The sequence below is a fragment of the Serratia sp. NCCP-200 genome (assembly GCF_059697885.1).
In genome coordinates this window covers 805,211-862,273 of record NZ_BAAKUJ010000002.1, presented here as the reverse complement: position 1 = coordinate 862,273, position 57,063 = coordinate 805,211, and the positions used below count along the sequence as shown (strand labels likewise).

Sequence of the window (57,063 nt, the reverse complement as noted above, 5' to 3'; positions counted from 1 at the left end):
ATCAGCGGCCGCGTGCTGCCGCTGGAATATCTGCAACAGGCCTGGCAGTTCACCCGTGAACACAAGCTGGCTCTGCACATTGACGGCGCGCGCATTTTCAACGCGGCGGTGGCACTTAACGTGCCGCTGAAAACCCTTGCCCAGTATTGCGACACCTTCACCATTTGTCTGTCGAAAGGCCTAGGTGCACCGGTCGGCTCCCTGCTATGCGGTAGCAAAGAGTTTATTCAACGTGGCAACCGCTGGCGTAAGATGACCGGTGGCGGAATGCGCCAGGCCGGTATTCTGGCGGCGGCCGGGCTCTATGCGCTGGAGCACAACGTCGAGCGGCTGAAAGAAGATCATGACAACGCCAAATGGCTCGAAGAACAGCTACGTGACATTGGCGTGGATATTGCCGAACCGGGCGCACAAACCAACGTGCTGTACCTGCGCCAATCCCCGGAGCTGGCGGCCAAGCTCGGCCCCTGGATGCGCGAACGTGGTGTGTTAATCAGCGTCGGGCCGTTAACCCGTATCCTGACGCATCTGAACGTTAGCCGCCAGGATCTGCAAAAAGTCGTCGATCTATGGCGGGAGTTCTTGCAGCAGCACGCTTGATTTTTTTGCAGTAACACCGGGAGGCCCTGCTTCCCAGTTCTCGCCAAACCCGTTATCTCAGCCTAGTTTCAAAACCTGAAGGGATATCATCAATGAGTCATAAATTGCGCCAGACGTTATTAGCTCTCACCCTCGCTAGCAGTGGAATGATGTTTACCTTGCCAGCCAGCGCCACCCCGGCACCGGCCCAACAGCAAACGCAGGCTCCCGGCTATTACCGCATGATGTTGGGTAACCTGGAGGTGACAGCGCTGTATGACGGTTATACCCACCTTGCAACCAAGCTGTTCCATGGTGTCAGCGAGCCGGATATGCAAAAGCTGTTCGCCCGCATGTTTACCGACAGCAAGTCAGGCATACAGACTGCGGTTAACGCTTTTCTGGTGAATACTGGTACGCATCTGGTTTTGGTAGATACCGGTACCTCGCAGTGTTTTGGACCAACCTTGGGGGCTATCAAAAACAACCTGCGCGCGGCAGGTTATCAGCCAGAGCAGGTTGATATGATATTGCTGACGCATCTGCACCCCGATCACGCCTGCGGCATCACCGATCAGGGCAAAGCCGCCTTCCCTAACGCTACTGTCTATGCCTCCAAGGCCGATGGCGATTATTGGCTGAGTAAAGAGATAGCGTCCAAAGCCCCGAAAGATGCGCAGCCGATGTTCAAAATGGCCCAGGACGCCGTGGCCCCTTATGCCGAACAGGGCAAGCTGAAATTGTACAGCCCTGGGGAGCAGTTACTTCCTGGATTGGAAGTGATAGCGACACCGGGCCATACGCCTGGGCATACCTCTTACCTGTTCAGCTCCGGCGGCCAGAAACTGCTGTTGTGGGGGGATATCGTCCACAGTCACTCTTTGCAGTTTGCCAAACCTGAAGTCGCGGTGGACTTTGACACGGACTCCAAACAGGCGATCGCTACCCGGCAGAAGGTGTTTGCCGATGCGGCTGAAAACAAGCTGTGGGTTGGCGGAGCACACTTACCTTTCCCTGGCCTGGGCCACGTACGCGTCGAAGGTAAAGGCTATGCGTGGGTGCCGGTTGAATATGCACCGGTGGTCGTTGGCGAGAAGAAACCTTAACGTAGATTGATGACAACGGGCGGCGCATGCGGCGCCCGTTTAATTACGCATAGTGCGGTAAGTCAAACCACCATCCGGCCGTAGAGCCAATAACCCACAGCCAGTATCAGCATCAGGTTCAGCACTACGCTGAGGATAAAATAGGTTTTGAACGGCTGTTTCTGCGTTTTATGACGGAACAGTCGTTGCCCGATAATGGCCCCTATCCAACCGCCCAGCACGCCAAACAGCAGCAGGGTGATTTCCGGCACCCGTTGCCAACTTTTGCAGGCGGCCAGCTTATCGGCTCCGTAGATCAGCAGGGTCAGCAAGTTTACCAGCAGCAACCACGTCCACAGCGGAGCGGGAAAACACAGGCTGCCAGCCAGAGCAATTAGCAGCAGCAAATAACACAGGGAATTGATTTTCATCGGGCATGGGCTCGTTGCTTGATCGCCGCGTAGTGTGAACCGCCCTCCGTGCAGATGCAACTATTGATACCCATACAAAAAGTGCATTTAGCCCGCTAATTTGGCATCCTGTCGTTTATGCTCACATTAACATCAATAATCTAAGGCAGCGCAATGACCTCCCAACGTATTCTGGTTCTTGGAGCCAGCGGTTATATTGGCCAACACCTGATCCCCCGTTTGACCGAGCAGGGCCACGAAATCACTGCCGCAGCACGCCGTATAGAATGGTTGGAAGAGCAAAACTGGCCGCACGTAAGCTGCCGCTACGTGGATGTCTATCGCCCAGAAACGCTAACGGCGGCGCTATGGCAGATCGATGCCGTTTACTACCTGATCCACGGTATGGGCGATGGCGACGATTTTATCGAAAAGGAGCGCCAGGCAGCGGAGAACCTGCGCGATGCCTTGCGAGGATCCAACGTTAAACAGGTTATTTTCCTTGGTGCACTGCAACCAGAGGGCAATAGCTCCCCCCACCTCATCGCCCGTAAACTGACCGGCGAAATCCTGCGCCAAAGCGGCATTCCCGTCACCGAATTGCGCGCCAGTATCGTGGTTGGCCCTGGGTCAGCCGCGTTCGAGATTATGCGCGATATGGTCTATAACCTGCCGATCCTGACGCCACCGCGTTGGGTGCGGTCAAAATCGTCCCCGGTCGCACTGGATAACCTGCTCACTTACCTGACCGAGCTACTGCAACATCCGGCGCAGGAAAACCGGATTTTTGACGTGGCCGGGCCGGAGTACATCAGTTACCAAACCCTGTTCGAGCGTTTTATCAAGATCAGCGGCAAAAAGCGCTGGCTGATCCCGGTGCCGCTGCCGACACGCTTTATCTCTGTATGGTTTATCAGCATGATCACCTCTGTGCCAACCTCGATTGCCAGCGCGCTCATTCAGGGGCTGAACCATGACTTACCTGCCGATGGCAAACCGCTGCAAGCCTTGATCCCACAGCCACTACAAACCTTTGATGAGGCCGTGAAGGAGACGCTACGCCGCGAAGACGAGGTGGTCGACTCTGCCGACTGGGGTTACGATCCTGAAGCCCGAGCCCGCTGGCGCCCCGGTTATGGCTTCTACCCCAAACATGCAGGCTGTGAGGTGGATACCCAGGCTTCCAGCGAAGCGCTATGGCACGTCGTGCAGCAGTTGGGCGGCAAAGAGGGATACTTCTACGCCAACATTCTGTGGCAAATCCGCGCCCGCATGGACGATATGATCGGCAACGGCGTCGTTTATGGCCGACCGCAGCGTGACACCCTGGAAATCGGCGATCTGGTCGATGGCTGGAAGGTGATCACCAAGAAGCCATTACGGCAGCTGGCATTGATGTTCGGGATGAAAGCTCCGGGGCTTGGTCGCCTGACCTTCAGCATCAAAGACCTGGGCGATCGCCGCCAACTCGATGTCCGCGCCTGGTGGCATCCTGCCGGTTTCAGCGGGCTGTTATACTGGTTTGTCATGATGCCCGCCCACCTGTTTATTTTCCGTGGCATGGCCAAACGGATTGCCCAATTGGCCGAAGAGTACGATAACCAGCGTCCTCATTAGTCGAATTCTCGATCAACCGCACAGTTTGCTGCTGCGGTTAGGTCCTTTCTCATTGCATAGCGCACAAAATCACGAAAGAATGGCACCTTATTTGCTGGGGCGCGCTAAAACGCCCTCAGCATCCTGATTTTTGGTGAGAACAGAGTGAGTTATGAAGGTATTGGTCACCGGTGCAACCAGTGGGTTAGGCCGTAACGCCGTTGAATATCTCCGCCGCCAAGGCATAAAAGTACGTGCCACCGGGCGCAATCAGGCCATGGGTTGCCTGCTGGAAAAAATGGGTGCCGAATTCATCCATGCCGATCTCACCAACCTGATCTCTTCACAGGCCAAAGCCATGCTGGCGGATGTCGACGTGCTGTGGCACTGCTCCGGTTTCACTTCCCCATGGGGCACGGAAGAAGCCTTCGAACTGGCCAACGTCCGCGCTACCCGCCGTTTGGGGGAATGGGCTGCGGCCTACGGTGTAGAACGGTTCATTCATATTTCTTCGCCGGCGATTTACTTTGATTATCACCATCACCGCAATGTGGATGAAGACTTCCGCCCGATTCGTTATGCCAACGAGTTTGCCCGCAGCAAGGCCGCCGGGGAACAGGTGGTGCAACAGTTGGCGCTGTCTAACCCGCAAACCCATTTCACCATCCTGCGGCCACAGGGGCTATTTGGCCCACACGACAAAATCATGCTGCCGCGCCTGCTGCATATGATCAAAAATTACGGTAGCCTGCTGTTACCGCGTGGCGGGGATGCATTGGTCGATATGACCTATCTGGATAATGCGGTACACGCCATGTGGCTGGCCACCATGAAGGAAGAGACTCCTTCTGGCCGGGCCTACAACATCTCCAACCAGCAGGCCTGCACGCTACGCACCGTGCTGCAACAGCTGATCGATGAGTTGGGCATGAAGTGCCGCATCCGCTCGGTGCCCTACCCGATGCTGGATATGATGGCACGTGGCATGGAAAAACTGGGCAGTAAAAGCGATAAAGAACCCGTGTTGACCCATTACAGCGTCGCCAAGCTCAATTTCGATCTGACGCTGAACACCACTCGCGCACAGCAGGAACTGGGTTATCAACCCGTGGTTTCGCTTGAGGAAGGCATTAGCCGTACCGCTCGCTGGTTGAAAGAGCACGGTAATCTGCACGGGCTATAGAACTACGCTCGTCTGGATAATCAATAGGGTATTACGTTAGCGCATAGCTCCGTATTTGCTTAGCAACGCCTCTATAATCGCCTCGCTTTCTGCATCTGGCTCACCGCGATAATCGCTGGGCCGGAAATGCATCTGAAATGCCGCTACCAAGTTCCGCTGCTGCTTGGCATCCCATGTAGGATCAACGCCATAGCCGTAGCGCGCCAGCTTTTCCAACAGTGATGCCATCGCCACCGGCTCATGCTTATCACGACCTGCCAAGTAACGTTCCACCTCCCGCTCTTCCGGCCAGGCACCAATACCTGCCTGCGCCAGCTGTTGCCATGGGAAGAGAGGGCCAGGATCCTGTTTGCGCTGCGGGGCGATATCGCTATGCCCTACCACGTCCGTCGGTTGCAGCGCGTAACGCTGCACAATATCGCGGCCAAGTTGGATCAGTAACGCAATTTGCTCTGGCGTATAAGGCTGCCAGTCTGTCTCCAGCAAGTTACGCGTAAAGCCCCGGTTGACGATCTCAATACCGATCGAGGTATCGTTCAAATTGGTACGCCCACGCCAGTTGCTGGCCCCGGCATGCCAGGCCCGCAGCGCTTCCGGTACCAGTTGATACGCCACCGGTTTGCCGCCCTGCTCTGAAGGATGCGCAGGCAACAAGTAATGGGCGCTGACGTGCTCGTCCGTCAGCGTTTTTAGCGATGAGTGAAAGTTTTCTGCGGTGTAATGCATCACCAGGAAACGGATACGCTGATCGGCCCCCGGAGCCTGATGCAGGGTTTCCAACTGATAGCTACCGTGATCCACCAATGTGCTGGTGGATTGCTGTTGGCACCCCGTCAAAACTGCAATGGCAGCGATCCACAACCACTTAACCAAAATACGCTCCTTCCTGCTGTGAAATTCCGCCATCAGGATATGACAGGATTTGGCGCAGTCGACTAACTTTCTGTTGCAATTCACAGCTTCCCTGCTCGGCATTTGCCATTTAACTTCCTTGTTATCGCACCGCACTGCCGCACATATTTGACCGTAGGGGCGTCGCATGCTGCGCCCGCTTAGCAGAATTGTGTGCCTGTCGGTAAATGTCAGCGGCTGACTTTTACCGCGGTGCCACTGACGCTGACCATCAGCATGGTGCTATCTTTACCCACGGTTTGATAATCGATATCGATGCCGACTACCGCGTTAGCCCCCAGTTCTTTGGCCTGCTCCTGCATCTCCTGAAAGGCCAGCTGACGTGCCTTGCGCAGCTCTTTCTCGTAGGCACCGGAACGGCCACCAACGATATCACGCACACCAGCAAAAAAATCGCGGAAAATATTGGCACCCAGAATCGCCTCGCCGGTGACAACGCCGCAATATTCGGTGATGGTAAACCCTTCCAGGGTGTGGGTAGTGGACAATTGCATCAAGAACTCCTTATAAAATCAAATCATTGCTGTGGTAGGACAGCTAATTTAAGCGGATGTTCTGTGGCACAATGGCACACAGCACCAATGCAAGGACCAAAAACGCCTTTATACTGTAGGCTAGTCCTGTGGTTTTCGGTCTTCATGGTTGAGAGACTTTTACATAAGGTTATGAGATGAAAACAAAAACACTTGCTGTTGTTTTACCCTTGGCCCTGTTCTTAAGCGCCTGTAGTACCGTCGAACCGGCCTTTAAGGATGTTGGCGTCCGCACTGGCGCCTGCGTGGACGGTGGCCCGGATACGGTAGCCCAGAAATTCTATGACCTGCGCATTCAGCAAGGCCCAAGCACCGCTCTGCCGGACAGCAGCCGTCTGGCACAGTTGCAGCCTTACCTGAGCCAGGTGCTGTATCAGGATCTGGTCAGTGCCGCTCAGCACCCTGGCAAACACACCATCACCGGCGATCTGTTCTCTGGCAATGCCCAGGGGCCAACCAGCGCATCGGTTGCCAGCGCTTCCACCATTCCTAACACCGATGCCAAAAACATCCCGCTGCGTGTACAGCTGACCCACCAGAAAGAGGGTGCCAACGCAATCAACTGGCAGGACGAAGTGCTGATGGTCCGTGAAGGCACCTGCTGGGTGGTTGACGACATCCGCTTCCTCAACATCCCGCCGCATGCCGCCAGCGGTACGCTGCGTCAGGTCCTTGAGAACCAGTAACACCAAAATGGCAACCGGGTGTATCACCTTCCCGGTTGCCAATTACCCCCTCATAAACGCTCAAAATTCCATCATCTTGAGAAAAATAGCTAGCTATCTCACAGAGTGCGCGACAAATCCGCCATTCAGCCAGCGCTCACGGTATCTTCTGCTATTATTTAGTCATTCTGCGACGTACTAATAAATTTTAACTCACAAAGATTGCATAAGTATTCTGTGGAAGTTACCATTCCCGGCATCAATGTCTATTCAATTTCAGCGCATGAGTATTCAACTAAAAGATATCAACTGCTTTTATGGCGCACATCAGGCGCTGTTTAACATTACACTGGATTGCCCTGCCGGCGAGACTCTGGTGCTGCTTGGTCCAAGCGGCGCGGGTAAGAGTTCACTGCTGCGGGTGCTTAACCTGCTGGAAATGCCACGCTCTGGCCACCTGCAAATCGCGGGCAATCAGTTCGACTTTAAACAGTCACCGGGGGAGAAATCCATCCGCGAACTGCGCCAAAATGTGGGCATGGTGTTTCAGCAGTACAATCTCTGGCCACATCTGACCGTGGTGCAAAACCTGATCGAAGCGCCCTGCCGCGTACTTGGCCTGACCAAGGCACAAGCGATGGCGCGTGCCGACAAGTTGCTGACCCGGTTACGCCTGACCGATTTTGCCGACCGTTTCCCACTGCATCTCTCCGGTGGCCAACAACAGCGCGTAGCCATTGCCCGTGCGCTGATGATGGAACCTCAGGTGCTGCTGTTCGATGAACCTACGGCCGCACTGGATCCGGAAATTACCGCGCAGATCGTCAGCATCATTCGCGAGTTGGCGGGCACCGGTATCACTCAGGTGATCGTCACCCATGAAGTTGAAGTCGCGCGTAAAACCGCCAGCCGCGTGGTGTATATGGAAAATGGCCATATCGTCGAACAGGGCGATGCCAGCCACTTTGCACAACCGCAAACCGTAGAGTTTGCCAATTACTTATCACACTAATAGCGATATTTGCTGTTCTCAGGGAGTTTGCGATGAAAAAACTACTAATCGCCGCCGTTCTGGCTGGCATCAGCGTTTCTGCCTCAGCAGCCGAAACTATCCGTTTCGCTACCGAAGCTTCCTACCCTCCGTTCGAATTCGTCGCGGCGGATAACAAGATCCAGGGCTTCGACGTCGATCTGGCCAACGCTCTGTGTAAAGAGATGCAGGCCGAGTGTACCTTTACTAACCAAGGCTTCGACAGCCTGATCCCAAGCCTGAAGTTCAAGCGTTTCGATGCCGTGATGGCCGGTATGGATATCACCCCTGAGCGCGAAAAGCAGGTGCTGTTCAGCAAACCTTACTACGATAACTCGGCCCTGTTTATTGCCGAGAAAGGCAAAGTGGCCGACGTGGCCGCGCTGAAAGGCAAACGCGTTGGCGTGCAAAACGGCACCACGCACCAGAAATTCCTGACCGATAAACACCCGGAAATCACCACCGTGGGCTACGACAGCTACCAGAATGCCATTCTGGATCTGAAAAATGGCCGTGTTGATGCGGTGTTCGGCGATACCGCCGTGGTTAACGAGTGGCTGAAAGAAAACGCTGCGCTGACCGCCGTGGGCGATAAAGTGACCGATAAAGACTACTTCGGTAGCGGTCTGGGCATTGCCATGCGCCTGCAAAATACCGAGCTGCAGGGCAAATTCAACGCCGCCCTGGATAAAATCAAGCAGGATGGGACTTACGAAACCATCTACAAAAAATGGTTCCAGCAGTAATCATCATCCATGAATGAAATCCAACCTTTAGCTAGCGCCGCCGGGATGACCGTCGGCCTTGCCGTTTGTGCCCTGGTCCTCGGCCTGATCCTGGCGATGCTGTTTGCCGTCTGGGAGTCATCCCGCTGGAAAGCGGTCAGTTGGCTCGGCACTGCCTGGGTGACCCTGCTGCGCGGCTTGCCAGAAATTCTGGTGGTGCTGTTTATCTACTTCGGCTCTTCACAGCTGCTGATGATGCTGTCCGACGGCTTCGTCCTGAACTTAGGCCTGTTCCAGTTACCGGTGCAGCTGTCCATCGACAATTTCGAAGTCAGCCCGTTCCTGTGCGGCGTTATCGCCCTGGCCCTGCTCTATTCTGCCTACGCGTCGCAAACACTGCGTGGGGCACTGAAAGCAGTGCCACTGGGCCAGTGGGAATCCGGCCAGGCTCTGGGGCTAAGCAAGACGGCTATCTTCTTCCGCTTGATCATGCCGCAAATGTGGCGTCACGCGCTGCCGGGGCTGGGCAACCAGTGGCTGGTACTGCTGAAAGATACCGCGCTGGTGTCGTTGATCAGCGTTAACGATTTGATGTTGCAGACCAAAAGCATTGCTACCCGCACCCAGGAGCCGTTTACCTGGTATGTGATTGCGGCAGCAATCTATTTGGTTATCACCCTGCTGAGCCAGTACATCCTTAAACGGATCGAGCTGCGCACCACACGTTTTGAGCGGGGGCCAGCCTGATGCTTGAGTTCATCCCCGAAATCCTCAAAGGCTTGCATACCAGCCTGTCGCTGACGATCGTCGCACTGATTGTTGCCTTGCTGATGTCGCTAGTGCTGACGGTGATCCTGACGTTAAAAACTCCGGTACTGACGCAGTTGGTGAAGGTCTACATTACGTTGTTCACCGGTACGCCGTTGCTGGTACAGATCTTCCTGATTTACTACGGCCCTGGCCAGTTCCCGGCGATCCGTGAATATCCCTGGTTGTGGAACCTGCTGTCGCAACCTTGGCTCTGCGCGATGATTGCATTGGCGCTGAACAGTGCGGCCTACACTACCCTGCTGTTCCATGGGGCGGTACGCGCTATCCCGGCGGGCCAGTGGCAATCCTGTGAAGCGCTGGGCATGTCACGCCAGCAAACGCTGCGTATTCTGCTGCCGTATGCCTTCAAACGTGCCTTGTCATCCTACTCTAACGAAGTGGTTCTGGTGTTCAAGAGTACCTCGCTTGCCTATACCATTACCCTGATGGAAGTGATGGGTTACAGCCAACTGATGTATGGCCGGACTTATGACGTGATGGTCTTCGGTGCCGCTGGTGTTGTGTACCTGTGCGTGAATGGCCTGCTGACGTTATTGATGCGTTTGGTTGAACGCCGCGCATTGGCTTTTGAACGTCGTAATTGAGTCAAGCCTCGCTGAACCAGCCCTGCCTTGCGCAGGGCTTTTTTATGGCTGAAAATAATTTTATAGTCATTTATATTGCATAGTCATTCACTAAATGGCATTGTTATCGGCATAGCCACTCACAACGCCCCAAAGGCATTGTCAGATAAAAAGGTGGCGAGACAACAATCAAATTTACGACAGGAGCCGTACCGATGAAAAAGCTGTTACTTGCCGCCACCCTTCTCGCCGGGATCACCTTTAACGCAGCCGCCGCTGACACCATCCGTTTCGCCTCTTCAGCGACCTACCCGCCGTTTGAATCTCTGGATGCCAATAACCAGATCGTCGGTTTTGATATCGATTTGGCCAAGGCCTTGTGCAAGCAGATGCAGGCCGACTGCACCTTTACCAACCAGGCCTTTGACAGCCTGATCGCCGCGCTGAAATTTAAAAAATATGACGCGGTGATTTCCGGTATGGACATAACTCCGGAGCGTAGCAAGCAGGTAACCTTTACCCAGCCCTATTATGCCAACTCGGCTATCGTCATTGCTCAGAAAGGCAAGTTCACTACGCTGGCGGATTTGAAAGGCAAAAAGCTGGGGATGGAAAACGGCACCACGCATCAAAAATACATGCAGGACAAGCACCCGGAAATCAATACCGTGTCTTATGACAGCTACCAAAACGCCGTGCTGGAGCTGAAGAATGGCCGTATCGATGGCGTGTTCGGTGACACTGCGGTGGTTAATGAGTGGCTGAAGAATAATCCGGAACTGGCCGCCGTAGGCGAGCACGTAACCGATGCGCAGTACTTTGGCACTGGCCTGGGCATTGCCGTACGCCCGGACAATCAGGCACTACTGACCAAGCTGAATGCTGCGCTGGACGCGATCAAGGCGGATGGGACCTACAAGGCGATAAACGATAAGTGGTTCCCGCAGTAAGCCCCTCACCCCAACCCTCTCCCACAGGGAGAGGGAGCTGATAGCCCCTGCTCTTTTGCAAGTAAAGAACTCATCTCAGCAAACTCGATCGTCCCCTCATTCAAGGCAAGTCACTACAATTTGAAACACACTCGATCGGTCCCTTCTCCTTTTGGGTTATGTCCCCAGTCTGTACACTCCCACAAGGAGAGGGAGCTGATAGACCCCTGCTCTTTTGCAAGTAAAGAGCTCATCTCAGCAAACTCGATCGTCCCCTCATTCAAGGCAAGTCACTACAATTTGAAACACACTTGATCGGTCCCTTCTCCTTTTGGGTTATGTCCCCAGTCTGTACACTCCCACAAGGAGAGGGAGCTGATAGACCCCTGCTCTTTTGCAAGTAAAGAGCTCATCTCAGCAAACTCGATCGTCCCCTCATTCAAGGCAAGTCACTACAATTTGAAACACACTCGATCGGTCCCCTCTCCCTGTGGGAGAGGGCTAGGGTGAGGGGCCATTATTTCCGTACCAGTAGCGTCAACACTTCGTAATGGGCAGTATGCGGGAACATATCAAATAGCTGCACGCGCTCAACGCGGTAATCCGGCAGCATCGCCAAATCCTTCGCCATACTTAACGCATTACAGCTGGAATAAAGAATATAACCCGGCGCCATGCGGTTGAGATAATCACACAGCTCGTTGCCAATCCCCCGGCGCGGCGGGTTCACCAAGACCAACTCAGGAACCTCTCCCTCGGCGGTAGCAAATCGGGTCGAATCCAGCGCCTGGAAATCCACCTGCTGCAAGCCGAGGGTTTGCGCGGATTGTTTGGCACAGGCTATCGCCTCGGCGCTGATTTCAATGCCGGTCAGCCTGGTTTGCGGCTGTGCGCAATGCAACCCGAAGCCGCCAACGCCACAGAACAGATCCCACATGCTGGCGATACCTAGCGCCCGTACCCAATCCCGTGCGGTGGCATACAGCTGGCTGGCCACCTGCGGATTGGTTTGAAAAAAGCTCTGCGGGCGAATGTATAACGGCACCTGGTTGAACCGCTCTTCCAACGCCTGCTGTTCGGTCAGCGGGATTTCATGCTCGCCTTCCATGATCGCCATGTGCACGGGCTGAATATTGGCGGAGATCACCTTCAACTCCGGCAACTGCTGCTGTAACCACGGCAAGGCCGCACGCAGTTGCGCCAGCTTGCTTTCGGAACGCAGCACAAAGCGCAGCATCAGGCCGCCGTTGAAGGTGCTTTCCGTCAGTAGTAAATATTTCAGCTCGCCACGTTTGCGCGCCACGTTATAAGGTGTTAACCCAGCGCGGGGGATAAAGTCTTTTAATGCCGCGAAAATTGGAGCAAAGCTGACCGGATACAACGGGCAATCACACAGGTCTACCGGCGTGCCATCACGGTGCAACATGCCAAGCAACGGCCGCTCAACGCTACCGCTGACCACCATTTTCGCCTTGTTGCGAAATGCACTTTCTTCACCCGTCACCGGTTCTAACCACTGCGCGACATCGCGATCCGCCAGCAAGGATTGCAGATGATGTTGTTTTTCTTCCAGTTGCTGGGGATAAGGCTTTTCCAGCCACTGACAGGAACGGCAGGTGCCCGCCGAGTACAAAGCGCAATGCATGAATATTAACCGTTAACTCAGGATGACCAATGAGGGCGCAGATTGTACCACCCAACGCGGATAAAAACTTACTTACCAGGCAGTAGAAGATAAAACGCCGCCCGGTCAGGCGGCGCTTGAAGCTCAATTAATCGTTAACAGCATCAGCCACGAGCGGCCCTTTGCAGTTCACGCGCGCGCTGTTTTTCCGCCCGCGCCATAAACCACCAGGCAATAAACCCGATGATCCCCACCACCAGCAGGATCAGCGTTGCCAAGGCGTTGATCTCCGGGTTAACCCCCATACGCACGCTGGAGAATACCAGCATTGGCAAGGTGGTAGCCCCAGGCCCGGCCACGAAGCTGGCAATCACCAGATCGTCCAACGAGAGAGTAAACGCCAGCATCCAGCCCGAGATCAGCGCCGGGGCAATCATCGGCAAGGTGATCACGGAAAACACTTTCAGCGGTGTAGCACCCAGATCCATCGCTGCCTCTTCTATTGAACGATCCAGCTCACGTAAGCGCGAACTGATAACGACCGACACATAGGCAGTACAGAAAGTGACGTGCGCCAACCAGATGGTGAACATCCCGCGCTCAGAAGGCCAACCAAAGGTATGCCCCATCGCCACAAACAGCAGCAGCAGCGACAAACCGGTGATCACGTCTGGCATAACCAGCGGTGCGGTGAGCATAAAGGCAAACCCGGTCGAACCCCGGAAACGCCCAAAGCGCACCATCACCATCGCGGCAATGGTGCCGAGGATCACCGCCGCCGTGGCGGAAGCCGCCGCAATGGTCAAACTCAGGCCAACCGCGCTGATCATCGCCGAATCGTGGAACAATTCGATATACCAGCGGAAAGACCAACCCGCCCATACAGTAACGAGCTTGGAGCTGTTGAACGAGTAGATCACCAGCATCAGCATCGGTGCGTACAGGAAGGTGAAACCAACCACCAGAATCGCTATGCGCCACGGTGAGCGCACTACCGGTAAGTTATTCATCCCTGCCCTCCCATTTCCTTGTTCTGGTGCTTGTGGAACCAGAGAATAGGTACAATCAGCAACAGCAGCATCACGGTAGCAACCGCCGAGGCGACCGGCCAGTCACGGTTATTGAAGAACTCCTGCCAGAGCACCCGGCCAATCATGATGCTGTCTGGCCCGCCGAGCAGTTCCGGGATCACAAACTCCCCCACCGCCGGGATAAACACCAGCATCGAGCCGGCAATAATACCGCCACGGGTTAACGGCATGATCACGCTGAAGAAGGTTTTCAACGGCTTGGCCCCCAGATCCAGCGAGGCTTCAACCAACGAGTAATCAAGGCGCGTCAGCGCGGTATAAATTGGCAAAACCATAAACGGCAGATAGGAATAAACGATGCCGATATACACCGCCAGATTGGTATGCAAGATCACCAGCGGCTGATCGATCACCCCCAACCACATCAGGAAGTTGTTCAACACCCCGTTGTTCTTCAGTATCCCCATCCAGGCATACACGCGGATCAGGAATGACGTCCAGGAAGGCAGGATCACCAACAGCAGCAGAATGTTACGGGTCGACGGCTTACTGTGCGCCACCGCCCACGCCAGCGGATAGCCGATCACCAGACAGCACAGCGTTGAAACCGCCGCGATCTGCAAGGATTGCAGATAGGCATCGATGTACAGCGGGTCATCGGTCAGTTGCAGGTAGTTGGCAAAATTCAGCGCAATATCGAGTTTGCCGTCTGCCCAACTCATCAGATCGGTATAAGGCGGTACCGCCAAAGCCAGCTCAGACAGACTGATCTTGAACACGATCAGGAACGGCAGCATAAACAGTAGCAGCAACCACAGCAGCGGCAGCGCGATCACCAGTTTGCGGCCATGGGCCATCTGCAAACGTTGGATAAACGCCTTAATCGGGCCGGGTACTCTTGCCGGAGGCTCCGGCGAACGTTCAGAAAGCAATGTCATGATAGTTACTCCTTACTTTCTCAACTACACCGTCAGAACCACACAGCTGTCGGTGTCCCAACACAGGCGCACTTCATCACCCCAGGTCGGCATGCCTTTGCGGAAGCGATGGCCGTTCTGCAACTGCGCACTGATCATCTGCCCGCTAAGCAATTTCACGTGGTAGATCGACAGATCGCCTAGATAGGCGATGTTCACTACCTCACCCACCGCAAAGTTGCAGCCGTCTTCCGGCACTTCCTCACACAGCATGATCTTTTCCGGGCGCAGAGCGACCTGGATAGGCACACCGTCTACCACCGATGAATCAGGATCAACCTTAAGCGCATGCCGTAAACCCGGACTTTGCAGGATCAATGCATCGTCCCGCCGCTCCTGCAGCACGCAATCGAACACGTTGACCGAACCGATAAACTCGGCGCTGAAACGACTGTTCGGGTGCTCGTAGATCTCTTCCGGCTCACCGATTTGCACAAACTTGCCGCGGTTCATGATGGCAATACGGCCAGCCATGGTCATCGCTTCTTCCTGATCGTGGGTGACCATGACGCAGGTCGCGCCCACGCGCTCCAGGATATCGACCACTTCCAACTGCATGCGATCGCGCAGTTTTTTATCCAGCGCGCCCATCGGTTCGTCCAGGAGCAACAGCTTTGGTCGTTTTGCCAAACTACGTGCCAGTGCCACACGCTGGCGTTGTCCGCCGGAGAGCTGGTGCGGCTTACGCTTGGCGTATTCCTGCATATGCACTAGCGTAAGCATTTCGGTGACGCGCTCGTTAATTTCCGCGCGCGGCATTTTGTCCTGCTTGAGGCCAAACGCGATGTTCTGCTCCACGGTCATATGGGGGAACAGCGCATAAGACTGGAACATCATATTGACCGGGCGCTGGTATGGCGGCACGTGGGACATGTCCTGACCGTCGAGGACAATTTGCCCTTCCGTCGGCTGTTCAAAACCGGCCAACATGCGCAGCAACGTCGATTTTCCACAGCCAGAAGGCCCCAACAGCGCAAAGATTTCGCCCTTGTAGATCGTCAGGCTGACGTCTTCTACCGCATTCTGGCCGTCAAAGGTTTTGGTGAGGTTACGGATTTCCAGCAGAGGGGTGAAAACCTTCTGCGATTTGGCTAGCGGACGAGGGATAACGTCGTTCAATCGGGGTGCTCTCCGGCTAAAGCAGTACGAACAACCACAGCAATTGCCATGGCCCAAAATGGCAATGCAGGCGGGTTAACCCCGCCTGCCGATCATCAGAATCGGGTATTTACTTCCCGCTTTTAACTTTAGTCCATGCCCGCGTAACTACACGGTCAAGTTTTGGCGACTGTACGTTCAGCGTATACAGTTTGGCACGAATATCTGCCGGTGGGTAAACGTTCGGGTTATCACGCACCTCGGCATTCACCAGTAGCGTGGCGTCTTTTACCGCGTTGGCATAAAACACGTGGTTGCTGATGTCCGCGATCACCTCTGGCTTGAGCAGGAAGTTCAGGAACTGGTAGGCCGCATCTTTGTTTTTGGCATCGGCTGGCATCGCAAACATGTCAAAGTAGGTCAGCGCCCCTTCTTTTGGAATGGAGTAGGCCACATTGACGCCGTTTTTGGCTTCCTTGGCACGGTTGGCAGCCTGCATGATATCGCCAGACCAGCCAATGGCCACGCAAATATCCCCGTTAGCCAGATCGTTGATGTACTGGGACGAGTGGAAATAGCGGATATTCGGGCGCAGCTTCATCAAGAGATCGTTGGCCGCACCGGTGTAATCTTCCGCACTGGTGCTGTTAGGATCTTTGCCCAGATAGTGCAAAACGGTGGCATAGACTTCGCTTGGCGCATCCAGGAAGGAGACACCACAGCTTTTCAGCTTCTCCAGGTTTTCTGGCTTGAGGATCAGATCCCAGCTATCGACCGGGGCATCTTTACCCAGCACCGCTTTGACCTTATCGACGTTATAGCCAATGCCGGTGGTCACCATCATGTAAGGGATACCGTACTTGTTCTCCTTGTCGTTATGCGCAACCAGTTGCAGCATCTCGGGATCAAGGTTTTTGTAATTAGGTATCTTGCTCTTGTCCAGCGCTTCAAAAATACCGGCTTTGGACTGGCGCTCAAGGAAGTTGGAGGAAGGAACCACCAAGTCATAACCGGTGCTGCCCGCCATCAGTTTGCCTTCCAGAACCTCGTTGGAATCAAAGACGTCATACACCACTTTGATGCCGGTTTCTTTCTGGAATTTGGCCAGGGTATCCGGCGCAATGTAGTCGGACCAATTGTAGATGTGCAGCGTATTGTCTGCGGCCGACGCGGTGAAGCAAGCCGTCATCAGCAAGCCGCCAACCACACCCGATAACCACTTTTTACGTTGGGTGACCATCCGTAACTTCCTCCAAAACAAGGGGTAAATTTGTATCCTGAAAGGATACAACGCCTTTGATTAGCCGAGCGCAATCGTTGCGATCGCGAGTGAATAGCTATGCAGTTGATTGCATGCGATTTTCTCACCTGCCAGCCCACGGGGTCACAAACAGGAGCGTGAGCCTTTAGCAAGATCAGCAGCATAACCGGAGTTGCCAGACGGTGCCAGCCTCCAGGGTAAAAAACGCCGTTTATCGATTAATTATGCACGGGGTCTGTATGTGATGCGGCAATAACAGCCTAAAAGACGAGAAATATCTGGCAATAAGGGGAGAAACGCAGAATATCTGGTTGTGGAGGAAAGTCCGGGCTGCGTGCCGCCAGATCTGCGGCACACATAATGTACAGCGAAGATTAATGCAGCATCGGTTGGCTGGCTACGGTAGCCGGGTTCTCTTCTTCCTCACCCATAAACAGCAGATCGTTCGCCCTGGCTTCCAGGATCACCATCGAGATCTGTTCTTCGCCCTGTTGCATAAAGTGGGCAAACTGCTCATGGGCCACGCCCACGGCAATGCTCAAAGACTGGCAAACGATCAGCTTTGGCAAATTATCGTCTTGAATATCAACAAAGGCCTTGATGGTCAGCGAACTGGCATTGATTTGACTGAGATCGGCCACCAGCGGGATCAGTGCGGTTGGCTTCACTTCGGCCAACGCGGAAAACAGGATCACATTATCCACCAGATCGAGCTTGGCATCGAATACGCCGTCAAAGTTTTGCATGTGCGGCAGGTGTAACGCCTGGCAAGAGTCACATTCAAAAAACGAGATCCCCAACTGATCCAACCAACGTCGTAATAACGCCAAATCGGGGACGATGAGTGAATCCATAAATTACCAGCCTCACAGGGTTCAATGACATGAAAAGGCGCATAGCTTACGGAATATTCAATCGAGATGCCACGATCAAAGCCGCTTAATTCACTAATACGGTAACATCGCACAACATATCCGCACCTGCTATCCCCCGTATACGCTTGGCGTGACAGAGGAAAAACGCCATTTATCACCCGCCAGATTTCAGACGAAAGCCAGGCCGGGCTCGTTGCTCAATGTACTCGATCATCATGCCTGCAATATCCAACCCGGTGGTGGTTTCAACGCCTTCCAACCCCGGTGACGCATTCACCTCCATCACCAGCGGGCCACGATCGGCACGGAGGATATCAACCCCGGCAACATCCAATCCCAGCGTCTCCACGGCCTTGATCGCCGTAGCGCGTTCCTTGCCGGTAATATGCACTCTTCGAGCGGTGCCGCCACGGTGCAGGTTCGACCGAAACTCCCCAGGCTTTGCCTGGCGTTCAATCGCGGCTACTACCCTGCCGCCAACGACCAGGCAGCGAATGTCACAGCCGTTGGCTTCACGGATATACTCCTGCACCAGGATATGGGCGTTCAGACCACGGAAGGCGTCGATCACGCTCTCCGCCGCCTGGCGAGTTTCGGCCAATACCACGCCGATCCCCTGTGTCCCTTCAACCAGCTTCACCACCAGCGGTGCGCCGCCCACCAGCTCAATCAAATCACCGGTATCATCCGGCGAATGCGCAAAGCCGGTAATGGGCAGATCAATCCCCTGGCGCGCCAGCAGTTGCAGCGAACGCAGCTTGTCGCGCGCCCGGGTAATGGCCACCGACTCATTGAGCGGATAGCTGCCGAGCAGTTCAAACTGGCGCAGCACGGCGGTGCCATAAAACGTAATAGCAGAACCAATACGCGGGATCACCGCATCGTAATGTTCCAACTGGCGGCCACGATAATGAATGCTCGGTGCCGCCGGGTTGATATTCATATAACAAGACTGCGGATCGATAACATCGATACGGTGCCCACGCTGCTCTGCAGCCTCACGCAGTCTTTTACATGAGTACAGCGAACCATCGCGTGAAAGAATGGCAATTTTCACTCGTCACCCCTAAAGGCGTTGATCACCTGCATTGGCAGGCATTCCCCATAGCCGCGTTTAGTCTCGCGGTCCCTGGTCTTGTTTATCTTTCGGCGGGGTACGCCGATCGTTCTGCGGCGGCTGGCCACCGCGCAGTAGCGGGCTGAGCCCTTGCACTACGCGCCAGACCAAAAATGCGGCTGCAGGAACCATCATGAAAACGCCGAGAAAGATCATGCCAACCGCCGCCGGTTGCGAAGCCAGCATTCCCGGCAAACGGACGTAGTCATGAATACTCAGATAAGAGAGTATCAACAGCACCATGCCCAATCCTTCAAGCACCAGCACAGAACGCGGTAAGTCACCGAATGAACGCATATTTTTTTCTCCAGACTCGCTGTGTCCAGTGTAGTAAATTCGCCATCGCTGCAACAGCTCTAGTTGATTAATCGGTTCTATAAATCAGACCAAGAGGCAGATCCTGCTTTTTTTTAGCCCAGCCAACGGGCATAGTAAGCGCCATGACGTGAGTGATTGCGCAACTGAAGTCTTTTTATGACGGAAGGAATGTCGTTACAATAACGGTTAATTATTAATAACAGACTAGGAGTGTTACATGTTTGCTGTAATCTTCGGGCGTCCGGGCTGTCCTTACTGTGTCCGTGCTAAAGAGCTGGCAGAGAAATTGACTGAAGAGCGTGACGATTTCAACTTCCGTTATGTTGATATCCACGCCGAAGGCATCACCAAGGCCGATTTGGAAAAAACCGTGGGTAAACCGGTAGAAACCGTCCCGCAGATTTTCCTCGATCAGACCCATATTGGCGGCTGCACCGATTTTGAAGCCTACGCCAAAGAAAACCTGAACCTGTTCCAGTAAGCTTCAAGCTCGAACAAAAAAGGCCACCGAACGCAGGTGGCCTTTTTTACGATTAGGGTTTTTGCCGCCGATAGAACTGTTGCAACGCATGCAACACCATGCGCATTAATAAATACAACATCCCACCCAACACACACCAGAATACGGCGCTGACCGCATAAGCCAACTCCTGCCAAAAAGAATGGCCGGGGGTCAACCAAAAGTGGCGAATGAGTAAACACAGCGGTACCGCACACAGTGCGCCAAGCAAGGGACACAGAATACGCTGCTTGCTCGACAAATAGCTGGCGATAAAACCGGGAATGATAAACAACAGCAGGCCGGTTTCACCATGATGCTCGGATTCGGTCACGCCGACGGCACCGCTCTTCAGGCCCAGAAAAACCAGGCTAAACAGTAGAAAACAGCTAAAAATGCCCACCCAGTATCGATAACTTACCATCCACCTCTCCCCTCCATACCCGAAAATGACGGATATCGCGATGTGACCGCTGACTACATCGTAAAACACAGCCTATCGCACAGACCCTGCGACACACAGCCGAAATCGACAGCGCTGGCTGAACTTTTTCCTTGGTCAAAAAGGGTTAAATACGTATGCCGACACAGCTTTATGCTGGCTGTCATACGTGATAGCGACTAGAATAAGCGCCGCCATTCGATGGTTCGGATCGCCTTCCGATGGTTGGTTGTTATCTAAGCTTTATCCATATACTCTATGGCTGAATCTAACTCTTATAGTGTTCTTTATCAAGAACTTACTGGTAAACAATAAGTTATCCCCCGTGAACATAAACGTCGCAAGTTTGTTAAACGGTAACTACATCCTGTTACTGTTTGTGGTACTCGCCCTGGGGCTCTGCCTCGGAAAGGTTCGTCTTGGCTCCGTTCAACTCGGTAATTCCATTGGCGTTTTAGTGGTCTCGCTGCTGCTTGGCCAGCAGCACTTTGCCATTAACACCGAAGCGTTAAGCCTCGGTTTCATGCTGTTTATTTTTTGCGTCGGCGTTGAAGCGGGCCCCAATTTCTTTTCGATTTTTTTCCGCGACGGCAAAAACTACTTCATGCTGGCGCTGGTGATGGTCGGTTCAGCGATGGTGATCGCCATCGGCCTGGGTAAGCTGTTCCACTGGGATATCGGCCTTACCGCCGGTATGCTCGCCGGTTCGATGACCTCCACACCGGTGTTGGTGGGTGCAGGCGATACGCTGCGTAATACCATCACCAGCGGCCCGGCACTGCTTGCAGCCCAAGACCATCTGAGCCTGGGCTACGCCCTGACCTACCTGATTGGCCTGGTCAGCCTGATTTTCGGCGCTCGTTATCTGCCAAAACTGCAGCATCAGGATCTCTCTACCTCTGCCCAACAAATCGCCCGTGAGCGCGGCCTGGATACCGATAGCCAGCGCAAGGTTTATTTGCCGGTGATCCGCGCCTATCGCGTTGGCCAGGAACTGGTCGCCTGGGCAGACGGCAAGAACCTGCGCGAGCTCGGTATTTACCGCCAAACCGGTTGCTACATCGAACGAATTCGCCGCAACGGCATTCTGGCCAACCCGGACGGAGATGCGGTGTTACAGGTCGGGGATGAAATCTCACTGGTCGGCTACCCTGATGCTCACGCACGCCTGGACCCAAGCTTCCGTAACGGTAAGGAAGTCTTCGACCGGGATCTCTTGGATATGCGCATCGTGACCGAAGAGATCGTGGTCAAAAACAGCAATGCGGTAGGCAAGCGCCTGAGCCAGTTGAAGCTGACCGATCATGGCTGCTTCCTCAACCGCGTGATCCGCAGCCAGATTGAAATGCCAATCGATGACAGCATCGTGTTGAACAAAGGCGATGTGCTGCAGGTTAGCGGCGATGCCCGCCGGGTAAAAAGCGTGGCAGAGAAGATCGGCTTTATCTCCATTCATAGCCAGGTTACCGATCTGCTGGCCTTCTGCGCCTTCTTTATCATCGGCCTGCTGATCGGCCAGATCACCATTCAGTTCACCAGCAGCTTCTCCTTTGGTATCGGCAACGCCGCAGGGCTATTGATGTCCGGCATCATGCTGGGCTTCCTGCGAGCCAACCACCCGACCTTTGGTTATATCCCTCAAGGCGCGTTGAATATGGTGAAAGAGTTCGGCCTGATGGTGTTTATGGCCGGTGTGGGCCTGAGCGCAGGAGCAGGTATCGGCAATACCCTTGGCGCAGTAGGTGGGCAGATGCTGATCGCAGGCTTGATCGTCAGCCTGGTACCGGTGGTGATCTGCTTCCTGTTCGGAGCCTACATCCTACGCATGAACCGTGCCCTGCTGTTTGGCGCCATTATGGGGGCACGTACCTGCGCCCCGGCGATGGAAATCATTAGCGACACTGCTCGTAGTAATATTCCAGCATTAGGATATGCAGGCACCTACGCCATCGCTAACGTGTTGTTAACCTTGGCAGGCTCGCTTATCGTGGTTATCTGGCCAGGTATAATGGGGTAGCAAGGCGGTCTGAGAAGTGGCGCTACGGCGAAATATTTTTTTATTTTTCTGGCAACGGGTAGAACTTTTCGATCGGGACACAGTCTGAATTAGTGCCACTGCTTTTCTTTGATGTCCCCATTTTGTGGAGCCCGTTAGTCCCGCCTTTTTAGGTTCAAGATTAGCGGGTTTTTTGTTGCCTGAAATTTACGCCTGACCTTCCCCCATTGATTTACACATCGCGATGTTAGTAGTGAGCCGCTGGAGGTCACCTGGATGCTAGCTAGCACGATCCATGAGATTTGGTGCCCCAAATAAGCGGGGAGAAAGTTCAAATGGCTCCAGCCCGAAGGGAGTGTGCGCCCAAGCCGGTGCTACGCGTTATCGCGCTTGAACGTAGAGCTATCCGCCTTGATTACTGGCTTCCGGGACTGCGACAGTGCCACGGTCAATTGAGGGACACAGCCTAAAATTCGCCGCCACTCACACTCTGATGTAAATTAACGGCCTTATTTGATGTTCTGAAGAATGCTTTTCGGTACCCAACCAATATCTTGATCCGAGAGTCGCTGGCACCACACCCAGCCATTCAAGAATTTTATCGCCAGCAACTCATCACCTTCATTAACATCAAGTTCTTTGGCCGTATAATCATCTTTCGCTATACCATGGCCAGGTTTGTTGCTTCGTTCTATGAGTTGTTCTGGAACCCATCCACCGGAGTGATTAGGTATTGTACAGAAATACCAATTGTCCCAGCCTTCATCGCCCTCATACATATCCTCTATAATAAGCGGAGTTCCACTTGCGAACGTTATAGGATCTGGATACTCACTTCGATGTTGGCCAGTTGCGATAAATTTCATGTTAGTCCTCATAAATACCACCTTCCTTCCTCCGATACTTACAATTATCTGTATGTATATACAGTTTGCAACTATTAATTTTCATTGCACAGCTGATCATTCGAAGCTTTCCCAACCCTTAAAAACCATTAACCAATTGATATATAGATAAATTTTAATTTATATCCACGCAACTCCGAATGTTGGGGGGACGACTCTGGGTTACATTCTTTTCCAGGCCGACCACCTCCGCTACACCGGCCTGTAAATCTTTCAATTCATGCATCAGCAAGCATCAACATTTCACCCGGTTTATATTGATGCTGATTGTGCAGATTACATAGATGATGTGATACGCTCAGGTACGCCTTATACTCAGCCCTGTCGGTACGACACATTAATGCCGATCAGCACCTTTACACCAGCAGCATATTTCTCACGGAATAAAGTATCCTGACAGAAATTAACGCATTTTTAAAGTAATACAATATAAAACCCCGAATACAGAAGTGCGTGAAAGCTGGAGGAGACGTCTGCTTCAAATAACGTTATCCGCAATATCATATTTTACACTAACAAAATTTAACCTATCGAGGTTATTGACAACACTATTCTTTTAATGACAACGTAGTGATACATTGGGGTATTGTCGCTCTAAAAAGGGAGTCTGACATCAGTTATAAATATCATTTACATCATGGAGGTGAGCATGGAAAACCAACACAATAACAGCACCAAAAATAAAACACCGTACTTTGGCAGTTTAATGATCTATATGTACCACTTCACAATCCCGAAATGATTTATAGGATTGCATCATGAAAATGAGTTTCTTAGGTTACCTTTTTCTGTTTTTAACCAGCTCCTTTTTTTGTGGGCACTTAAGTGCAGCTAGCACAGGCACGCTTACGGTGAAGTTTGGTCAGACAACGGAAGATATGTTCAAAGCGACTCACCCGGAAGCGGTAAATGTAGGGGTTAACAGCGAACTGGGGGGGAATATCTATAAAGAAACACCCGATAATAATAAGGATAAGCGAAGCGATATCGTTTTTGAAAGTACTAAAGATGTTTTTGTCTTATTTGATAAAAATAAGAACTTAACCGCATTACACTTACAACTTAAAACCGATCAGTTTAGCGTTATCAGTGCAATTCTAGCCAAGAAATATACCACCGCCGTAAAGAAAACCTCGTTTATCGGCAGTGATTATATGGAGCTATACAATGGCGGCGTTTCTATTTACTTGATGGATCCTTTCTTCTTCTCAAATACGTCAATCTTCTTTATAAGAACCGATGTGAGAAATGAAATCCTAAAAAAAATCCCCACTAACCTGATTGAAGATGAGGTCAAGGTTCTAAACTATCTTGTGGAGAAAAGCTTTCCATCAATAGAGTAAACAAATAAATGCCCTGCTATTATGCTGAAAATCACCATAACATAATAGCGGGCCGAGTTATAATCAGCATCCAATCGCCAAGAAAGCTAAAAAAATAATAATATATGTTGGAACTGGGGTATGGCGATGGAGGGTTGTTGAAACAGTTCCGCAGTGATTCGGCCTCTATAACCATGGCCGAATCACTGCTCTGGCCTAATTATTGTGATGCTATACATACTCAACGCCACTCAGATCCAACACTCCCCCATCAATGTTTTTCGATCGGCACCACCAGCATATCAACCGCAATATGGTTGATCGTGCGACGCGTACTGGATACCAAACGGCTCCACATATCGTGGTGGTGACCAAAAATCACCAAATCAATCCCCTTCTCACGGATGGCATTGTTCAGCGCTTCACTGAGTTCACCACGGCCAATGATCACTTCACTGATGGGGTACTCCGCCTGCTGCTGGATAGCGTTAAGCATATTCTTCACTCGTTCGGAGAAGGTCTTATCGGTATAATTGAACTCACCACTACCAAACTCGCTGTAGTGGTTAGCTTGCTCATCGATATAAATCAACGACAGTTTGGCCTGCAGTGAGCCTGCCAACTCGCAACCTTTACGTACCAGCAGTTCGGCATCTTCACTCAGATCGGTTGCAATAACAATATGTTGATAAGTCATATTGTCGACCCTCCGTATTACCTAATACCCAGCCTGATAACCTACCTATTAATTCTAGTCTATCCTGTGAGTGGTTGCTTATCCTCTTGTCATTCTACTGCTGGAACAATCCATCTCGGCATCAGGCACTACTGCAAAATTTTTAGGCAGCGCCCCAACGTTGTGAGCCCACTGCGGTCTCGGTTAGCCGATTCACCTCTATCTCCCCTGCCCCATCTTCCATTACAAAAAAGTTCAGAAAATAAAGAAAATATAAGATGGTGTGATATACCCGGGAACTCCTTATACTCGGCCCTGTCGATAAGAAAAATCACCTGACCTCCAACGACCACCCCTTTCCCCTCCCATTCGACGCTTACTCTCAGATTAATCCAAATTTAGGCTTAATCATTTACCCATGATTGGCCCTGAGTGCCGGAAACGCCACGCGCCATCATCAGGATAACGCAATGTCAATTTCTCCCTCTGCCCGGGTCGCAAGCAACAGCTTGATTGAACCGGGGGCGATTATCGGTGCGCGCGTCAGCATTGGCCCTTTCTGCATCATTGCAGCTGGCGTCGAGATTGGTGATGACACGGTAATAGCCTCTCATGTAAGCATTAACGGCCTCACCCGGATTGGCTGCAATAACGTTATCGGGCAGTTTTCCATCATCGGCGAAGTAAATCAGGATTTGAAATATGCAGGTGAAGCTACGGACGTGGTGATCGGCGACAGAAACAGGATCGGCAAGAATGCGACCATTCATCGCGGCACCACTCAAGGCTATCGGCGAACAACCATCGGCAATGACAACCTGTTCTTAAACAACGTCCACATTGGCCATGATTGCATTGTCGGCAATACTACGGTTATCGGTGATAACTCGGGGCTGGCCGGGCATGTTGAGCTGGATGATTTTGTGCAGATCGGCAATATGTGCGCGATACATCAGTTTTGTCTGCTGGGTGCCCATGCGCATATCGCCCATCAGTCCGGCGTGGTGCAGGATGTTCCACCTTTTGTCAGTGCCAGTGGCAACCACGCGGCCCCCATCGGTGTTAACGAATCAGCGGCAGCTTTCCAATCACTGAGCGAGCAGCAACAGCAGGTGATCCAAACCCTGTATAACATGCTTTATCACAATGCGTTGGCGATCAGTGAGGTTAAACAGGAAGTGCAGCGCTTGAGCGAAACCTATCCGCTACTGCAATGGTATACTTCTTTCTTCTCACGCTCGGCGCGCGGTATTATCCGCTAGGCTCTGCCATTGAATATTCAGATGAGCGCCGCATGCGGCGCCCCTTCATGGCGTAGTCTACAGTCGTTTATTTAGTTACCGCACGGCCAGTATTTTCGCTGGCAGACCAGATGCGATAGCGCACCTCGACGTCCTTCGGCACGTAAACCACGATCGGCAAGCGGCTGTTATAGCGCTGCATCGCGGCATCCCCCAGATTAGCGGCAACGAACTCCTGACGCTTGGTATTATCCGGGCAAGCCATCATGGTAGAGGCCGGAGCCGAGAGCTTCGGCAGTACAAAATAGTCGTAACCCCAACCGGCCAGCGTTTTGCTCTCCAGATTGCCGCCCATCATGTGGCGGTTGCAATCCACTTCCAGCGTTTGGCCAATCAGCAGCTCAACCTTGAAGTTATCTTCATTCTCCTGCTTGGGTAAATAAATGACCTGCCGGCTCATACCCGGCTCCGCTTTCGGGAACGGTGCTACTTTTTCCAACGGCTGCATATTGAGATCGTCAGTACTTGCGGTGGTTGCAGCAACGGCGCTGACAGACGCAGCCATCAGCAGACTGGTCACTACCATAGAAAGCTTGTTCATTTTTTATCCTTACAATTCATAACTTAAATACCCAACTACGCTAGCATACTTTACGCCGTTAAATTATAGGTCAAATCTGGATATCACCCTCAGACCCCTTGCCATCTATTAAGGTTTTCTTAAGACGGGATGATTACAGTAGCCTGATCCATTACCGCCTGTGAGCCTTCGTGTGAACCCAGCAAACGCCAAACAATCGTCATTAAATCAATCCTCAACGGCTAGCCAAATTCAGACTGACGCCCTTTACTCCTTGCCCGCATCCTTTTACCGTTGGCAAGCCTTTGGGCTGTTGGTGACTGCACTGTTGTTTATCTGGCTGTCACGCAATGAACAGCTGGATTGGGCGGTCAGTCATTATTGGTATGACGCCGCCAGCCAGCGTTTTCCGTGGCAGAACAACTACTGGCTGGATCTGATCAACCATCGGTTGTTAAAGATTTCGGTGATCGCCGGAGCGGTACTGACGCTGCTTTGGGGAATTTATCGCCGTAACGCAAGGCTGATCGTCGCCATGCTGTTGATCGGCATTGGGCCGTTGGTGGTGGGGATCCTGAAGGCCACCAGCGCACACTCATGCCCTTGGGATCTGATGGAGTACGGTGGCAAAGCGATGTCATTTCCACTGTTTGGCACCACGCCAGCGTTTTCGGGGCCTGGCCGTTGCTTCCCCGGTGGCCACGCTTCCAGCGGCTTCGCCGTGATGGCGCTGTTCTTTCTGTTTTATCCGCAACGCCCGCGCCTGGCTTACTGGTGCTGGCTGGGCGGCATCACGCTTGGCATGCTGATGGGCTTTGGCCAGATCATGCGGGGCGCACATTTTCTTTCCCATAACCTGTGGGCCGGGTGGTGGGTTTGGTTCAGCCAGTTGGCTGTTTATTGGTGTATCAGCGGCTATTTTCGCCGTAAGACGAGGTAATACTTAATGGAGCAGTTGAACTATCTTCTTTTCGCCTGGATCGATGCCACCCCGGCCAGCCCGGAATGGTTGATCGACCTTGCCACCTTCATCGCGCGGGATCTGATCGCCATTATCCCCCTGCTGATTGTCGGCCTGTGGTTCTGGGGGGCACATAGCCAACTGGCAGCACAGCGAGAAGTGGTAGCCAAAACGACCATTGCCTTGTTATTTGCCATGAGCGCTTCGGCAGCTATCGGCGCGCTGTTACCCCATGAGCGCCCGTTTGTCACCGGTATCGGCTATACCTTCCTGGCGCATGCACCAGACAGTTCTTTCCCTAGCAATCATGGCACTGCCATCTTCACCTTTGCCCTGGCCTTCCTGTGCTGGCATCGTATCTGGTCAGGTATTTTGCTGATGGTCGCGGCCGTCGCCATTGCCTGGTCCCGCGTATTCCTTGGTGTGCACTGGCCACTGGATATGGTGGGCGGTTTCCTGCTGGGTGGTGTGGGGTGTCTGTTTGCCCAATTGGTGTGGAATCTGTTTGGTGATGCCATCGCCCAACGTCTGACGCGCCTGTACCATTTCCTGTTTGCCTTCCCGATCCGTAAAGGATGGGTCAAGGAGTAATACCTGCCCGCGGGGGCTTGCCCCCGCCAGCTATAGCATACCGGTCGTCACGCGGAACTCCCGCATCTCCCCCGCTTTCAACATCACTGCCATTGGTATCGCTGCAACCTCTGGGCTGCAACTGGCCGGCTGGACAAACGCCGTCGCCCGCGAGTTGGCTCGTGGCCGCTGTAAGACGGCATAGCTGAATTGGCGGGTGGCAAAACGGGTTACATACCTTCTGCCGCATGGCGCCAGCATAAAGAACTCGGCCTGATCGACATACAGCGAGAGGTCGTCAGAGCAAATGACCCGTAGTGGATTATCACGGATATTGAGCGCACAGCCCGGCAGATTTTGGCGGAAAACGGCACCCTCTTCACAGGCATAGTTCATATGGCACATATAACTCAATGGCTGGGCCTGCTCGGCCAGGTTGTTGATCACCATTTCAATACTGAACTGTGTGCTGTTGGCGGCTAGCTTAACGGCAGGTTGGATGCGGCAAGGGCCATCGGCAGTGCTGGCTCGTACAGCGATCGCTTCCTCTTCTACCTCCAGCCAGACATCAATCACCGCACCATAATTAGCTGGCAAGCCTTGGTGAGAGGCAAAACAGCCACGGGCATCATTACGTCGAGGCTGCGATCGGCTGGCTTTTGCTTTGAGAGACTGGCCGTCAAACACCGCATCCCAAATCATCAAATCCTGGTAGGGCAACAACGTTAAGGTACCCCGCTGGTTTTGCAGCGCTAACGCAGCGATATCACCAGGAAACATAAACGCGGTCACCGTAAAACCAGCGCCGCAATACACTTCATTCGGCTGTGTGCCGAACAATCCAGGGCTCAGATTAATGATCGTCTTCATTTTCTTTCCTCAGGGGCAGTCGTTGCACCGTGAACGAATTGGTCAAGGTGTAATTTATGTTATTTAAATAACATTTACCAGCGCATTCTGTGGCAGATGGTGCTCATCAATTCCGCTTATGACTCAAAAATTAGTGTTAATACAGCTACCAATCGCGATGTGACAATGTTAGGATTATAACATCACTAACATCCAAAAGCGTTATTACACCCACTGAGGAATTACCATGACTACTGAACAGATTGATTACGCTCGCTATATCGACCATACCCTGCTGGCTATGGACACCACGGAAAGCCAGATCAACCAACTGTGCGAAGAAGCGCGTCAGCATAATTTCTATGCCGTTTGCGTTAACTCGGGTTATGTCCCGTTGGCCGCTCACCTGTTGCAGGAAAGCAACGTTAAAGTATGCTCGGTTATCGGCTTCCCTCTGGGGGCTGGTTTGACCGTCTCCAAGGCTTTCGAAGCCAAAGCTGCCATTGCCGCTGGCGCCCAGGAAATCGACATGGTGATCAACGTCGGTTGGCTGAAAAGCGGCCTGAATGACGAAGTGAAGGCCGATATCGCCGCGGTGCGTGAAGTTTGCGCGGCTATCCCGTTGAAGGTAATATTGGAAACCTGTCTGCTCAGCGATGAAGAAATCGTTGTGGTTTGTGAAATGTGTCGTGAACTGGATGTCGCTTTCGTTAAAACCTCTACCGGTTTCAGCACTGGCGGCGCTCGTGAAGACCACGTCAAACTGATGCGTGCTACCGTAGGCAGCGAGATGGGCGTCAAAGCCTCTGGCGCAGTGCGCGATCGCGCTACCGCTGGGAAAATGATTGCCGCTGGTGCAACACGTATTGGCACCAGCTCGGGCGTTGCGATCGTTTCTGGCGATGCGGCGGCCACCGGTAGCTACTGATTTTCGCTAGCTCTATCTAGGTATAGCGACATCTAATGCGGGGTTGTGCCCTCAGTGCGAACTGGGTCTGCACTTCTCCGCATTATTGTGTTGGAGCGAACGAAAGAAACTTTTGGCTCCTTTATCCCTTTCGGCCACACTTGAGAAACTTGGGGTATAAACCTGTAGGAAAAACTGATGGAAACCCGGCGCGACGAACGTATCAACCGGCTAGTTCAGGCTCTAAAGCGTTCTGACAAGATCCACTTAAAAGAAGCAGCCGCACTGCTCGGCGTCTCGGAAATGACCATCCGGCGCGATCTCAGTGCCGAACCTGCGGCGGTGGTCCTGCTTGGGGGTTATGTCGTAGCCGATCCGCGTATCAACGGAGTCACCAATTATTTTGTCTCCGATCAGAAAGCCAAGCAGGTGGCGGAAAAGCGCCGTATTGGCATGTTGGCGGCACCGCTGGTCAACGAAAACGACACGGTGTTCTTTGACTGTGGCACCACCACCCCGGCCATTATCGACGCCATTGCCGATGAACTCCCCTTTACCGCCATCTGCCACTCACTCAACACCTTTCTGGCGCTGCAGGACAAGCCCAACTGCAAGGTGATCCTGTGCGGCGGCGAATTCAAACCGAGCAACTACATTTTCACCGCTGTTGGCCAACATAACGAGTTGGACCACATCTGCCCTAACGTGGCCTTTATCTCCGCGGCAGGCATCACTCTGCAGCATGGCGCAACCTGCTTCAATCTTGATGAACTGGCGATGAAACACAAAGCGTTGGACAAGGCGCAGCAAAAAATCCTGGTCGCCGACCACAGCAAATTTGCCCAAACCAAGCCTGCCTGCATCGGGCCGCTGGCATTGTTCGACAAAGTCATCACCGATCGCCAGCCTGACCCTGAATTCATCGACTTTTTCAACCAACACGCGGTCACTTTGCGTTTCTGATCTTGGCCTCACTGCCGATTTTATGCCGTGTCCCTGGTGTTACCTGAGGGACGCGGTTGCCAATTTCTCGTTAAACTCAGGCTTTTTTTTAAACAATTAAACTTAAAATATTCCTATTGGCCGATAATTACAGGTTAATGGATTGCAACAACTTGCCAGCGTTATTATTCTGCGCAGAACATTATTGCAGTAATTTGCATCAAATCTTCCCCGGATAAAATGGCTCCTTACCTCCACCAGCCTCATTATGCTGCCTTTTGTTTAAAAATTATCAGCTATTTTTAATCAAATTATCAGAATTTATCCTTATTCATATGATGATTAAAATCGTCTTATTACGGCCATCCGTTTCCAGCCATATCGACAATCAAAATCATTAAATAAGTTTAAAAACAATAAGATAAGATTTTCCCCTACAATAACCAAACGTGATCTATATCACTAAAACAGCTAAATCCAGCTTTTTAGCTAGATCCAATCCATCACATAAAATATATTGCTCGCCCTGCCACGCAAGACAGGTTTTTATCTGGATAAACATTACTCAAACCGGATAAAGACTGTGGATATAGTGAGAGCGGTTGCAGCATGATGTTTCGCACAAACGCGCAACATTTGCATGAAAATTTACAATAAAAGCCTTTAGCCGCACACATCACGCATTTGGGAGCAAGATCACGGTTGTTTCTGCTGTAAATCGTTATCTTGCCGCCAACAAAATCGGTGGGCAGTTGCTCCTCCGACAGAAACATCGGCGTTGACCCCGTTAACAGCAGAAACCATTTGGACAGGTTAGCAACATCATTAGCCTGATAAACAATTCAGAGGCGCAATTCAACCTCTAGTTGTAACAACTGATTTTACCACTGGCGGGATAGCAACTTATTTCACCAGCGGATTTTAAACTTAAGTTTTTCTTTTTATTTTAAATTATCGTGTTCACCTCGGAGATATTTATGGACACTACACAGACCGGCACTATCGCCTCTGCAGCCTCAGGTTCCAGCACGGCCTGGCGTAAATCAGACACCATGTGGATGTTGGGCCTCTACGGCACCGCCATCGGCGCTGGCGTCTTGTTCTTGCCAATCAACGCCGGTATCGGTGGATTGATCCCGCTGATCATCATGGCCATCATCGCCTTCCCGATGACCTTCTTTGCCCACCGTGGCCTATGCCGTTTCGTTTTGTCCGGCAAAAACCCAGGTGAAGACATCACCGAAGTGGTAGAAGAACACTTTGGTATCAGCGCAGGTAAACTGATCACCCTGCTCTACTTCTTCGCCATTTACCCAATCCTGCTGGTTTATAGCGTTGCGATCACCAACACCGTGGACAGCTTCATCACCCACCAGTTGGGTATGGCCTCGCCACCACGCGCCATCCTGTCGCTGATCCTGATCGTTGGCCTGATGGGCATCGTGCGTTTCGGTGAGCAGGCGATCGTGAAAACCATGAGTATCCTGGTATTCCCGTTTGTTGGGGTGCTGATGCTGCTGGCGCTTTATCTGATCCCTAACTGGAGCAGTGCCATCTTCGAAAACGTCTCACTGGCCGGTTCTGGCGGCAGCCTGGGCCACGGCCTGGTGATCACCCTGTGGCTGGCAATCCCGGTTATGGTGTTCTCGTTCAACCACTCACCGATTATCTCCGCCTTTGCTGTAGCAAAACGCGAAGAGTACGGCGTGGACGCTGAGAAGAAATGTTCCCGCATCCTGGGCTACGCACACATCATGATGGTGCTGACCGTGATGTTCTTTGTTTTCAGCTGCGTGCTGAGCCTGTCCCCGGCGGATCTGGCCGAAGCCAAAGCGCAAAACATCTCCATCCTGTCTTACCTGGCTAACCACTTTAACAACCCGGTTATCGAGTACATCGCACCAGTCATCGCCTTTATCGCCATCACCAAATCCTTCCTGGGCCACTACCTCGGCGCTCGTGAAGGCTTTAACGGCATGATTGCCAAATCGATGAGAAGCCGTGGCAAGACCATCACCACCCACAAGCTGAACCGCATCACTGCCATCTTCATGCTGGTGACCACCTGGATCGTTGCCACGCTGAACCCAAGCATTCTGGGCATGATCGAGAACCTGGGTGGCCCAATCATCGCGATGCTGCTGTTCCTGATGCCGATGTATGCGATCCGTAAAGTGCCTGCCATGCGCAAGTACAGCGGCCATATCAGCAACGTATTTGTGGTCGTGATGGGCCTGATTGCCATCTCTGCCATACTGTACACACTGTTCGGTTAATAGCGCTCAGCCGGTGCCTTATGGCACCGGCTATCTCGAATCTCCCCTCCTACCCCGCCGCGAACTCAAGCATGACCCATATGCCCCCTAAACGGCAGGCTGAGGGAATTAACTTCAAGAAGGAAGCGAGACTATGGTCAGCGTTTTCGATATTTTCAAAATTGGCATCGGCCCTTCCAGTTCCCACACCGTCGGCCCGATGAAAGCCGGTAAACAGTTTATTGATGATTTGCAGGCTGCCGGGCAACTCCACGATACAACGCGGGTGGCGGTTGACGTCTACGGCTCACTGTCACTGACGGGTAAAGGGCACCATACCGACATCGCGATTATTATGGGCCTGGCGGGTAATCTGCCCCATGATGTGGACATCGACAGCATCGCCGGCTTTATTCGTGATGTAGAACAGCGTGGCCGCCTGTTGTTGGCAAAGGGTGAGCACGAGGTCGATTTTCCACAGCTTGGTGGCATGAACTTCCATAGCACTAACCTGCCGCTGCACGAAAACGGCATGTCGATCAGCGCCTATGCTGGCGATCGGTTACTGCACAGCAAAACCTATTACTCCATCGGCGGCGGATTTATCGTTGATGAAGAAAACTTCGGCCAATCGGCCAACAATAGCGTCGCGATCCCCTACCCTTATCGCTCCGCACTGGATTTGCAGCAGCACTGTAAAGATACCGGGCTTTCGCTTTCCGGGTTGGTGATGCAGAACGAACTGGCATTACGCAGCAAAGAAGAGATCGAAGCGCATTTTGCCGACGTCTGGCAGGTGATGCGTGCAGGTATCGAACGCGGTATGAATACCGAAGGGTTGCTCCCTGGCCCAATGAAGGTACAACGCCGTGCCGCCGCCCTGCGCCGCATTCTGGTCACCGGTGACAAGAACAATATCGACCCGATGAACGTAGTAGATTGGATCAATATGTTCGCGTTTGCGGTTAACGAAGAGAACGCTGCGGGTGGCCGGGTGGTGACGGCGCCCACCAACGGGGCCTGCGGTATCATTCCAGCGGTGCTGGCATATTACGACCAGTTTATCCGCCCGGTGAACACCAACTCCTACAGCCGTTACTTCCTGACTGCCGGTGTGATCGGCACGTTGTACAAGATGAATGCTTCAATCTCCGGTGCCGAAGTGGGCTGCCAAGGGGAAGTCGGCGTGGCCTGCTCAATGGCGGCAGCGGGTCTGGCGGAACTGATGGGCGGCAGCCCGGCGCAGGTTTGTATCGCCGCAGAGATTGCCATGGAGCACCATCTGGGGCTGACCTGTGATCCACTGGCCGGACAGGTTCAGGTGCCGTGTATCGAACGTAACGCGATTTCTGCCGTGAAGGCAGTCAACGCCGCCCGTATGGCACTGCGTCGCACCAGCGAGCCGCGTGTGTGCCTGGATAAGGTGATCGAGACCATGTACGAAACCGGCAAGGATATGAACTCCAAATACCGCGAGACATCGCAGGGCGGGTTGGCCATCAAGGTTGTGGCGTGTAATTGATCTAGCAGAAGGGGCCACTGTTGGCCCCTTATCACACAAAGATTAGCCGAAAATACCGCCAAACCACTGGGTCAGCTTCATCATCACAAAGTCCCACATGCGGCTAAAGAAGTTCCCTTCCTTCACTTCCTGCATCACCACCAACGGGTGCTGATCGATAGTTTTGCCATCCAGCTGGAAATCGATGGTGCCCACCACCTGATTTTTCGCCAGCGGCGCTTCCAGCGTCGGTTGGTTAAGCTTGTAGCTGGCCTTCAGGTTTTTCATCTGCCCCTTAGGAATCGTGACGGCGGCATCCTTCGCCACGCCCAGCGGCACCTCACCCACGTCGCCAAACCACACTTTCTGCGTCACAAAGGCTTTATCGGCCTTGATCGGCGTTGCGGTTTCATAGAAGCGGAAGCCCCAGGTCAGCAACTTCTCGCTTTCGCTAAAGCGCACACGGTCGCTCGGAGCCCCTAGCACCACCGAAATCAGGCGCATTGGGCCATCGGTGGCCGAGGCGACCAGGTTATGCCCGGCCCCGCCGGTGTAACCGGTTTTGATACCATCCACGTTCAGGTTGGTGCTCCACAGCAGGCGGTTACGGTTTATCTGGCGGATCTTGTTGAAGGTGAACTCTTTTTCTTTATGCAACGCGTACTCATCCGGCACGTCGCGGATCAGCGCCTGGCTCAGCAACGCCATATCACGTGCGGTGCTGTACTGCCCTTCGGCATCCAGACCATGCACGGTCAGGAAGTGGGTATTTTGCAGGCCGAGGGACTTGCCGTAATTGTTCATCAAGCCAACGAACGAATCCTGGCTACCCGCCACGAAATCCGCCAAGGCGATGCTGGCGTCGTTACCTGACTGGATGACGATGCCTTTATTGAGTTCCGATACCGGCACCTGATCGCCGGGTTTGATAAACATCAAAGAAGAACCACGCAGCACCGGGTTGCCGGTTGCCCAGGCATCTTTGCCCACGGTGACCAGATCGTCCGGTTTGATTTTACCGGCCTTCATCGCCTGGCCAATCACATAGCTGGACATGATTTTAGTCAGGCTCGCGGGATCCAGGCGTGTATCCGCATTGCCTTCTGCCAGGATCTTGCCGCTGTTGTAATCCATCAATACATAGGCTTTCGCATCGACCTGCGGTGCGGCCGGAGCCTCTGCTGCCTGTACGGTAGGCACAATCAACAACATGACACCTACGCTGAGGGCCAATTTACCAAGAGGAGTAGAACGGTTATTTTTCATCATGACGTCGCCAGAGTGTCCATTCAAACCATTGAAATAGCGTTAACTTTCAAACATGTTCACGTTTTCAGCCAACCAGCGAGAGTGGCACCAGGCCGCGCTGCCAACCGCGAAATACCCAGCGGCTCCCATTTGGGCCAACGCGGCACCGAAAGTGCCCTCGTTGTGAGTTTATTAGATTGCTCTTATTTTTGCAGGGTTTAGGCTGATTTTTCTGCATTTTTACATAACTGTACGTTACCGCAGAGAAATTGGCTGCAAATCAGGCTAGCTGCCAGGTTATGCAAACTTTCAACAAACCGTCGCCGCACTGTCATCAAAGTTACTTATGCTCTGCGCATTTCACCGCGGCAACTGGCTAGCCGCCGCGCGTATCCGTTATCCTGTAGCCCGCAGCATTCCTTGCCGGAGAAATATTGATGGATTTAGCCCTGTTCGACCTGGATGAAACCCTGATTGATGATGACAGCGCCAGCCTTTGGGTTCGCTGGCTGGTGGCCGAAGGGTTCGCCCCGGCAGAGTTGGAACGCCAAGAGCAGTTGTTGATGCAATCCTATTATCAAGGCCAGCTGTCGATGGAAGATTATATGCAGGCAACGCTGGTTCCGCTGGCGGGTCTGAGTACCCAGACCGTCGCCGGTTGGGTGCAGCGCTATATTCGCCGGGATATCCTGCCCCGCGTCTACCCCGCGGCACGCGAACGCATGCAATGGCATCGCGAGCGCGGCGACTGCATTCTGGTGATTTCAGCAACCGGTGAACACCTGGTTGCCCCCATCGCCGAGCAACTGGGGGCCGATGGCGCTTTGGCTATCGGTGTCGAAGTGGCAGATGGCCGTTTTACCGGCAAGACCTACGGCACCATGACCTATCAGCAGGGTAAGGTCATCCGCCTGCAACAGTGGCTGCAGCAACACCCTGAACTGCAATTTGCCCATAGCCATGGCTATAGCGACTCCATTAACGATAAAGCCATGCTGGAATACGTCGACAGCGCCACCGTCATTAACCCGAATAGCGATCTTAGTGCGCTGGCAGAACAGCATGGTTGGGAGGTCTGCCACTGGGAACGCTGATTTCAAGGTGACAAAAACGGCTTTGTAGCGTAGGTATGAGGGTTACTTTTATCCGTCGATGAGGAGGTGCTTTGTGCTGACCATTTGGGGCCGTGAAAATTCTAACAACGTCAAAAAAGTGCGCTGGTGTGCCGCAGAGTTAGGGCTGAATTACACCCATATCAACGCCGGTGGTGCCTACGGCAAGGTTAACGAAGAGCCTTACCGTTCGCTTAACCCCAACGGCCTGGTGCCGCTGTTGCAAGATGGGGATTTCGTGTTGTGGGAATCCAATACCATCGTGCGTTATCTGGCGGCCAAATTCGGCCAGACGCCATTCTACCCGCAGGATCTCCAGGCTCGTGCTGCGGCAGAGAAATGGATGGACTGGAACACCTCAACCATCACCGCCCCCTTCCGCAACGTGTTCTGGGGCATGGTTCGCACTCCGCCCGAAAAGCGTGATATGGCCCTGATTGAGGCTGGCATTGCTGAACTGGAGCAACACTTTGCGATCATCGAACGCACATTGGCTGAGCAGCCCTACCTCTCAGGCCAAGAGTTCGGCATCGGCGATATTCCGCTCGGCAGCTTTGTTTACGCCTGGTTTTCCATGCCGATCGAACGCCAACCCAGCCCGCATATGGAACGCTGGTATCAGCGGTTATGCGCACGCCCTGCTTACCAGCACGCGGTGATGATCTCACTCACTTGATTACCAAGGTGTCCCAGATGGGGCACTTATTACAACGCAGGGACGCAAAAGCATGTCATTGTTTTATTTACAGGTACGCAAAAACCATCTGACATTGAAAAGCCTCGATACTCAGAAGACCGCCTCTAGAGTTGGCCCTTTCAGCACTCAACGGCTGCTGGTCGGCCAGTTTTTTATTGCCGAATACTGCCTGTATAATTTGGTACCAGAGTTTTTCCCTGGCTTTCTCAATCAGCTTAAGCGCCGCCATTTACGTCATGACATAGTGATCCATGCAATGGAAATGCTGGAAGGCGGCGTAAGCCAGGTAGAGCAGCGGATCCTGCAGGAAATTACCGTTGCAAGCTTTCCCAAAGGATATCACTCAGTATATGCGGACCCGCATCCTCTGAGTGATGACACGGTAAAACGGATTTTCTCACTGAACTCCGACCAGGTGCTCACCGCCGCCGATCTCAAACTCATCTGACTGGGCGCTAATCGCGCCCAACCCGCAGCAGTTTCCCATTACTGTCATCAGTCAGCAGATAAAGGTAACCATCTGGCCCAACGCGAACGTCGCGAATACGCTCATTGCGATCGCCCAATAGCCGCTCTTCTGCCACTATTTTGTCACCGTCCAGTGTCAAACGGATCAGATCCCGTTGTGCCAACGCGCCAATAAACAGAGAATGCTGCCATTCTGGGAATCGCTGGCTGTCGTAAAAGGCCATTCCGCTGATCCCCGGCGAAACTTTCCAATAATGCAGCGGCTGTTCGGTCCCAGGCACAACCTGGCCCTTAGCCTCAGGGATAGCTAGCCCTGAATAATTAATCCCATAGGTCGCTATTGGCCAGCCATAGTTATTGCCCGGCAGAGGAATATTGATTTCATCACCACCGCGTGGGCCATGCTCATGCTCCCAAATCACCCCACTCCAGGGGTTCAATGCCAATCCTTGTGGATTGCGATGGCCATAAGACCAAATCTCCGGTCGCTTGCCTTGTTGACCAACAAACGGGTTATCGGCAGGTACCTTACCCTCTGCCGTTAGCCGCACAATCTTGCCTTGCAGCTTGTCTGTTTCCTGTGCTGTCGTCCGTTGGTTGTTTTCACCCAAGGTAATAAACAGATAGCCCTGACGATCAAAGGCAAGTTTAGAGCCAAAATGGTTGCCGGTAGACAACTTGGGCTGTTGGCGGAAAATCACGCGAAAATCTTCCAGCTGTTTATTGTCTGCACTCAGGCGCCCATAGCCGACAGCGGTGCCAGCTTTATCGGCATCCCCCGCCTCTGCAAAGCTAAGGTAAACCCGGCGGCTAGTGACAAAATCCGGAGCCAGCACCACGTCTAGTAATCCTCCTTGCCCCTGCGCGTAGACGTCCGGCACACCGGTAATCGGTGAGGAAAGTCCGGCAGACGGCTGCCATAACCGCAAACGACCAGGACGTTCCGTTATCAGGATACCGCTATCGTTCGGCAAGATGGCCAGCGACCAGGGATGCTCAAGCCTGTCCTGTAATTCAGTCACTACCGGTGCCGCATGCAGCAGGCCATTGCCGAACAGCAACCAACCCGCAATCAAAAAAGGCCGCAACATGTCTTCTCCTTAAATTGGTAGAGTCCAATGAGTTTAGCCCAGATGGTAAAGTTCATGCTTTAATCTAAATTTCAATATGTTGCATTTTTCCTTTACTGTGCTTAAGTTAGTTGAACCATCCAGGAGGCACCATGAAAATCACCGTAACAGACGCACTACAGCCAGAAGATACCGAAGAGATTCGCAATCATTTGAAGACTTTTAACCGCCAATTTGTCGGCGATATCCTGAACAAAAACATCGGGGTTTTTGTCCTGGATGATCAGGGTAATAAACTCGCTGGGTTAACCGGCAGCACCGTAGGCAATTGGTTAAGCATCGATCTGTTATGGGTTTCTGAGACATTACGCGGCGAAGGTGTAGGCAGTAAGCTCATCAAGAAAGCAGAACAGCAGGCAATGGCGGATGGCTGCAAATATGCGCGTGTAGATACTTTCAGTTTTCAGGCTCGTCCTTTCTACGAAAAACAAGGTTACCAATTGCAAATGACATTGCACAATGCGCCGGTAGAACATGAACGCTATTTCTTCACCAAAACCCTCACAGACTGACAGGTAACGCGATGGAAACCCAGGCAATGGTCATCAACTGCGTGGCGTACAAGGCCGGTAAACGGCTGACGGACGTGACGATTGAGGATATCAGTGAAGTGGTCAAGGAGCCGGACACCTTTATCTGGCTGGGCTTGTGGCAACCGGAAGACGCGTTCATGCGCAAGATCCAGGAGGAGTTCGGCCTGCACGATCTGGCGATCGAAGACGCCTTATGCGCCCATCAACGGCCGAAAATAGAGACCTACGGTGACTCGCTGTTCATCGTGGTGAAAACCGCGCAGTGGATGAAAGAAGAAGTCGAATACGGTGAGACCCACTTTTTCGTGGGTAAAAACTTCCTGATCAGCGTGCGCCACGGCGCTTCCTCCAGCTATGCCCCTATCCGCGCCAAGGCAGAGGAAAATCCCAAGCAGTTGTGCCATGGGCCTGGCTTTGCGCTGTATTCGGTATTGGATTTTATCGTCGACAACTATCGCCATATCGTCGGCAAGTTCGAAACGATGATCGAAGACATCGAGTCCAACATGTTCAGGTCGGAGTTTGACGAAACCGCCATCGAAAATGTCTACAGCCTGCGCCGCCACCTTCTCGGCCTACGGAATGCCGCCCTGCCGATGGATGAGATCTGCAACCAGCTGATCCATCTGCATGAAGATGTGATCCCCAAAGAGCTGCGGGCCTACGTTCGCGACGTGCAAGACCATACTCGGCAGGTCGCCAGCACGCTAGACGATATGCGCGAGATGCTGACCAACGCCATGCACGTCAATCTGGCCTTGGTGACCGTCAAGCAAAACGAAGTGGTTAAGCGATTGGCAGGCTGGGGGGCGATCCTGGCCATTCCAACGGTGATCTTCAGCCTGTACGGCATGAACTTTGCCGATATGCCCGAATTGAAGTTCCCCTGGGCTTACCACACCACGCTGGGCGTCACCGTCGCCGGTTGCTTCTTCCTGTACCAAAAACTCAAGCGTTCCGGCTGGTTATAGATCGCCATCAAAACGGCCTATACTGCTAGAGCCGAGACTACTGCTGGCTACGTTACGTAGGGCGCTGCATGCGCCCGTCTGGCTTTGTCAGCAATCTGGGCCGTTTTTGTTTACGCCGCCAACATATAACGGTGTAATTTCCCGTTGCCCAAGTGTAAAATCCGCCCGTTTCTATTTTGGATTGAGCTATGTCACAAACTATGACCCCAAAAGCCCCCCGTGTCGGCTTTGTCTCACTAGGTTGCCCGAAAAACCTGGTTGATTCTGAACGGATCCTGACTGAACTGCGTAACGAAGGTTACCAGGTAGTGCCCCGCTATGATGATGCTGAGCTGGTGATCGTGAACACCTGCGGCTTTATCGACAGCGCCGTTCAAGAGTCACTGGAAGCAATCGGTGAAGCCTTGAACGAGAATGGCAAGGTGATTGTGACCGGCTGCCTCGGTGCCAAGGAAAACCAAATCCGTGAGGTGCATCCGAAGGTCCTGGAAATTACCGGGCCGCACAGCTACGAACAGGTTTTGTCCCACGTTCACCAATATGTGCCGAAACCGGAGCATAACCCCTTTACCAGCCTGACCCCGGCGCAGGGCGTGAAGCTGACGCCAAAGCACTACGCCTACCTGAAGATTTCCGAAGGCTGTAACCATCGCTGCACCTTCTGCATCATCCCATCGATGCGTGGTGACTTGGACAGCCGCCCGATCGGCTCCGTGCTGGATGAAGCCAAACGCCTGGTGGAATCTGGGGTGAAAGAGCTGCTGGTGATCTCACAAGACACCTCGGCCTACGGCGTCGATGTCAAACACCGTACCGGTTTCTGGAACGGCCAGCCGGTAAAAACCAGCATGGTCAGCCTGTGTGAACAGCTTTCCAGCCTGGGTGCCTGGGTGCGTCTGCACTACGTTTACCCTTACCCGCACGTGGATGACGTGATCCCGCTGATGGCCGAAGGCAAGATCCTGCCTTATCTGGATATTCCACTGCAGCACGCCAGCCCGAAAATCCTCAAGCTGATGAAACGCCCAGGCGCGGTTGAGCGCACGCTGGAGCGCATCAAGCGCTGGCGCGAAATCTGCCCGGAGCTGACGCTGCGCTCCACCTTTATCGTTGGCTTCCCTGGGGAAACCGAAGAAGACTTCCAGATGCTGCTGGACTTCCTGACTGAAGCCAAGCTGGATCGCGTTGGCTGCTTTAAGTTCAGCCCAGTAGAAGGTGCTGCCGCTAATGAACTGGCCGACCCGGTGCCAGAAGAAGTGAAGGAAGAACGCTTCCATCGCTTTATGCAGCTGCAGCAGCAAATCTCCGCCCAACGCTTGCAAGACAAGATTGGTCGCGAAGTGCTGGTGCTCATCGACGAAGTGGATGAGGAAGGTGCCATTGGCCGCAGCATGGCGGACGCACCGGAAATCGACGGCGCGGTTTACCTCAACGGTGAAGCCAATGTCAAAGTCGGCGACATCGTCAAAGTGAAGATTGAGAACGCCGACGAGTACGATCTCTGGGGTTCCAAGGTCTGATTTCGACCACCGCGGAAAACCATAAAGGGGTTAGCAGTAATGCTAACCCCTTTATTTATTGGTGAACTACCAACTAGTTACTTTTCGTCCGGCAAAGCATAAGCAATGACATAGTCACCCCGCTCTGCGGCCTGACGAGCACCACCCGCGCTGATGATAATGTATTGCTTGCCGTTCTTCGGCGAGACAAAGGTCATTGGGCCGGACTGGCTGCCCACTGGCAGGCGCTCTTTCCAGATCTCTTTCCCAGTTGCCGTATCGAAGGCACGCAGGTAGAAATCCTGAGTACCAGCAAAGAACAGCAGACCGGATTGAGTAGACAGGCTAGCACCCAGCGTTGGCATGCCAACTTCCATCGGCATACGCATTTTGATGCCCAGCGGCCCCGTATCCTGCACCGTACCTACCGGAACCTGCCACACCAGCTTGCCTGACTTCAGGTCTACCGCTGACATGGTGCCAAACGGTGGCTTCTGGCATGGAATGCCCAGTGGGGAAAGGAAGCGTTCACGGATCGCACCGAACGGCGTACCGTCCATCGGAACCAGCCCCATTTCGATGCCGCTGGCACCAGTCGGCACCTGGCTGCGTGGCACCATCGAGTTGGCCAGCCCCAAACGCATATCGTTAACAAACATGATGGCATTGTTCGGATCCACCGAAACGCTACCCCAGTTCATCCCACCTAATGAGCCAGGATATTGTAGAGCACGGTCGATACCCGGCGGTGTATAGACGCCCTGGTGACGCATCCCTTTGAACTCGATACGGCACAGCAGTTGATCGAGCGGCGTTGCGCCCCACATGTCTGACTCGGTCAGCGTCTGGTTGCCAATATTCGGCATTCCCACCGAGAACGGCTGGGTTTTGGAGTAACGTTCGCCAGGCACATTGCCCTGCGGTACTTCACGCTCTTCCACTTTCGCCACCGGCTGACCGTTCTCACGGTTGAGCATAAAGATCATGCCCTGCTTACTGGTTTGCACCAGCACGGGTGTCGTACCACCCTTGCCATCTGGCAGATCGTACAGTAACGGTTGAGACGGCAGGTCAAAGTCCCACAGGTCATGGTGCGTGGTTTGGAAATGCCAACGCACTTTGCCGCTGGTGGCATCAACAGCCACGATGGAAGAGCTGTATTTATCATCCAGCGCGGTACGCTCGCCGCCGAAGAAATCAGGCGTGGCGTTACCGGTCGGCAGATAGATCAGATTCAGTTTGGCGTCGTAAGACATTGCGGACCATACGTTCGGCGTACCGCGCGTATAGGTTTCACCCGCTGGTGGCAGCTTGGTAATGGCCGGATTACCCGGATCCCACGCCCAGGCAAGTTCACCAGTATGCACATCATAAGCACGCACCACACCAGGAGGTTCGCCGGTAGAGAAGTTGTCCGCCACGCGGCCACCCACCACCACCAGGTTACCCGCCACCAATGGTGTTGAGGTTTGCTGGTAATAACCCGGTTTAACTTCGCCCATGCCCGCTTTCAGATCGACGGTGCCGTTATCACCAAAGTCGGCGCAAGGTTTGCCGGTCTCGGCATCAATGGCAATCAAACGCGCATCGATGGTTGGCAGGAACAGACGGCGTTCGCACATGGCTGGTGCCGTAGCGTTAGCGGCAACCACTGGCGATGAGGCAGGCTGAGCCGCATTGTCGTAATAACCCAGGCCACGGCAGCGCTGCCAGTTAGGTGCTGAGGCTTTAGGATCGAAGGACCACAGCTGTTTGCCAGTATCGGCCTCCAAAGACAGCACTTTGCCGTAGGCGGTACAGACATACAGGGTATTACCGATCTGCAGCGGAGTATTCTGGTCTTCAGCGCCGGAACCGTTGCTTTGTGGAATATCGCCGGTATGGGCAATCCACGCCACCTTCAGCTTGCTGACGTTAGACTTGTTGATCTGATCCAGCGCGGCAAAACGGTCACCGTGGGTGGTATTCCCCCAATGTTCCCAGTTTTTCTGCTCACTACCGGCAGCCACCGGTTTAACCGGAATATCTTCCTTGGCCGCCACCAGTGGCGTAGGCACAAAGGTGTAACCAAATCCGGCCACCAGCGCAACCGCCAGCAACCCAGCCAAAGAATAGCTGACGAAGCCGCGAACCGGATGACCGGCACGTTTCTTCAACCATGGATAGGCCAACGCGGCCAGCAAGGCCAGCACGCCGAACATAAACAAGCGTGAGAACAACGGCCAGAAATCCAGGCCAACATCCCACAACGCCCAAATCAGGGTGAACACAAAGGCCAGCGCATACACCCATATGCCCGCAGGTTTGAGCTTGATCACCAGTACCGCAGCGATCAGCATCACCACGCCCATCAGCCCAAAATAGAGGCTCCCTCCCAATGAAGCCAGGTAAACGCCGCCGATTGCCAGCGCGAGGCCGATAACGCCCATCAGCCCCCCCAGCAGCCACATCAAGTAATTCCCTATACTTCGTTTATTGCCTGTCTTTGCCATATTCACTTTCTCCCACCGCTAGCAACACGCAAATTTTGGCGCACTCACTGGTGTCATAAATAACCATCCCAAGATAACAACTCAACGGGGGTTAGGTTCCCCGCTGTACTACTGCTTACTACTCAAATGAATAAGCAACACTCATGCCCCCACCCCAGTTTCTGCCTGGAGCGGGTTCGAAATAGCGGCCATTGCCTTCGTTGACAATCACCGAGCCGACGTACTGGCGATCAAACAGATTGTCCACCCGGCCAAAAACGGTAAATTGCCAGTTCCCTACCGGGTAGCGATATCCGGTATTCAGCGCCGCCACGGTGTAGGACGGTGCCTGCTGTGAATTCTGATCGTTGGTCTGGATATCGCTCATGTAGCGCACTTCAGCACCGGCGAACCAACCTTGCGGCGGCGACCAGGCCAGCGAGGCGTACCCCATATTGCGGGCAATCCCCGGCAGGCGGTTGCCCTTCGGCACCTGCTTTGCGGCAGAACAGATGTTGTCACCGCAGACATCATCGCGGTAAGTGGCATCCAGCAGCGTCCAAGCCATTTGCAGACGCCAGTCATAGCTGAACTGTTGATCCAGCGCTAACTCCAGCCCACGTCGACGGGTTTGCCCCGCATTCTTGTAGCTGGTGCGCCCGTTGCTGCTCTCATCAACGACAATTTCGTTTTTGGTATCGGTTTGGAACAACGCCGCGCTGAACAGGCCGTTGCCGATACGGGTCTTGCTTCCCAGCTCAACGGTATCGCTGGTAGCAGGTTTTAGACCGAGATTGAGCCCCGCCACGCCACCTGGGCGATAAGAGAGTTCATTGATGGTTGGGGTTTCAAAACCACGCCCGGCGGAAGCATACACATTCCAGCCCTTGGACAACGCATAGTTGAGCGAGCCTACTGGCAGCCACTGGTGATAGCGGGCATCGCCACTGTCGTCACCATTACTGCCGGTAATATAGCGATCGTTGGAGTCGAAATTGACGGTGCTGAAGCGCACTCCGGCATCCAGCGTCAAACGGGAAGTCAGGTTCCAGGAAGTTTGCAGATAGGGATCCACATTCCACATCAGGTTGCGTTCATCCCGCCGTAGATTACCCTTGGTCCCTAATTCGTTAACGCCGTTGACTACCGTGAAATTCTCATAGCCTTTGCGCTGCTCGGTCATGGTTTCGTAGTCGAGCCCGCCCGTCACGCTGAAGGGCAACGTGGCGATTTCACCGCGATGAGTCCAGCGAGTATCGATGCCCTGGTAATGACGCGCCAGAGAGATCACTCCGCCGGGATGTTGTTCACTACGCTGCTGTACGGCTACAGGAATTGACTGATACTGCGTGGTTTCCCGCTCACCGGCGTAAGTCATGATGCTCAGATCGTCATTGGCGCTCATCTGGCGTTCATAGCGCAACCCGGCCTGGGTCTGCGAAATGGTTTTACGCGTGTTGTATTGATCGGCTCTTGGTGCCTGGCGCGGATTGTCGTGCCATTCGGCTTCGGTTAAACCACCGGGATCGTCGGCATTAATATCCACCGAGTTAAACAACAGCGTCAGCGTGCTGACATCATCAATGCGCACACCCAAACGCGCATTACCCAGGTTCTTGCGTGCCCCACTGTGGTCACGGAACCCTTCAGTGGTAAAACGGGTCGCGGAGACGGCGTAGTTCACGTCACCGGCATGAAAGCCATCGCCAGTTGCGCCGCTGGCTTTCATGCCGTAGCGCCAGGTGCCGTCACTACCGCTATACATGCCCGCTTCAATCTTGTCCGGCTGTTGGCCGGTTTCGGTCTCTACGTTGATGACGCCGCCGGAAGCGTTGCCATACAGAGCGGAAAACGGCCCGCGCAGAACCTCAATCTTGTTCACTGAATTAAGATCGATATTCGACGTTTGCCCTTGGCCATCCGGCATGGTGGCAGGAATACCATCCACATAAATACGTACACCGCGTACGCCGTACATTGAGCGCGAGCCAAACCCACGGATTGACAGTTGCAAATCTTGTGCATAATTCTGGCGATTTTGAATTTGCAGCCCCGGCACGCTGCCCAGCCCTTCGGAGAGATTAATCTGCGGCCTGGCCTGACGAAGTTCATCGCCATTAAGCACGCTAACCGCTGCCGGAGTACTCAATTCTGAAAGACCGCTGCGCTTGGCCGTGACCACCAGGGAAGATGGGTCCACTGCCCGATCGCTGGCCTGTACGTTTACCGCCATACACAGAGCGCAAGGTAACAGCGCAGAAATGGCGATAGGTGAGATCGCTGTATTTTTTTTATTAATAAAATTCATGTAAAAACTGCCATTAGACGCTTGAGAGGATAGGTACCTTTTAGAAAAAACCGAGCATATGTTAATACTTATCGCAACAGTTTGAAAATAGCGGAGAGAAACTCAAACTTACGTTAACTCGAATTTTACACAAATGATAAATATAGATGATGTATCTCAGAAGGGGGAATAGGAAGGATTTCGATTATTACTTTCAATATCAATGCGTAAAATTAATTTCCTTATAATTTAGTCGAGTTTAATAATCAAACTGACAGATTAAAAATAAGCAAAGTTATTTTAGGGGGATACTGTCCCGCAAGCTGCGGGACAGTTTGATTGGGTTAACTGATCGGCATGCGATTCGGGTCTGGGTATTGATATTCAAACCCCAGCTCATTACAGATACGGCTGCCGTCCACCAGCCGCCCTTCTTGTTCATCTTCTTGCGCAAACTGCGGAGGTTGCAGATGCAATTGCTCGGCTAACGCCGGGTAGAAATCACGTTTGAGCGGATGGCCTGGCGCACAAAGATTATAGGTGTGCCCGCCCTTCGGCAGCTTCAGCAGCAGTTGAATGGCCGCAATCACGTCATCCTGATGCACCAGATTGACTCCGTGCGAACCGCCCTTGACGTCAACCTTACCCGCCAGGAAACGCCCTGGATGCCGATCCCCACCCACCAGCCCTGCCAGGCGCAAAACGTCCACCGACGTGTTGGGTAATTGATGCAGCCAAAGCTCCAACTCTTCCAGCACTCGGCCAGCCGACGTCACCGGCTTGAGCGGCGAATCTTCCCGAACGGTGCCGGTGGTTTCACCGTAAACCGACGTGGAGCTGGTAAAGATAATATGCGGCACACCAAACGCTATCGCGCTGTCTACCAGCATACGTACGGCATCAAAGTAGCTTGCGCTCCCTTCGACGGTACGGCTGGCTGGCAGAGTGATCACCAACGCATCCGTGTACAACAGCTGTTCCAGATCGTGAGCTTCGCAAATCAGCTCCGGCGTCAGTTCCAGGCGATAACATTCGATACCGCTCATCCGCGCGGCTTCTACCCCATCCGGCGTAGTTTTACTGCCAACCACTTCATACCCGTGGCCCATTAACGATAAAGCCAGCGGCATCCCTAACCAACCCAGACCCACAATGGCGACTTTTTTCATCAGTATGCCCCTAAAAATCGACTAACAAGCCCAACTTCACCGTTGCAGAGGACCACTGGCCACACCGCAGGCGACAGTCGGATACTCCCCTAGGCTACGCCACCGCGCTGGTGGTTACAATCGGTTAACCTTAAGGTTGAGTAAAGCTGCGTGCGGCTAATAACTCAGTCGCTTTCAATAAATTAAATTCATAACCACAAAAAAGGGTTGCATGTTATACAACGGATAGTTTAGCTTAATTAGCACCTCAGCACTGGCTGACCCAATTTTAAAGAGAAATGACATGACTCGCGTTCAGTTCAACCACCATCATCACCATCATCCTGACTAGTCTTTCAGGCGATGTGTGCTGGAAGACGATTCTCGAATCTTCCAGTGGCGCGTAGAACGAACTAAACGCAAGAAAGAGCCCTCGGAAGATATCTTCCGAGGGTTTTTTTTTGGCTCCGGACAGACAGAAAATATAAATTTAATAACAAATTCATAAAATTACAGATTAAACAGAGGTTACCATGTTGGACAAAACACGTTTACGTATCGCCATGCAGAAATCAGGCCGCCTGAGCGAAGAGTCTCAGGAATTGCTGGCCCGCTGCGGCATCAAGATCAACCTGCAGCAACAACGCCTGATTGCCTTCGCCGAGAATATGCCGATCGATATCCTGCGCGTACGTGATGACGATATCCCAGGCCTGGTGATGGATGGCGTGGTGGATCTGGGCATCATCGGTGAGAACGTGCTGGAAGAGGAACTGCTCAACCGCCGTGCTCAGGGCGAAGATCCTCGCTACTTCACGCTGCGCCGCCTGGACTTTGGGGGTTGCCGCCTGTCGCTGGCTACCTCGCTGGATAGCGAATACTCCGGCCCGCAAAGCCTGCAAGACTCCCGCATTGCTACCTCTTACCCACACCTGCTCAAGCAATACCTCGATAAACAAGGCGTTCGTTTTAAATCCTGCCTGCTGAACGGCTCGGTGGAAGTGGCTCCGCGCGCAGGCTTGGCAGACGCGATCTGTGACCTGGTGTCTACCGGCGCCACCCTGGAAGCCAACGGCCTGCGTGAAGTGGAAGTGATTTACCGCTCGAAAGCCTGCCTGATCCAGCGTGACGGTGAAATGCCGGAAGCCAAACAACAGCTGATCGACCGCCTGATGACCCGCATCCAAGGCGTGATCCAGGCGCGCGAATCCAAATACATCATGCTGCACGCGCCAAGCGAACGCCTGGATGAAATCGTCGCGTTGCTGCCGGGTGCCGAGCGCCCTACCATTCTGCCGCTGGCAGGCTCTCAGAACCGCGTAGCGATGCACATGGTCAGCAGTGAGACCCTGTTCTGGGAAACCATGGAAAAACTCAAAGCCCTGGGTGCCAGCTCCATTCTGGTGCTGCCAATTGAGAAGATGATGGAGTAACGTCATGCCAAACTTCAATACCGTCGTCAATTGGGGCAACTGCAGCGCGGAACAGCGCGCGGATTTGCTGATGCGCCCGGCCATTTCGGCTTCGGACAGCATCACCCGCACGGTGCGCGAGATCCTCGATAACGTGAAAGCCAATGGGGACAGCGCGCTACGTGAGTACAGCGCCAAGTTTGATAAAACCGAAGTCGCGGCATTGCGCGTAACGGCAGAGCAGATTGATCAGGCCTGCGCCCGCCTGGGTGACGAGATCAAACAGGCGATGGCCGTAGCCGTCGCCAACGTGGAAACCTTCCACAATGCACAACAACTGCCAGCGGTAGACGTAGAAACCCTGCCCGGCGTGCGTTGCCAGCAGGTGACCCGCCCAATCGATTCGGTGGGTCTGTATATTCCTGGTGGCTCAGCACCGCTGTTCTCCACGGTATTGATGTTGGCGACCCCGGCACGCATTGCCGGTTGCCGCCGCGTGGTGCTGTGTTCACCACCGCCGATCGCCGATGAGATCCTGTATGCCGCCAAACTCTGTGGCGTGCAGGAAGTGTTCCAGGTTGGTGGCGCGCAGGCGATTGCGGCCATGGCGTTTGGCACGGATTCGGTGCCACGGGTAGCGAAAATCTTCGGGCCGGGTAACGCCTTCGTGACCGAAGCCAAACGTCAGATCAGCCAACGGTTGGACGGTGCGGCCATCGATATGCCTGCTGGCCCTTCCGAGGTGCTGGTGATCGCAGACAGCGGCGCGACCCCGGCGTTTGTCGCTTCCGATTTACTGTCTCAGGCCGAGCATGGCCCGGATTCGCAGGTCATTCTGTTAACCCCAGACGCCGCGATGGCCGAAGCGGTCGCCGTTGCGGTTGAGCAACAGCTGGCACAACTGCCACGGGCAGAAACCGCTCGCCAGGCTCTGGCCAGCAGCCGCCTGATTGTGGCGAAGGATTTGGCCGAGTGTGTCGCCATCAGCAACCAGTACGGCCCTGAGCACCTGATTATTCAGACCCGCAGCGCACGCGATCTGGTAGACAGCATCACCAGCGCCGGTTCGGTGTTCCTCGGTGACTGGTCGCCGGAGTCCGCCGGGGATTATGCCTCCGGTACCAACCACGTGCTGCCAACCTATGGCTATACCGCTACCTGCTCTAGCCTGGGACTGGCGGATTTCCAAAAGCGCATGACGGTACAGGAACTGACGCCACAAGGCTTTATGACCCTGGCCCCGACCATTGAAATCCTGGCAGCCGCCGAACAGTTGGTCGCCCACAAAAACGCCGTGACCCTACGCGTCGCCGCACTGAAGGAGCAAGCATGAGCATCGAAGAATTAGCACGCAAAAACGTGCGCGAGCTGACCCCGTATCAGTCGGCCCGCCGCCTTGGTGGCAAGGGTGACGTCTGGCTGAATGCCAACGAATACCCGGTTGCGCCAGAGTTCCAACTGACCGCCCAGACCTTCAACCGTTACCCAGAATGCCAACCCGCGCTGGTGATTGAGCGTTACGCCGCCTACGCCGGGGTGAATAAAGAACAGGTATTGGTCAGCCGTGGCGCAGATGAAGGTATCGAACTGCTGATCCGTGCCTTTTGCGAGCCAGGTAAAGACGCCATCCTGTTTTGCCCACCGACTTACGGCATGTACGCCGTCAGCGCCGAGACGTTTGGCGTAGAGCGCCGCACGGTCGCCGCCAAAGAAGACTGGCAGCTTGATCTGCCTGCCATTGCCGCCAGCCTGGATAACGTCAAGCTGATCTACGCCTGCAGCCCGAATAACCCGACCGGCAACCTGCTCGATCCGAACGATCTGCGTAACCTGCTGGAACTGGCCAAAGGCAAAGCTATCGTCGCCATCGATGAAGCTTATATCGAGTTCTGCCCGCAGGCCTCGGTTGCTAGCTGGCTGAGCGATTACCCGCACCTGGTAGTATTACGCACGCTGTCCAAAGCCTTCGCCCTGGCTGGCCTGCGCTGTGGCTTTACCCTAGCCAATGAGGACGTGATCGCCCTGCTGCTGAAAGTGATTGCCCCGTATCCGCTCTCAACCCCGGTGGCCGATATCGCCGCCCAGGCGCTGAGCACCGAGGGGATCCGCGTTATGCGCCAGCGCGTCACCGAGATTGCCGCCAACCGCAGCTGGCTACAGCAGGCGTTACAAGACTGCGCCTGTGTAGAACAAGTCTTCACCAGTGACAGCAATTACCTGCTGGTTCGCTTTACCGCCTCAAGTCATGTCTTTAAAACCTTATGGGATCAGGGCATTATCTTGCGAGACCAAAATAAACAGCCTGGCCTGTCCGGTTGCCTGCGTATCACCATCGGCACCCGTAACGAATGCCAGCGCGTCGTTGACGCACTCAATACTCTGCCCGGCGCATAGGAGCCAACGTGAGCCAAAAATATCTCTTTATTGACCGTGACGGCACGCTGATTGCTGAACCCCCGGAAGATTTCCAGGTTGACCGCTTGGATAAACTGGCGCTGGAGCCGGAAGTGATCCCTGCCCTGCTGGCCTTGCAGCAAGCCGGTTTCACCCTGGTGATGATCACCAATCAGGACGGCCTCGGCACCGCCAGCTTCCCGCAGGAAACCTTCGATCCACCGCACAACCTGATGATGCAGATCCTCAGCTCACAGGGCGTCAAATTCGACGATATCCTGATCTGCCCGCACAAGCCGGAAGACCATTGCGAATGTCGTAAACCGAAGGTCGCCATGGTCAAAGGCTATCTGGAGCCGGGCGTGATCGACGTGGCCAACAGCTATGTGATTGGCGATCGTCAAACCGATATCCAACTGGCGGCCAATATGGGTATTCAAGGGTTGCTGTATCAGCGCCAGGCGCTGGGCTGGCAAGCCATCACCCAACAGCTGACCAAACGCGATCGCTATGCGCACGTTAACCGCGTGACCAAAGAAACGCAGATTGACGTTAAGGTCTGGCTGGATCGCGAAGGCGGCAGCAAGATCAAAACCGGCGTCGGCTTCTTCGACCACATGCTGGATCAGATTGCCACCCACGGCGGCTTCCGGATGGATATTCAGGTGAACGGCGATCTGTACATCGACGATCACCACACGGTAGAAGACACCGGATTGGCACTGGGCGAAGCTCTGAGTAAAGCCCTGGGCGACAAACGCGGCATCGCGCGTTTCGGCTTCGTGTTGCCGATGGATGAATGCCTGGCCCGTTGCGCACTGGATATCTCCGGCCGCCCGCACCTGGAATATAAAGCCGAGTTCAACTACCAACGCGTAGGCGATCTCAGCACCGAGATGATCGAGCACTTCTTCCGCTCGCTGTCTTACACCATGGGCTGCACCCTGCACCTGCGCACCAAAGGCAAAAACGACCATCACCGCGTCGAAAGCCTGTTCAAGGTGTTTGGCCGCACGCTGCGCCAGGCGATCCGCGTTGAGGGCAATACGCTGCCTAGCTCGAAAGGAGTGCTGTGATGAACGTGGTGATCCTGGACACCGGCTGCGCCAACCTCGCCTCGGTCAACTATGCGGTGCAACGCCTGGGCTATCAGCCACAGGTGAGCCGCGATCCGGAGATCGTGCTGCGCGCCGACAAACTGTTCCTGCCTGGTGTGGGTACTGCACAGGCGGCGATGGACCAGTTGAAACAGCGCGACCTGATCGATCTGATCAAAGCCTGTACCCAGCCGGTGCTGGGGATCTGCCTGGGCATGCAGTTGCTGGCAGCCAGCAGTGAAGAAAATGGGGGTATCAAAACGCTAGGGATTATCGATACTCCGGTAACACAGATGACCGATTTTGGCCTGCCTTTGCCCCATATGGGCTGGAATCAGGTTACGGCGCAGGCCGGCGATCATCTGTTCCGCGGCATCGAGGATGGTGCTTACTTTTACTTCGTTCACAGTTATGCGATGCCGATATGCTCAAGCACCATCGCTCAGGCGAACTACGGCGAGCCCTTCACCGCCGCCGTACAAAAAGACAACTTCTTTGGCGTGCAGTTTCATCCAGAGCGATCTGGCAACGCCGGTGCGCAACTGTTGAAGAACTTTCTGGAGATGTAGGCAGCATGATTATTCCCGCTTTGGATTTGATCGACGGTAACGTAGTGCGCCTGCATCAGGGCGATTACGGCCAACAGCGCGACTACGGCAACGATCCGCTGCTGCGTCTGCAAGACTATCAGCAGCAAGGGGCGCAAGTTTTACACCTGGTTGATTTGACCGGGGCCAAAGACCCGGCGGCTCGCCAGATCCCGCTGTTGCGTAAACTGCTGGCCGGGGTAAGCGTGCCAGTACAGGTTGGCGGCGGTATTCGTAACGAACAAGACGTTGCCGCGCTGCTGGAAGCCGGAGCCACGCGCGTGGTCATCGGCTCCACCGCAGTCAAGCAGCCAGAGTTGGTACAGGGCTGGTTTGAACGCTACGGTGCCGATGCCATGGTGCTGGCGCTGGACGTACGCATCGACGCCGCAGGCCGTAAGAACGTGGCTATCAGCGGCTGGCAGGAAGACTCGGAGGCCACGCTGGAACAGGTGGTTGAGCAATATCTGCCGTTTGGCCTGAAGCACGTGCTGTGCACCGATATCTCACGCGACGGTACGCTGAAAGGGTCTAACGTGGGGCTGTATCAGGAAGTGTGCCAACGTTATCCGCAGATCGCCTTCCAGGCTTCTGGCGGCATCGGCAACCTGGACGATATCGCCCAGCTGCGTGGCAGCGGTGTGGAAGGGGTGATCGTCGGGCGCGCCCTGTTGGATGGTAAATTCAGCGTTGAGGAGGCTATCGCATGCTGGCAAAACGGATAATCCCTTGTCTGGACGTCAAGGACGGGCAAGTGGTCAAGGGCGTACAGTTCCGTAACCACGAAATCATTGGCGACATCGTGCCGCTGGCCCAGCGCTACGCGCAGGAAGGCGCCGACGAACTGGTCTTTTACGATATCACCGCCTCCAGCGATGGCCGCGTGGTAGACAAAAGCTGGGTATCACGGGTTGCGGAAGTGATCGATATCCCGTTCTGCGTGGCCGGGGGCATCAAGAGTGCCGAAGACGCCAGCCAGATCCTCTCCTTTGGGGCGGACAAGATCTCCATCAACTCCCCTGCACTAGCCGACCCAACGCTGATCAGCCGCCTGGCAGATCGCTTTGGCGTACAGTGCATCGTGGTCGGGATCGACACCTGGTATGAAGCCGCAACCGGCAAATACCACGTCAACCAATATACCGGGGATGAAAGCCGCACCCGAGTCACCGAGTGGCAAACCCTCGATTGGGTGCAGGAAGTGCAAAAGCGTGGCGCTGGGGAGATTGTGCTCAACATGATGAACCAGGACGGCGTACGCAACGGTTACGATCTGGAACAGCTGAAGCGGGTACGTGAGGTGTGCAAGGTGCCGCTGATCGCCTCCGGCGGTGCCGGTACCATGGAACACTTCCTGGAAGCCTTCCGCGATGCCGACGTTGACGGCGCGCTGGCAGCTTCGGTATTCCATAAGCAAATCATCAATATCGGCGAACTGAAACGGTTCCTGGCAGAGAAAGGCGTGGAGATACGCGTGTGTTAACAGAACAACAGAAAGCTAAGCTGGATTGGGTAAAAACCGACAACCTGATGCCGGCAATCGTACAACATGCCGTTTCCGGCGAAGTATTAATGCTGGGCTATATGGATCAGGCAGCTCTGGACGTGACCGAGCAAACCGGCAAGGTGACGTTCTTCTCGCGCACCAAACAGCGCCTATGGACCAAAGGCGAAAGCTCAGGCAACTTCCTTAATGTGGTCAGCATTACGCCAGACTGCGATAACGATACCCTGCTGATCCTGGCCAACCCAATCGGCCCAACCTGCCATTTGGGCAACGACAGTTGCTTCCATCCGGCAAGCAGCGACTGGAGCTTCCTGTACCAGCTTGAGCAATTGCTAGCTTCGCGTAAAACCGCTAGCCCGGATAGCTCGTACACTGCCAAGCTGTATGCCAGCGGCACCAAGCGTATTGCACAGAAGGTGGGTGAGGAAGGCGTAGAAACCGCCCTGGCCGCCACGGTGAACGACCGCGAAGAGCTGACCAACGAAGCTTCCGACCTGATTTACCACCTGCTGGTGCTGTTGCAGGATCAGGAGCTGGATTTGAGTAAGGTGATTGGCCGCCTGCGCGAGCGGCACGAAAAGAAATAATCCTGTTTTACAGGTAATAAAAAAGCCGCCGGGCGTTAACCTCGGCGGCTTTTTTTATCGTTCAACGTGCGGGGTTATTCCATCCATTCGGTATGGAACACGCCTTCTTTGTCGGTACGCTTATAAGTGTGAGCACCGAAGTAGTCACGCTGCGCCTGGATCAGGTTGGCAGGCAGCACCGCAGAGCGGTAGCTGTCGTAGTACGCGATCGCCGCAGAGAAGGTTGGCGTTGGGATGCCGTTTTGCACCGCATAGGAAACCACGTCACGCAGCGCTTGCTGGTACTCATCGGCGATTTGCTTGAAGTAAGGTGCCAGCAGCAGGTTGGCGATGTCGGCATTCTCAGCGTAGGCATCGGTGATCTTCTGCAGGAACTGAGCGCGGATGATGCAACCGGCACGGAAGATCTTGGCAATTTCGCCGTAGTTCAGATCCCAGTTGTTTTCCTTGGAGGCCGCTTTCAACTGAGAGAAGCCCTGCGCATAGGAAACGATTTTACCCAGGTACAGAGCGCGACGAACTTTCTCGACAAACTCGGCTTTCTCGCCGCTGAAGGCTGCAACTTTCGGGCCGGTCAGGACTTTAGAAGCCGCTACGCGCTGGTCTTTCAGAGAAGACAGGTAACGCGCGAACACCGACTCGGTGATCAATGACAGTGGCTCGCCCAGATCCAGAGAACTCTGGCTGGTCCATTTGCCGGTGCCTTTGTTAGCCGCTTCATCCAGGATCACATCAACCAGGTATTTACCCTCTTCGTCTTTCTTGGTGAAGATGTCTTTGGTGATGTCGATCAGGTAGCTATTCAGCTCGCCCTTGTTCCACTCGGCGAAGGTGTCAGCCAACTGCTCGTTGTTCAGATTCAGCGCCTGCTTCAGCAAGGAGTAGGCTTCTGCGATCAGCTGCATGTCGCCATATTCGATACCGTTG

The 57,063-nt window shown here is 53.8% G+C and carries 57 protein-coding genes and 1 other annotated feature (2 of these 58 only partly in view); of the genes, 35 read left to right on the top strand and 22 right to left on the bottom strand.

The window, feature by feature from the left end; translation table 11 throughout:
• Window positions 1–600: the 3' portion of a low-specificity L-threonine aldolase gene (gene ltaE, locus AC6HVW_RS09330; RefSeq protein WP_186486168.1), read on the top strand. It extends 417 nt beyond the left edge of the window; only the last 600 of its 1,017 coding nucleotides appear in the window; the start codon falls outside the window, past its left edge; the stop codon is at window positions 598–600.
• Window positions 601–692: 92 nt separating this feature from the next.
• Window positions 693–1,685 carry an MBL fold metallo-hydrolase gene (locus tag AC6HVW_RS09325; protein WP_175415613.1) on the top strand — a complete coding sequence of 331 codons (993 nt, stop codon included), beginning with the start codon at window positions 693–695 and terminating at the stop codon, window positions 1,683–1,685.
• Between the two features lie 62 nt (window positions 1,686–1,747).
• Here AC6HVW_RS09325 and AC6HVW_RS09320 read toward each other — a convergent pair whose 3' ends face one another.
• Window positions 1,748–2,095, bottom strand: coding sequence for a DUF1294 domain-containing protein (locus AC6HVW_RS09320; protein WP_071680766.1), 348 nt, complete (start codon window positions 2,093–2,095; stop codon window positions 1,748–1,750).
• 153 nt (window positions 2,096–2,248) lie between these two features.
• Between AC6HVW_RS09320 and AC6HVW_RS09315 the strand changes: the two genes are divergently transcribed.
• Together AC6HVW_RS09315 and AC6HVW_RS09310 are read left to right on the top strand one after the other, a co-directional pair.
• Entirely contained in the window at window positions 2,249–3,691 is a 1,443-nt protein-coding gene (locus tag AC6HVW_RS09315) for a DUF2867 domain-containing protein (RefSeq protein ID WP_059200370.1), read from the top strand.
• Window positions 3,692–3,842: 151 nt separating this feature from the next.
• On the top strand, window positions 3,843–4,853 hold the full coding sequence (locus AC6HVW_RS09310) for a 3-beta-hydroxysteroid dehydrogenase (RefSeq protein ID WP_497569360.1): 1,011 nt from the start codon (window positions 3,843–3,845) through the stop codon (window positions 4,851–4,853).
• Window positions 4,854–4,889: 36 nt separating this feature from the next.
• On the opposite strand, the gene AC6HVW_RS09305 is transcribed toward AC6HVW_RS09310, so the two are convergent.
• Complete coding sequence (locus tag AC6HVW_RS09305; RefSeq protein WP_071680768.1) at window positions 4,890–5,726, bottom strand: N-acetylmuramoyl-L-alanine amidase; 837 nt, start codon at window positions 5,724–5,726, stop codon at window positions 4,890–4,892.
• 209 nt (window positions 5,727–5,935) lie between these two features.
• Window positions 5,936–6,259 carry a heavy metal-binding domain-containing protein gene (locus tag AC6HVW_RS09300; RefSeq protein ID WP_021804966.1) on the bottom strand — a complete coding sequence of 108 codons (324 nt, stop codon included), beginning with the start codon at window positions 6,257–6,259 and terminating at the stop codon, window positions 5,936–5,938.
• Window positions 6,260–6,435: 176 nt separating this feature from the next.
• Here AC6HVW_RS09300 and AC6HVW_RS09295 point away from each other — a divergent pair, with 176 nt between their 5' ends.
• The 6 genes from AC6HVW_RS09295 (at window position 6,436) to AC6HVW_RS09270 (ending at window position 11,062) form a co-directional block, all read left to right on the top strand.
• Window positions 6,436–6,984, top strand: a complete 549-nt coding sequence (locus AC6HVW_RS09295) for a lipoprotein (protein ID WP_497569359.1) — start codon at window positions 6,436–6,438, stop codon at window positions 6,982–6,984.
• 262 nt (window positions 6,985–7,246) lie between these two features.
• On the top strand, window positions 7,247–7,975 hold the full coding sequence (gene artP, locus AC6HVW_RS09290; protein ID WP_094982923.1) for an arginine ABC transporter ATP-binding protein ArtP: 729 nt from the start codon (window positions 7,247–7,249) through the stop codon (window positions 7,973–7,975).
• Window positions 7,976–8,007: 32 nt separating this feature from the next.
• On the top strand, window positions 8,008–8,739 hold the full coding sequence (gene artJ / locus AC6HVW_RS09285) for an arginine ABC transporter substrate-binding protein (RefSeq protein WP_021804969.1): 732 nt from the start codon (window positions 8,008–8,010) through the stop codon (window positions 8,737–8,739).
• A gap of 9 nt (window positions 8,740–8,748) precedes the next feature.
• Window positions 8,749–9,465, top strand: coding sequence for an arginine ABC transporter permease ArtQ (gene artQ / locus AC6HVW_RS09280; protein WP_071680770.1), 717 nt, complete (start codon window positions 8,749–8,751; stop codon window positions 9,463–9,465).
• A complete protein-coding gene (gene artM, locus AC6HVW_RS09275) occupies window positions 9,465–10,133 on the top strand; it encodes an arginine ABC transporter permease ArtM (RefSeq protein WP_071680771.1) in 669 nt (222 codons plus the stop codon). Before artQ ends, artM begins: the two co-directional genes overlap by 1 nt.
• Before the next feature lie 194 nt (window positions 10,134–10,327).
• The gene (locus AC6HVW_RS09270; protein WP_071680772.1) at window positions 10,328–11,062 is read left to right on the top strand and encodes an arginine ABC transporter substrate-binding protein; all 735 of its coding nucleotides are present in this window, start codon (window positions 10,328–10,330) and stop codon (window positions 11,060–11,062) included.
• 496 nt (window positions 11,063–11,558) lie between these two features.
• Here AC6HVW_RS09270 and rlmC read toward each other — a convergent pair whose 3' ends face one another.
• The 8 genes from rlmC to AC6HVW_RS09230 all read right to left on the bottom strand — a co-directional run bounded on the left by rlmC (window position 11,559) and on the right by AC6HVW_RS09230 (window position 19,321).
• A complete protein-coding gene (rlmC, locus tag AC6HVW_RS09265; RefSeq protein WP_186486626.1) occupies window positions 11,559–12,686 on the bottom strand; it encodes a 23S rRNA (uracil(747)-C(5))-methyltransferase RlmC in 1,128 nt (375 codons plus the stop codon).
• Window positions 12,687–12,829: 143 nt separating this feature from the next.
• Window positions 12,830–13,675 (bottom strand): putrescine ABC transporter permease PotI, encoded by an 846-nt coding sequence (gene potI, locus AC6HVW_RS09260; RefSeq protein WP_021804974.1) that lies wholly within the window; start codon window positions 13,673–13,675, stop codon window positions 12,830–12,832.
• On the bottom strand, window positions 13,672–14,634 hold the full coding sequence (gene potH / locus AC6HVW_RS09255; protein WP_021804975.1) for a putrescine ABC transporter permease PotH: 963 nt from the start codon (window positions 14,632–14,634) through the stop codon (window positions 13,672–13,674). The genes potI and potH overlap by 4 nt, the downstream gene beginning before the upstream one ends.
• A 24-nt stretch (window positions 14,635–14,658) precedes the next feature.
• On the bottom strand, window positions 14,659–15,792 hold the full coding sequence (potG, locus tag AC6HVW_RS09250) for a putrescine ABC transporter ATP-binding subunit PotG (protein WP_021804976.1): 1,134 nt from the start codon (window positions 15,790–15,792) through the stop codon (window positions 14,659–14,661).
• A gap of 109 nt (window positions 15,793–15,901) precedes the next feature.
• Complete coding sequence (gene potF / locus AC6HVW_RS09245; protein ID WP_071680774.1) at window positions 15,902–17,011, bottom strand: spermidine/putrescine ABC transporter substrate-binding protein PotF; 1,110 nt, start codon at window positions 17,009–17,011, stop codon at window positions 15,902–15,904.
• 395 nt (window positions 17,012–17,406) lie between these two features.
• A complete protein-coding gene (locus AC6HVW_RS09240; protein ID WP_021804978.1) occupies window positions 17,407–17,886 on the bottom strand; it encodes a type III secretion system chaperone family protein in 480 nt (159 codons plus the stop codon).
• Window positions 17,887–18,061: 175 nt separating this feature from the next.
• Window positions 18,062–18,964: a 30S ribosomal protein S6--L-glutamate ligase gene (rimK, locus tag AC6HVW_RS09235; protein WP_071680775.1), complete on the bottom strand. Its 903-nt coding sequence runs from the start codon at window positions 18,962–18,964 to the stop codon at window positions 18,062–18,064.
• Window positions 18,965–19,021: 57 nt separating this feature from the next.
• A complete protein-coding gene (locus AC6HVW_RS09230; protein WP_186486624.1) occupies window positions 19,022–19,321 on the bottom strand; it encodes a YbjC family protein in 300 nt (99 codons plus the stop codon).
• Between the two features lie 238 nt (window positions 19,322–19,559).
• On the opposite strand from AC6HVW_RS09230, the gene AC6HVW_RS09225 reads away from it, so the two are divergent.
• The gene (locus tag AC6HVW_RS09225; RefSeq protein ID WP_071680777.1) at window positions 19,560–19,823 is read left to right on the top strand and encodes a GrxA family glutaredoxin; all 264 of its coding nucleotides are present in this window, start codon (window positions 19,560–19,562) and stop codon (window positions 19,821–19,823) included.
• A 52-nt stretch (window positions 19,824–19,875) separates the two neighbouring features.
• Here AC6HVW_RS09225 and AC6HVW_RS09220 read toward each other — a convergent pair whose 3' ends face one another.
• Window positions 19,876–20,265, bottom strand: a complete 390-nt coding sequence (locus AC6HVW_RS09220) for an inner membrane protein YbjM (RefSeq protein ID WP_071680778.1) — start codon at window positions 20,263–20,265, stop codon at window positions 19,876–19,878.
• Between the two features lie 343 nt (window positions 20,266–20,608).
• On the opposite strand from AC6HVW_RS09220, the gene AC6HVW_RS09215 reads away from it, so the two are divergent.
• Entirely contained in the window at window positions 20,609–22,300 is a 1,692-nt protein-coding gene (locus AC6HVW_RS09215; RefSeq protein ID WP_071680847.1) for an aspartate:alanine antiporter, read from the top strand.
• A 488-nt stretch (window positions 22,301–22,788) separates the two neighbouring features.
• Here AC6HVW_RS09215 and AC6HVW_RS09210 read toward each other — a convergent pair whose 3' ends face one another.
• A complete protein-coding gene (locus AC6HVW_RS09210) occupies window positions 22,789–23,145 on the bottom strand; it encodes an SH3 domain-containing protein (protein WP_186486623.1) in 357 nt (118 codons plus the stop codon).
• 797 nt (window positions 23,146–23,942) lie between these two features.
• On the opposite strand from AC6HVW_RS09210, the gene AC6HVW_RS09205 reads away from it, so the two are divergent.
• Window positions 23,943–24,527 carry a hypothetical protein gene (locus AC6HVW_RS09205; protein WP_071680779.1) on the top strand — a complete coding sequence of 195 codons (585 nt, stop codon included), beginning with the start codon at window positions 23,943–23,945 and terminating at the stop codon, window positions 24,525–24,527.
• Window positions 24,528–24,777: 250 nt separating this feature from the next.
• On the opposite strand, the gene AC6HVW_RS09200 is transcribed toward AC6HVW_RS09205, so the two are convergent.
• The gene (locus AC6HVW_RS09200; protein ID WP_071680780.1) at window positions 24,778–25,203 is read right to left on the bottom strand and encodes a universal stress protein; all 426 of its coding nucleotides are present in this window, start codon (window positions 25,201–25,203) and stop codon (window positions 24,778–24,780) included.
• 449 nt (window positions 25,204–25,652) lie between these two features.
• Here AC6HVW_RS09200 and lpxA point away from each other — a divergent pair, with 449 nt between their 5' ends.
• Window positions 25,653–26,444, top strand: coding sequence for an acyl-ACP--UDP-N-acetylglucosamine O-acyltransferase (lpxA, locus tag AC6HVW_RS09195; protein WP_071680781.1), 792 nt, complete (start codon window positions 25,653–25,655; stop codon window positions 26,442–26,444).
• A gap of 67 nt (window positions 26,445–26,511) precedes the next feature.
• Here lpxA and eco read toward each other — a convergent pair whose 3' ends face one another.
• Window positions 26,512–27,024 (bottom strand): serine protease inhibitor ecotin, encoded by a 513-nt coding sequence (eco, locus tag AC6HVW_RS09190; RefSeq protein WP_071680782.1) that lies wholly within the window; start codon window positions 27,022–27,024, stop codon window positions 26,512–26,514.
• Between the two features lie 172 nt (window positions 27,025–27,196).
• On the opposite strand from eco, the gene AC6HVW_RS09185 reads away from it, so the two are divergent.
• A complete protein-coding gene (locus AC6HVW_RS09185; protein ID WP_071680783.1) occupies window positions 27,197–27,943 on the top strand; it encodes a phosphatase PAP2 family protein in 747 nt (248 codons plus the stop codon).
• A gap of 6 nt (window positions 27,944–27,949) precedes the next feature.
• Entirely contained in the window at window positions 27,950–28,555 is a 606-nt protein-coding gene (gene ybjG, locus AC6HVW_RS09180) for an undecaprenyl-diphosphate phosphatase (RefSeq protein ID WP_071680784.1), read from the top strand.
• Window positions 28,556–28,585: 30 nt separating this feature from the next.
• Here the strand turns inward: ybjG and AC6HVW_RS09175 are convergent, their stop codons facing one another.
• Window positions 28,586–29,404, bottom strand: coding sequence for an aldose epimerase family protein (locus AC6HVW_RS09175; protein ID WP_071680785.1), 819 nt, complete (start codon window positions 29,402–29,404; stop codon window positions 28,586–28,588).
• Between the two features lie 226 nt (window positions 29,405–29,630).
• Here AC6HVW_RS09175 and deoC point away from each other — a divergent pair, with 226 nt between their 5' ends.
• The 4 genes from deoC to AC6HVW_RS09155 all read left to right on the top strand — a co-directional run bounded on the left by deoC (window position 29,631) and on the right by AC6HVW_RS09155 (window position 35,009).
• Window positions 29,631–30,311 (top strand): deoxyribose-phosphate aldolase, encoded by a 681-nt coding sequence (deoC, locus tag AC6HVW_RS09170; protein WP_071680786.1) that lies wholly within the window; start codon window positions 29,631–29,633, stop codon window positions 30,309–30,311.
• 177 nt (window positions 30,312–30,488) lie between these two features.
• The gene (gene deoR, locus AC6HVW_RS09165; RefSeq protein WP_065685372.1) at window positions 30,489–31,253 is read left to right on the top strand and encodes a DNA-binding transcriptional repressor DeoR; all 765 of its coding nucleotides are present in this window, start codon (window positions 30,489–30,491) and stop codon (window positions 31,251–31,253) included.
• A gap of 956 nt (window positions 31,254–32,209) precedes the next feature.
• On the top strand, window positions 32,210–33,508 hold the full coding sequence (locus tag AC6HVW_RS09160; protein ID WP_021179954.1) for an HAAAP family serine/threonine permease: 1,299 nt from the start codon (window positions 32,210–32,212) through the stop codon (window positions 33,506–33,508).
• Between the two features lie 133 nt (window positions 33,509–33,641).
• On the top strand, window positions 33,642–35,009 hold the full coding sequence (locus tag AC6HVW_RS09155) for an L-serine ammonia-lyase (protein ID WP_071680787.1): 1,368 nt from the start codon (window positions 33,642–33,644) through the stop codon (window positions 35,007–35,009).
• Between the two features lie 42 nt (window positions 35,010–35,051).
• Here the strand turns inward: AC6HVW_RS09155 and AC6HVW_RS09150 are convergent, their stop codons facing one another.
• The gene (locus tag AC6HVW_RS09150; protein ID WP_071680788.1) at window positions 35,052–36,257 is read right to left on the bottom strand and encodes a serine hydrolase; all 1,206 of its coding nucleotides are present in this window, start codon (window positions 36,255–36,257) and stop codon (window positions 35,052–35,054) included.
• Between the two features lie 416 nt (window positions 36,258–36,673).
• On the opposite strand from AC6HVW_RS09150, the gene AC6HVW_RS09145 reads away from it, so the two are divergent.
• The 3 genes from AC6HVW_RS09145 to AC6HVW_RS09135 all read left to right on the top strand — a co-directional run bounded on the left by AC6HVW_RS09145 (window position 36,674) and on the right by AC6HVW_RS09135 (window position 38,493).
• The gene (locus AC6HVW_RS09145; protein WP_059200351.1) at window positions 36,674–37,330 is read left to right on the top strand and encodes an HAD family hydrolase; all 657 of its coding nucleotides are present in this window, start codon (window positions 36,674–36,676) and stop codon (window positions 37,328–37,330) included.
• 73 nt (window positions 37,331–37,403) lie between these two features.
• Complete coding sequence (locus tag AC6HVW_RS09140; RefSeq protein WP_186486619.1) at window positions 37,404–38,024, top strand: glutathione S-transferase family protein; 621 nt, start codon at window positions 37,404–37,406, stop codon at window positions 38,022–38,024.
• Window positions 38,025–38,076: 52 nt separating this feature from the next.
• Window positions 38,077–38,493, top strand: coding sequence for a YjaA family stress response protein (locus AC6HVW_RS09135; RefSeq protein ID WP_021804999.1), 417 nt, complete (start codon window positions 38,077–38,079; stop codon window positions 38,491–38,493).
• A gap of 7 nt (window positions 38,494–38,500) precedes the next feature.
• On the opposite strand, the gene AC6HVW_RS09130 is transcribed toward AC6HVW_RS09135, so the two are convergent.
• A complete protein-coding gene (locus AC6HVW_RS09130; RefSeq protein WP_071680790.1) occupies window positions 38,501–39,604 on the bottom strand; it encodes a PQQ-dependent sugar dehydrogenase in 1,104 nt (367 codons plus the stop codon).
• A 131-nt stretch (window positions 39,605–39,735) separates the two neighbouring features.
• Between AC6HVW_RS09130 and AC6HVW_RS09125 the strand changes: the two genes are divergently transcribed.
• The 3 genes from AC6HVW_RS09125 to rimO all read left to right on the top strand — a co-directional run bounded on the left by AC6HVW_RS09125 (window position 39,736) and on the right by rimO (window position 42,667).
• Window positions 39,736–40,155 (top strand): GNAT family N-acetyltransferase, encoded by a 420-nt coding sequence (locus tag AC6HVW_RS09125; protein ID WP_059200347.1) that lies wholly within the window; start codon window positions 39,736–39,738, stop codon window positions 40,153–40,155.
• Between the two features lie 11 nt (window positions 40,156–40,166).
• Window positions 40,167–41,147: a magnesium and cobalt transport protein CorA gene (locus AC6HVW_RS09120; RefSeq protein WP_021179961.1), complete on the top strand. Its 981-nt coding sequence runs from the start codon at window positions 40,167–40,169 to the stop codon at window positions 41,145–41,147.
• Window positions 41,148–41,335: 188 nt separating this feature from the next.
• The gene (gene rimO, locus AC6HVW_RS09115) at window positions 41,336–42,667 is read left to right on the top strand and encodes a 30S ribosomal protein S12 methylthiotransferase RimO (RefSeq protein ID WP_024486320.1); all 1,332 of its coding nucleotides are present in this window, start codon (window positions 41,336–41,338) and stop codon (window positions 42,665–42,667) included.
• Window positions 42,668–42,744: 77 nt separating this feature from the next.
• Here the strand turns inward: rimO and AC6HVW_RS09110 are convergent, their stop codons facing one another.
• From AC6HVW_RS09110 to AC6HVW_RS09100, 3 genes are all read right to left on the bottom strand, one after another.
• Window positions 42,745–45,138, bottom strand: a complete 2,394-nt coding sequence (locus tag AC6HVW_RS09110) for a glucose/quinate/shikimate family membrane-bound PQQ-dependent dehydrogenase (protein WP_071680791.1) — start codon at window positions 45,136–45,138, stop codon at window positions 42,745–42,747.
• A gap of 118 nt (window positions 45,139–45,256) precedes the next feature.
• Window positions 45,257–47,350, bottom strand: coding sequence for a TonB-dependent receptor PqqU (pqqU, locus tag AC6HVW_RS09105; protein WP_261397434.1), 2,094 nt, complete (start codon window positions 47,348–47,350; stop codon window positions 45,257–45,259).
• Window positions 47,351–47,748: 398 nt separating this feature from the next.
• Complete coding sequence (locus AC6HVW_RS09100; RefSeq protein WP_071680793.1) at window positions 47,749–48,573, bottom strand: SDR family oxidoreductase; 825 nt, start codon at window positions 48,571–48,573, stop codon at window positions 47,749–47,751.
• Window positions 48,574–48,856: 283 nt separating this feature from the next.
• On the opposite strand from AC6HVW_RS09100, the gene hisL reads away from it, so the two are divergent.
• The 9 genes from hisL (at window position 48,857) to hisIE (ending at window position 56,136) form a co-directional block, all read left to right on the top strand.
• Window positions 48,857–48,904 (top strand): his operon leader peptide, encoded by a 48-nt coding sequence (gene hisL, locus AC6HVW_RS09095; protein ID WP_100396937.1) that lies wholly within the window; start codon window positions 48,857–48,859, stop codon window positions 48,902–48,904.
• Window positions 48,880–49,015: a sequence feature (His leader region), on the top strand. It overlaps the preceding gene by 25 nt.
• Before the next feature lie 70 nt (window positions 49,016–49,085).
• Window positions 49,086–49,985, top strand: a complete 900-nt coding sequence (gene hisG, locus AC6HVW_RS09090) for an ATP phosphoribosyltransferase (protein WP_021179966.1) — start codon at window positions 49,086–49,088, stop codon at window positions 49,983–49,985.
• 4 nt (window positions 49,986–49,989) lie between these two features.
• Complete coding sequence (gene hisD / locus AC6HVW_RS09085; protein ID WP_071680794.1) at window positions 49,990–51,297, top strand: histidinol dehydrogenase; 1,308 nt, start codon at window positions 49,990–49,992, stop codon at window positions 51,295–51,297.
• Window positions 51,294–52,358: a histidinol-phosphate transaminase gene (hisC, locus tag AC6HVW_RS09080; protein WP_059200342.1), complete on the top strand. Its 1,065-nt coding sequence runs from the start codon at window positions 51,294–51,296 to the stop codon at window positions 52,356–52,358. The genes hisD and hisC overlap by 4 nt, the downstream gene beginning before the upstream one ends.
• Before the next feature lie 8 nt (window positions 52,359–52,366).
• The gene (gene hisB / locus AC6HVW_RS09075; RefSeq protein WP_021179969.1) at window positions 52,367–53,434 is read left to right on the top strand and encodes a bifunctional histidinol-phosphatase/imidazoleglycerol-phosphate dehydratase HisB; all 1,068 of its coding nucleotides are present in this window, start codon (window positions 52,367–52,369) and stop codon (window positions 53,432–53,434) included.
• Entirely contained in the window at window positions 53,434–54,024 is a 591-nt protein-coding gene (gene hisH / locus AC6HVW_RS09070; protein WP_071680795.1) for an imidazole glycerol phosphate synthase subunit HisH, read from the top strand. The genes hisB and hisH overlap by 1 nt, the downstream gene beginning before the upstream one ends.
• A 5-nt stretch (window positions 54,025–54,029) precedes the next feature.
• The gene (gene hisA / locus AC6HVW_RS09065) at window positions 54,030–54,767 is read left to right on the top strand and encodes a 1-(5-phosphoribosyl)-5-[(5-phosphoribosylamino)methylideneamino]imidazole-4-carboxamide isomerase (RefSeq protein WP_059200341.1); all 738 of its coding nucleotides are present in this window, start codon (window positions 54,030–54,032) and stop codon (window positions 54,765–54,767) included.
• On the top strand, window positions 54,749–55,525 hold the full coding sequence (gene hisF, locus AC6HVW_RS09060; RefSeq protein WP_021179972.1) for an imidazole glycerol phosphate synthase subunit HisF: 777 nt from the start codon (window positions 54,749–54,751) through the stop codon (window positions 55,523–55,525). Before hisA ends, hisF begins: the two co-directional genes overlap by 19 nt.
• A complete protein-coding gene (gene hisIE / locus AC6HVW_RS09055; RefSeq protein WP_071680796.1) occupies window positions 55,519–56,136 on the top strand; it encodes a bifunctional phosphoribosyl-AMP cyclohydrolase/phosphoribosyl-ATP diphosphatase HisIE in 618 nt (205 codons plus the stop codon). The genes hisF and hisIE overlap by 7 nt, the downstream gene beginning before the upstream one ends.
• 74 nt (window positions 56,137–56,210) lie before the next feature.
• Here hisIE and gnd read toward each other — a convergent pair whose 3' ends face one another.
• Window positions 56,211–57,063, bottom strand: partial view of an NADP-dependent phosphogluconate dehydrogenase gene (gnd, locus tag AC6HVW_RS09050; RefSeq protein WP_021805011.1) — the 3' portion only. The gene runs 554 nt beyond the window's last position; the window shows 853 of its 1,407 coding nt (coding positions 555–1,407); its start codon lies beyond the right edge, outside the window; its stop codon occupies window positions 56,211–56,213.

Bases quoted from the DNA above. Each gene is read 5' to 3' on its own strand.
- AC6HVW_RS09325 (WP_175415613.1), top strand. From the start codon at position 693: ATGAGTCATAAATTGCGCCAGACGTTATTAGCTCTCACCCTCGCTAGC.
- AC6HVW_RS09320 (WP_071680766.1), bottom strand. From the start codon at position 2,095: ATGAAAATCAATTCCCTGTGTTATTTGCTGCTGCTAATTGCTCTGGCT.
- AC6HVW_RS09315 (WP_059200370.1), top strand. From the start codon at position 2,249: ATGACCTCCCAACGTATTCTGGTTCTTGGAGCCAGCGGTTATATTGGC.
- AC6HVW_RS09310 (WP_497569360.1), top strand. From the start codon at position 3,843: ATGAAGGTATTGGTCACCGGTGCAACCAGTGGGTTAGGCCGTAACGCC.
- AC6HVW_RS09300 (WP_021804966.1), bottom strand. From the start codon at position 6,259: ATGCAATTGTCCACTACCCACACCCTGGAAGGGTTTACCATCACCGAA.
- AC6HVW_RS09295 (WP_497569359.1), top strand. From the start codon at position 6,436: ATGAAAACAAAAACACTTGCTGTTGTTTTACCCTTGGCCCTGTTCTTA.
- artP (WP_094982923.1), top strand. From the start codon at position 7,247: ATGAGTATTCAACTAAAAGATATCAACTGCTTTTATGGCGCACATCAG.
- artJ (WP_021804969.1), top strand. From the start codon at position 8,008: ATGAAAAAACTACTAATCGCCGCCGTTCTGGCTGGCATCAGCGTTTCT.
- artQ (WP_071680770.1), top strand. From the start codon at position 8,749: ATGAATGAAATCCAACCTTTAGCTAGCGCCGCCGGGATGACCGTCGGC.
- artM (WP_071680771.1), top strand. From the start codon at position 9,465: ATGCTTGAGTTCATCCCCGAAATCCTCAAAGGCTTGCATACCAGCCTG.
- AC6HVW_RS09270 (WP_071680772.1), top strand. From the start codon at position 10,328: ATGAAAAAGCTGTTACTTGCCGCCACCCTTCTCGCCGGGATCACCTTT.
- rlmC (WP_186486626.1), bottom strand. From the start codon at position 12,686: ATGCATTGCGCTTTGTACTCGGCGGGCACCTGCCGTTCCTGTCAGTGG.
- potI (WP_021804974.1), bottom strand. From the start codon at position 13,675: ATGAATAACTTACCGGTAGTGCGCTCACCGTGGCGCATAGCGATTCTG.
- potH (WP_021804975.1), bottom strand. From the start codon at position 14,634: ATGACATTGCTTTCTGAACGTTCGCCGGAGCCTCCGGCAAGAGTACCC.
- potF (WP_071680774.1), bottom strand. From the start codon at position 17,011: ATGGTCACCCAACGTAAAAAGTGGTTATCGGGTGTGGTTGGCGGCTTG.
- AC6HVW_RS09240 (WP_021804978.1), bottom strand. From the start codon at position 17,886: ATGGATTCACTCATCGTCCCCGATTTGGCGTTATTACGACGTTGGTTG.
- AC6HVW_RS09230 (WP_186486624.1), bottom strand. From the start codon at position 19,321: ATGCGTTCATTCGGTGACTTACCGCGTTCTGTGCTGGTGCTTGAAGGA.
- AC6HVW_RS09225 (WP_071680777.1), top strand. From the start codon at position 19,560: ATGTTTGCTGTAATCTTCGGGCGTCCGGGCTGTCCTTACTGTGTCCGT.
- AC6HVW_RS09220 (WP_071680778.1), bottom strand. From the start codon at position 20,265: ATGGTAAGTTATCGATACTGGGTGGGCATTTTTAGCTGTTTTCTACTG.
- AC6HVW_RS09210 (WP_186486623.1), bottom strand. From the start codon at position 23,145: ATGAAATTTATCGCAACTGGCCAACATCGAAGTGAGTATCCAGATCCT.
- AC6HVW_RS09205 (WP_071680779.1), top strand. From the start codon at position 23,943: ATGAAAATGAGTTTCTTAGGTTACCTTTTTCTGTTTTTAACCAGCTCC.
- AC6HVW_RS09200 (WP_071680780.1), bottom strand. From the start codon at position 25,203: ATGACTTATCAACATATTGTTATTGCAACCGATCTGAGTGAAGATGCC.
- lpxA (WP_071680781.1), top strand. From the start codon at position 25,653: ATGTCAATTTCTCCCTCTGCCCGGGTCGCAAGCAACAGCTTGATTGAA.
- eco (WP_071680782.1), bottom strand. From the start codon at position 27,024: ATGAACAAGCTTTCTATGGTAGTGACCAGTCTGCTGATGGCTGCGTCT.
- ybjG (WP_071680784.1), top strand. From the start codon at position 27,950: ATGGAGCAGTTGAACTATCTTCTTTTCGCCTGGATCGATGCCACCCCG.
- AC6HVW_RS09175 (WP_071680785.1), bottom strand. From the start codon at position 29,404: ATGAAGACGATCATTAATCTGAGCCCTGGATTGTTCGGCACACAGCCG.
- deoC (WP_071680786.1), top strand. From the start codon at position 29,631: ATGACTACTGAACAGATTGATTACGCTCGCTATATCGACCATACCCTG.
- deoR (WP_065685372.1), top strand. From the start codon at position 30,489: ATGGAAACCCGGCGCGACGAACGTATCAACCGGCTAGTTCAGGCTCTA.
- AC6HVW_RS09160 (WP_021179954.1), top strand. From the start codon at position 32,210: ATGGACACTACACAGACCGGCACTATCGCCTCTGCAGCCTCAGGTTCC.
- AC6HVW_RS09155 (WP_071680787.1), top strand. From the start codon at position 33,642: ATGGTCAGCGTTTTCGATATTTTCAAAATTGGCATCGGCCCTTCCAGT.
- AC6HVW_RS09150 (WP_071680788.1), bottom strand. From the start codon at position 36,257: ATGATGAAAAATAACCGTTCTACTCCTCTTGGTAAATTGGCCCTCAGC.
- AC6HVW_RS09145 (WP_059200351.1), top strand. From the start codon at position 36,674: ATGGATTTAGCCCTGTTCGACCTGGATGAAACCCTGATTGATGATGAC.
- AC6HVW_RS09135 (WP_021804999.1), top strand. From the start codon at position 38,077: ATGTCATTGTTTTATTTACAGGTACGCAAAAACCATCTGACATTGAAA.
- AC6HVW_RS09130 (WP_071680790.1), bottom strand. From the start codon at position 39,604: ATGTTGCGGCCTTTTTTGATTGCGGGTTGGTTGCTGTTCGGCAATGGC.
- AC6HVW_RS09125 (WP_059200347.1), top strand. From the start codon at position 39,736: ATGAAAATCACCGTAACAGACGCACTACAGCCAGAAGATACCGAAGAG.
- AC6HVW_RS09120 (WP_021179961.1), top strand. From the start codon at position 40,167: ATGGAAACCCAGGCAATGGTCATCAACTGCGTGGCGTACAAGGCCGGT.
- rimO (WP_024486320.1), top strand. From the start codon at position 41,336: ATGTCACAAACTATGACCCCAAAAGCCCCCCGTGTCGGCTTTGTCTCA.
- AC6HVW_RS09110 (WP_071680791.1), bottom strand. From the start codon at position 45,138: ATGGCAAAGACAGGCAATAAACGAAGTATAGGGAATTACTTGATGTGG.
- pqqU (WP_261397434.1), bottom strand. From the start codon at position 47,350: ATGGCGGTAAACGTACAGGCCAGCGATCGGGCAGTGGACCCATCTTCC.
- AC6HVW_RS09100 (WP_071680793.1), bottom strand. From the start codon at position 48,573: ATGAAAAAAGTCGCCATTGTGGGTCTGGGTTGGTTAGGGATGCCGCTG.
- hisG (WP_021179966.1), top strand. From the start codon at position 49,086: ATGTTGGACAAAACACGTTTACGTATCGCCATGCAGAAATCAGGCCGC.
- hisD (WP_071680794.1), top strand. From the start codon at position 49,990: ATGCCAAACTTCAATACCGTCGTCAATTGGGGCAACTGCAGCGCGGAA.
- hisC (WP_059200342.1), top strand. From the start codon at position 51,294: ATGAGCATCGAAGAATTAGCACGCAAAAACGTGCGCGAGCTGACCCCG.
- hisH (WP_071680795.1), top strand. From the start codon at position 53,434: ATGAACGTGGTGATCCTGGACACCGGCTGCGCCAACCTCGCCTCGGTC.
- hisA (WP_059200341.1), top strand. From the start codon at position 54,030: ATGATTATTCCCGCTTTGGATTTGATCGACGGTAACGTAGTGCGCCTG.
- hisF (WP_021179972.1), top strand. From the start codon at position 54,749: ATGCTGGCAAAACGGATAATCCCTTGTCTGGACGTCAAGGACGGGCAA.